This is a genomic window from Arthrobacter sp. efr-133-TYG-118, assembly GCF_030209755.1.
In the GTDB taxonomy this organism is placed as follows: domain Bacteria; phylum Actinomycetota; class Actinomycetes; order Actinomycetales; family Micrococcaceae; genus Arthrobacter.
On the sequence record NZ_JARVRH010000007.1, the window covers coordinates 1 to 57151 of the forward strand.

Annotated in this window: 50 protein-coding genes and 3 pseudogenes (1 of these 53 cut by a window edge); 25 read left to right on the top strand and 28 right to left on the bottom strand. The window is 63.5% G+C overall.

Going from position 1 to position 57151, the window contains the following annotated elements; all coding sequences use genetic code 11:
* The 4 genes from QRN59_RS06060 to QRN59_RS06075 all read right to left on the bottom strand — a co-directional run.
* Nucleotides 1-371: IS110 family transposase (locus QRN59_RS06060; RefSeq protein WP_284981605.1), on the bottom strand; the 371-nt coding region annotated here is incomplete at its 3' end.
* A gap of 794 nt (nt 372-1165) precedes the next feature.
* A complete protein-coding gene (locus QRN59_RS06065) occupies nt 1166-2797 on the bottom strand; it encodes an amidohydrolase (RefSeq protein WP_284981606.1) in 1632 nt (543 codons plus the stop codon).
* A gap of 8 nt (nt 2798-2805) precedes the next feature.
* Complete coding sequence (locus QRN59_RS06070) at nt 2806-3687, bottom strand: carbon-nitrogen hydrolase family protein (RefSeq protein ID WP_284981607.1); 882 nt, start codon at nt 3685-3687, stop codon at nt 2806-2808.
* A gap of 6 nt (nt 3688-3693) precedes the next feature.
* Entirely contained in the window at nt 3694-5259 is a 1566-nt protein-coding gene (locus QRN59_RS06075) for an APC family permease (protein ID WP_284981608.1), read from the bottom strand.
* Between the two features lie 117 nt (nt 5260-5376).
* Between QRN59_RS06075 and QRN59_RS06080 the strand changes: the two genes are divergently transcribed.
* Nucleotides 5377-6027: a TetR/AcrR family transcriptional regulator gene (locus tag QRN59_RS06080; RefSeq protein WP_284981609.1), complete on the top strand. Its 651-nt coding sequence runs from the start codon at nt 5377-5379 to the stop codon at nt 6025-6027.
* A 28-nt stretch (nt 6028-6055) separates the two neighbouring features.
* Here the strand turns inward: QRN59_RS06080 and QRN59_RS06085 are convergent, their stop codons facing one another.
* The gene (locus QRN59_RS06085) at nt 6056-7669 is read right to left on the bottom strand and encodes a PucR family transcriptional regulator (RefSeq protein ID WP_284981610.1); all 1614 of its coding nucleotides are present in this window, start codon (nt 7667-7669) and stop codon (nt 6056-6058) included.
* A gap of 104 nt (nt 7670-7773) precedes the next feature.
* Here QRN59_RS06085 and QRN59_RS06090 point away from each other — a divergent pair, with 104 nt between their 5' ends.
* Together QRN59_RS06090 and QRN59_RS06095 are read left to right on the top strand one after the other, a co-directional pair.
* On the top strand, nt 7774-9261 hold the full coding sequence (locus tag QRN59_RS06090) for a CoA-acylating methylmalonate-semialdehyde dehydrogenase (protein ID WP_284981611.1): 1488 nt from the start codon (nt 7774-7776) through the stop codon (nt 9259-9261).
* A gap of 29 nt (nt 9262-9290) precedes the next feature.
* A complete protein-coding gene (locus QRN59_RS06095) occupies nt 9291-10697 on the top strand; it encodes an aspartate aminotransferase family protein (protein ID WP_284981612.1) in 1407 nt (468 codons plus the stop codon).
* A gap of 672 nt (nt 10698-11369) precedes the next feature.
* Here the strand turns inward: QRN59_RS06095 and QRN59_RS06100 are convergent.
* Nucleotides 11370-11990, bottom strand: coding sequence for a helix-turn-helix transcriptional regulator (locus tag QRN59_RS06100; RefSeq protein WP_284981613.1), 621 nt, complete (start codon nt 11988-11990; stop codon nt 11370-11372).
* Between the two features lie 96 nt (nt 11991-12086).
* Here QRN59_RS06100 and QRN59_RS06105 point away from each other — a divergent pair, with 96 nt between their 5' ends.
* The gene (locus tag QRN59_RS06105) at nt 12087-12551 is read left to right on the top strand and encodes a DUF8462 domain-containing protein (RefSeq protein ID WP_284981614.1); all 465 of its coding nucleotides are present in this window, start codon (nt 12087-12089) and stop codon (nt 12549-12551) included.
* Nucleotides 12552-12867: 316 nt separating this feature from the next.
* On the opposite strand, the gene QRN59_RS06110 is transcribed toward QRN59_RS06105, so the two are convergent.
* Together QRN59_RS06110 and QRN59_RS06115 are read right to left on the bottom strand one after the other, a co-directional pair.
* Nucleotides 12868-14283 (bottom strand): ferredoxin reductase, encoded by a 1416-nt coding sequence (locus QRN59_RS06110; RefSeq protein WP_284981615.1) that lies wholly within the window; start codon nt 14281-14283, stop codon nt 12868-12870.
* Nucleotides 14280-15584 carry an aromatic ring-hydroxylating oxygenase subunit alpha gene (locus QRN59_RS06115; protein ID WP_284981616.1) on the bottom strand — a complete coding sequence of 435 codons (1305 nt, stop codon included), beginning with the start codon at nt 15582-15584 and terminating at the stop codon, nt 14280-14282. Before QRN59_RS06115 ends, QRN59_RS06110 begins: the two co-directional genes overlap by 4 nt.
* 156 nt (nt 15585-15740) lie before the next feature.
* On the opposite strand from QRN59_RS06115, the gene QRN59_RS06120 reads away from it, so the two are divergent.
* The 4 genes and pseudogenes from QRN59_RS06120 to QRN59_RS06135 all read left to right on the top strand — a co-directional run bounded on the left by QRN59_RS06120 (nt 15741) and on the right by QRN59_RS06135 (nt 21923).
* A complete protein-coding gene (locus tag QRN59_RS06120; protein WP_284981617.1) occupies nt 15741-16673 on the top strand; it encodes a LysR family transcriptional regulator in 933 nt (310 codons plus the stop codon).
* Nucleotides 16674-17068: 395 nt separating this feature from the next.
* Nucleotides 17069-17326 (top strand): annotated as a pseudogene (locus QRN59_RS06125) (alpha-galactosidase); the annotation flags it as partial.
* Between the two features lie 350 nt (nt 17327-17676).
* Nucleotides 17677-18792 (top strand): LacI family DNA-binding transcriptional regulator, encoded by a 1116-nt coding sequence (locus tag QRN59_RS06130; RefSeq protein ID WP_284981618.1) that lies wholly within the window; start codon nt 17677-17679, stop codon nt 18790-18792.
* 131 nt (nt 18793-18923) lie between these two features.
* The gene (locus QRN59_RS06135; RefSeq protein WP_350225222.1) at nt 18924-21923 is read left to right on the top strand and encodes a glycoside hydrolase family 2 TIM barrel-domain containing protein; all 3000 of its coding nucleotides are present in this window, start codon (nt 18924-18926) and stop codon (nt 21921-21923) included.
* A 93-nt stretch (nt 21924-22016) separates the two neighbouring features.
* On the opposite strand, the gene QRN59_RS06140 is transcribed toward QRN59_RS06135, so the two are convergent.
* Complete coding sequence (locus tag QRN59_RS06140) at nt 22017-22190, bottom strand: hypothetical protein (RefSeq protein ID WP_284981619.1); 174 nt, start codon at nt 22188-22190, stop codon at nt 22017-22019.
* Nucleotides 22191-22520: 330 nt separating this feature from the next.
* Between QRN59_RS06140 and QRN59_RS06145 the strand changes: the two genes are divergently transcribed.
* A complete protein-coding gene (locus QRN59_RS06145) occupies nt 22521-22820 on the top strand; it encodes a hypothetical protein (protein WP_284981620.1) in 300 nt (99 codons plus the stop codon).
* Nucleotides 22821-23040: 220 nt separating this feature from the next.
* On the top strand, nt 23041-24078 hold the full coding sequence (locus tag QRN59_RS06150) for a hypothetical protein (protein WP_284981621.1): 1038 nt from the start codon (nt 23041-23043) through the stop codon (nt 24076-24078).
* Nucleotides 24079-24251: 173 nt separating this feature from the next.
* Here QRN59_RS06150 and QRN59_RS06155 read toward each other — a convergent pair whose 3' ends face one another.
* Both QRN59_RS06155 and lpdA read right to left on the bottom strand, forming a co-directional pair.
* Nucleotides 24252-25739, bottom strand: a complete 1488-nt coding sequence (locus QRN59_RS06155) for an MFS transporter (protein WP_284981622.1) — start codon at nt 25737-25739, stop codon at nt 24252-24254.
* A 320-nt stretch (nt 25740-26059) separates the two neighbouring features.
* Nucleotides 26060-27463, bottom strand: coding sequence for a dihydrolipoyl dehydrogenase (lpdA, locus tag QRN59_RS06160; RefSeq protein ID WP_284981623.1), 1404 nt, complete (start codon nt 27461-27463; stop codon nt 26060-26062).
* 459 nt (nt 27464-27922) lie between these two features.
* Here lpdA and QRN59_RS06165 point away from each other — a divergent pair, with 459 nt between their 5' ends.
* Nucleotides 27923-28564, top strand: a complete 642-nt coding sequence (locus QRN59_RS06165; protein ID WP_284981805.1) for an isochorismatase family protein — start codon at nt 27923-27925, stop codon at nt 28562-28564.
* Here the strand turns inward: QRN59_RS06165 and QRN59_RS24630 are convergent.
* Nucleotides 28551-28760 carry a DUF6994 family protein gene (locus tag QRN59_RS24630; protein WP_502871035.1) on the bottom strand — a complete coding sequence of 70 codons (210 nt, stop codon included), beginning with the start codon at nt 28758-28760 and terminating at the stop codon, nt 28551-28553. The two genes, QRN59_RS06165 and QRN59_RS24630, sit on opposite strands and share 14 nt — an antisense overlap.
* 66 nt (nt 28761-28826) lie before the next feature.
* Here QRN59_RS24630 and QRN59_RS06170 point away from each other — a divergent pair, with 66 nt between their 5' ends.
* On the top strand, nt 28827-29117 hold the full coding sequence (locus QRN59_RS06170) for an antibiotic biosynthesis monooxygenase family protein (protein ID WP_284981624.1): 291 nt from the start codon (nt 28827-28829) through the stop codon (nt 29115-29117).
* Nucleotides 29118-29344: 227 nt separating this feature from the next.
* Here the strand turns inward: QRN59_RS06170 and QRN59_RS06175 are convergent, their stop codons facing one another.
* The gene (locus QRN59_RS06175; RefSeq protein ID WP_284981625.1) at nt 29345-30328 is read right to left on the bottom strand and encodes an AraC family transcriptional regulator; all 984 of its coding nucleotides are present in this window, start codon (nt 30326-30328) and stop codon (nt 29345-29347) included.
* 300 nt (nt 30329-30628) lie between these two features.
* On the opposite strand from QRN59_RS06175, the gene QRN59_RS06180 reads away from it, so the two are divergent.
* The 6 genes from QRN59_RS06180 to QRN59_RS06205 all read left to right on the top strand — a co-directional run bounded on the left by QRN59_RS06180 (nt 30629) and on the right by QRN59_RS06205 (nt 38753).
* Nucleotides 30629-31423: an SDR family oxidoreductase gene (locus QRN59_RS06180; protein ID WP_284981626.1), complete on the top strand. Its 795-nt coding sequence runs from the start codon at nt 30629-30631 to the stop codon at nt 31421-31423.
* A 195-nt stretch (nt 31424-31618) separates the two neighbouring features.
* Nucleotides 31619-32860 carry a styrene monooxygenase/indole monooxygenase family protein gene (locus QRN59_RS06185; protein WP_284981627.1) on the top strand — a complete coding sequence of 414 codons (1242 nt, stop codon included), beginning with the start codon at nt 31619-31621 and terminating at the stop codon, nt 32858-32860.
* Between the two features lie 50 nt (nt 32861-32910).
* Nucleotides 32911-34692: a flavin reductase gene (locus tag QRN59_RS06190; protein ID WP_284981628.1), complete on the top strand. Its 1782-nt coding sequence runs from the start codon at nt 32911-32913 to the stop codon at nt 34690-34692.
* Between the two features lie 13 nt (nt 34693-34705).
* The gene (locus QRN59_RS06195) at nt 34706-36295 is read left to right on the top strand and encodes a phytoene desaturase family protein (RefSeq protein ID WP_284981629.1); all 1590 of its coding nucleotides are present in this window, start codon (nt 34706-34708) and stop codon (nt 36293-36295) included.
* An 8-nt stretch (nt 36296-36303) separates the two neighbouring features.
* The gene (locus QRN59_RS06200; protein WP_284981630.1) at nt 36304-37080 is read left to right on the top strand and encodes a cyclase family protein; all 777 of its coding nucleotides are present in this window, start codon (nt 36304-36306) and stop codon (nt 37078-37080) included.
* Complete coding sequence (locus tag QRN59_RS06205) at nt 37077-38753, top strand: thiamine pyrophosphate-binding protein (protein WP_284981631.1); 1677 nt, start codon at nt 37077-37079, stop codon at nt 38751-38753. The genes QRN59_RS06200 and QRN59_RS06205 overlap by 4 nt, the downstream gene beginning before the upstream one ends.
* 105 nt (nt 38754-38858) lie before the next feature.
* On the opposite strand, the gene QRN59_RS06210 is transcribed toward QRN59_RS06205, so the two are convergent.
* Nucleotides 38859-39722, bottom strand: coding sequence for a PaaX family transcriptional regulator (locus QRN59_RS06210; protein WP_284981632.1), 864 nt, complete (start codon nt 39720-39722; stop codon nt 38859-38861).
* 65 nt (nt 39723-39787) lie between these two features.
* Entirely contained in the window at nt 39788-39928 is a 141-nt protein-coding gene (locus QRN59_RS06215; RefSeq protein WP_284981633.1) for a hypothetical protein, read from the bottom strand.
* A 175-nt stretch (nt 39929-40103) separates the two neighbouring features.
* On the opposite strand from QRN59_RS06215, the gene QRN59_RS06220 reads away from it, so the two are divergent.
* On the top strand, nt 40104-40268 hold the full coding sequence (locus QRN59_RS06220) for an acyl-CoA thioesterase family protein (protein WP_284981634.1): 165 nt from the start codon (nt 40104-40106) through the stop codon (nt 40266-40268).
* Between the two features lie 141 nt (nt 40269-40409).
* Here the strand turns inward: QRN59_RS06220 and QRN59_RS06225 are convergent, their stop codons facing one another.
* The 10 genes and pseudogenes from QRN59_RS06225 to QRN59_RS06270 form a co-directional block, all read right to left on the bottom strand.
* Entirely contained in the window at nt 40410-40808 is a 399-nt protein-coding gene (locus QRN59_RS06225; protein WP_284981635.1) for a RidA family protein, read from the bottom strand.
* A gap of 447 nt (nt 40809-41255) precedes the next feature.
* Nucleotides 41256-43691, bottom strand: a complete 2436-nt coding sequence (locus QRN59_RS06230) for an alpha-L-rhamnosidase (protein ID WP_284981636.1) — start codon at nt 43689-43691, stop codon at nt 41256-41258.
* A gap of 56 nt (nt 43692-43747) precedes the next feature.
* Complete coding sequence (locus QRN59_RS06235; RefSeq protein WP_284981637.1) at nt 43748-45097, bottom strand: MFS transporter; 1350 nt, start codon at nt 45095-45097, stop codon at nt 43748-43750.
* Between the two features lie 113 nt (nt 45098-45210).
* Nucleotides 45211-47091, bottom strand: coding sequence for a beta-glucuronidase (gene uidA, locus QRN59_RS06240; protein ID WP_284981638.1), 1881 nt, complete (start codon nt 47089-47091; stop codon nt 45211-45213).
* Nucleotides 47092-47109: 18 nt separating this feature from the next.
* Nucleotides 47110-48327 carry a glycoside hydrolase family 1 protein gene (locus tag QRN59_RS06245; protein WP_284981639.1) on the bottom strand — a complete coding sequence of 406 codons (1218 nt, stop codon included), beginning with the start codon at nt 48325-48327 and terminating at the stop codon, nt 47110-47112.
* A 195-nt stretch (nt 48328-48522) separates the two neighbouring features.
* Nucleotides 48523-48654: a hypothetical protein gene (locus QRN59_RS06250; RefSeq protein WP_284981640.1), complete on the bottom strand. Its 132-nt coding sequence runs from the start codon at nt 48652-48654 to the stop codon at nt 48523-48525.
* Nucleotides 48654-48890 carry an SDR family NAD(P)-dependent oxidoreductase gene (locus tag QRN59_RS06255; protein ID WP_284981641.1) on the bottom strand — a complete coding sequence of 79 codons (237 nt, stop codon included), beginning with the start codon at nt 48888-48890 and terminating at the stop codon, nt 48654-48656. Before QRN59_RS06255 ends, QRN59_RS06250 begins: the two co-directional genes overlap by 1 nt.
* An 80-nt stretch (nt 48891-48970) precedes the next feature.
* Nucleotides 48971-49621 carry a TetR family transcriptional regulator gene (locus QRN59_RS06260; protein WP_284981642.1) on the bottom strand — a complete coding sequence of 217 codons (651 nt, stop codon included), beginning with the start codon at nt 49619-49621 and terminating at the stop codon, nt 48971-48973.
* Between the two features lie 336 nt (nt 49622-49957).
* Nucleotides 49958-50212, bottom strand: coding sequence for a hypothetical protein (locus tag QRN59_RS06265; protein WP_284981643.1), 255 nt, complete (start codon nt 50210-50212; stop codon nt 49958-49960).
* A gap of 375 nt (nt 50213-50587) precedes the next feature.
* Nucleotides 50588-51274: pseudogene (locus QRN59_RS06270) on the bottom strand (ATP-binding protein); the annotation flags it as partial.
* 279 nt (nt 51275-51553) lie between these two features.
* On the opposite strand from QRN59_RS06270, the gene QRN59_RS06275 reads away from it, so the two are divergent.
* Nucleotides 51554-52690, top strand: coding sequence for an FAD-dependent oxidoreductase (locus QRN59_RS06275; protein WP_284981644.1), 1137 nt, complete (start codon nt 51554-51556; stop codon nt 52688-52690).
* Nucleotides 52691-52699: 9 nt separating this feature from the next.
* Here the strand turns inward: QRN59_RS06275 and QRN59_RS06280 are convergent, their stop codons facing one another.
* Together QRN59_RS06280 and QRN59_RS06285 are read right to left on the bottom strand one after the other, a co-directional pair.
* Entirely contained in the window at nt 52700-52984 is a 285-nt protein-coding gene (locus tag QRN59_RS06280) for a hypothetical protein (protein ID WP_284981645.1), read from the bottom strand.
* Between the two features lie 59 nt (nt 52985-53043).
* A complete protein-coding gene (locus tag QRN59_RS06285; RefSeq protein ID WP_284981646.1) occupies nt 53044-53211 on the bottom strand; it encodes a hypothetical protein in 168 nt (55 codons plus the stop codon).
* 158 nt (nt 53212-53369) lie between these two features.
* On the opposite strand from QRN59_RS06285, the pseudogene QRN59_RS06290 reads away from it, so the two are divergent.
* From QRN59_RS06290 to QRN59_RS06310, 5 genes and pseudogenes are all read left to right on the top strand, one after another.
* A pseudogene (locus QRN59_RS06290) lies at nt 53370-53417 on the top strand (hypothetical protein); the annotation flags it as partial.
* A 55-nt stretch (nt 53418-53472) separates the two neighbouring features.
* Nucleotides 53473-53760 carry a LysR substrate-binding domain-containing protein gene (locus QRN59_RS06295; RefSeq protein WP_284981647.1) on the top strand — a complete coding sequence of 96 codons (288 nt, stop codon included), beginning with the start codon at nt 53473-53475 and terminating at the stop codon, nt 53758-53760.
* Nucleotides 53642-54016, top strand: a complete 375-nt coding sequence (locus QRN59_RS06300; protein WP_284981806.1) for a LysR substrate-binding domain-containing protein — start codon at nt 53642-53644, stop codon at nt 54014-54016. The genes QRN59_RS06295 and QRN59_RS06300 overlap by 119 nt, the downstream gene beginning before the upstream one ends.
* 385 nt (nt 54017-54401) lie before the next feature.
* On the top strand, nt 54402-55454 hold the full coding sequence (locus tag QRN59_RS06305) for a LacI family DNA-binding transcriptional regulator (protein WP_284981648.1): 1053 nt from the start codon (nt 54402-54404) through the stop codon (nt 55452-55454).
* An 11-nt stretch (nt 55455-55465) separates the two neighbouring features.
* Nucleotides 55466-56464 (top strand): aldo/keto reductase family protein, encoded by a 999-nt coding sequence (locus QRN59_RS06310; RefSeq protein WP_284981649.1) that lies wholly within the window; start codon nt 55466-55468, stop codon nt 56462-56464.
* 156 nt (nt 56465-56620) lie between these two features.
* Here the strand turns inward: QRN59_RS06310 and QRN59_RS06315 are convergent, their stop codons facing one another.
* On the bottom strand, nt 56621-57151 hold the 3' portion of the coding sequence (locus QRN59_RS06315; RefSeq protein ID WP_284981650.1) for a 5-oxoprolinase subunit PxpA. 207 nt of this gene lie beyond the right edge of the window; the window shows 531 of its 738 coding nt (coding positions 208-738); its start codon lies off the right edge, out of view; it ends in the stop codon at nt 56621-56623.

A 57151-nucleotide genomic window follows, 5' to 3' on the forward strand; every position in this document is an offset into this window, starting at 1 on the left:
TCTTTGGCTTTCGGGGTCGAGAGGCCTCGTTGAGCCAGTACCGACTGGGCTGCCTGGTAGGCATCCAGGGGATCGGATTTGCCTTTCAGGCGACGCTGAGCCCGGTTCGGCCGGTTGACCTCCAGGACAGTGAGCCCTTCGCTGCGGAGCACCTTGGACAGCCCGGCACCGTATGAGCCGGTTCCTTCGACCCCCACCGCGGCAGCCGTTCCATGACTGGCAATGAAGTCCAGGATTTTGCGGTATCCGGAGCCCGCGGCGAGGAACTCCTGATCGGCCAGAGGTTTGCCGTACTCGCTGATGATGGCGACGTGGTGAGTATCGGCATGCGTGTCGACGCCGACGAAGACATTTAGCGGTTCTTTTGCCAAAATGGAAACTGCCCCTGAGATATCAATGATCAGTTGACGGGCACGTGGGCCAGGTGGGCAGACAAAACGGTAATGGGACTGGTCGAATCAGGCTCCTATGAAGTCAGGTCCGCCTGGCTCAACGCGCTTACAGCGGAACTTGAACCGGCGGACAGATCACAGGGAAGACAGCACCCGCAGGCACGTCAGTTTTCAAGCGGGTCACACCGGTTCAAGACCAATTCCAGTATTACCGTTTCCAAGGTCCGGAATGGGTTCGAGTCCCACCTTGGGCACGTGTTTCCGCAGGTCAGGGGGCCTTTGGCCCTCTGACTGTGCAAAAATCAGCTTTTTATGGGCCCCTTCGGGGCGTTTTGTGGACCTCTGCCTCGCTTTCCTCGCTAGGGGATTGGATTGTGGTCTTGCCTTTGCATGGTCGGGTGGGGACCGTTCTACATGCCTTCGGCGTGAATTGTCGGCATTGGGTTCTCTGCCCTGACGCGGTTGGCATACCGCAACACGGGCTGGGGCTTTGACGGCTACGTCGGGTCCGGGCGAACCCTGCGCGTCAGTATGTTCCGGCCTCGTTCTGTTAGTGGACTGCCCCTTACGGATTCCGAACGCCCTGCGTGGATGGCCCGCGATCGCGCGAATCCAGGGCAGACCTAATATCGGCGTGTCTCACCAGAGGGACGGTGCGCCAAGAGCTGAGGCATTGTTGCGAGACTTGGAGTGCGACGCTGCCGCGGGAGATTTTCGCGGGAATGGATTCCGCGGACGCAGTCCAGACCGGCGGTTTGGGGTTCCGGTTTGGGCTATGCGTCGCCGGTGAATGTTGCCTCGCCGTCGACCCATGTCGATTTGATCGGCACGTCGATGAGTTGGTCGCCGGTGACTTTGAGTGGGTCCTCTGCCCACATCGTCAGGTCGGCCCGGTAGCCGGGGCGTATGCTACCGGCGTCGTGGTCGCCCTGTGCCTTCGCGGCCCATAACGTGAACCCTTTCAGCGTTTCGGTCGCTGAGAGCCGTTGCGCCGGTTCGAATACATGCGAGTCCGGCTGCCCGGGGGTGCGGCGAAGCTGTGCCCACGCCATGCCGACACGGACGTCGTATTGGGCAACGGGCCAGTCGGATCCGAGCGCGAGCGGTGCGCCCGACTTGAGTACGTCCTGCACCCGCCAAGCGAGGCTTGCCCGGTTCGGGCCCAGCCGCCTGGCCCAAGAATCGGAACCGTCAGCACTGCGCCATTGCATGTGCAGCGGCTGCATGGACGCCGTAATGCCTGCGCCGGCCAGCTTGGCGAGATCTTGATTGGCGAGGCACTCGAGGTGCTCGATCCTATGTGGTGCGTTGCGGGCCGAGGGGACGCCCGCCGCAATGTAAGCATCGATGGCCACTCCGATGGCCTTGTCGCCGATAGCATGGGTGGCGATTTGGAAGCCCGCGTCGCTGTAGTCCCTGACCGTGGCGGCGAACTCATTCGTGTCCGGCCAGAACGAGTGCAGGCCTTCGCCGGAGGTGTCTGCTTCGTACATCCAGCCGGTGCCGGTGTCGATGACCCCGTCGAGGAACATCTTGATGAGTCCGCCCCGCCAGCGGCGGCCGTGACGGTCTTTGGCCGCCAGGTAGTCGCGGACCACGTGGGCGTCCAGCCCGGGTTTGTGCCCGAGCGCGGCGACCAGGCGTATGGGTAAACCGATGTCGGTGCTGTCGATTTCGTCGAGAAAGTCCAGTGAGGCGATATCGCCATCCATGATCGACCCGGCCGTGATGCCGCTCTTCGAGAGGTTCATCATGATGTCACGGGCGCGCCGCACTGCCTGTGGACGGGTCAGGGCCGGCGCGGCGGCCGCGACCAGGTTACATGCCGTCGCCTCACGCAGCTCACCGGTAGGCAGACCCTCTTCGGTGACGACGATCGCAGAGGAATCGGGGAATTTCCTGGGCCGGGTGATGCCTGCTGCCTTCAGCGCTGCCCGGCTTGCCAGCGCGGTGTGCAAGTCGAAAAGCCAAAGGAACGTCGGGAGCCCGCGGACGGCGTCTTCGATCAGCTCAGCCTTGATGGCTCGCCCCTCGAAGACGGCGTAGTCGAGGTTCCACCCCCGCACCCAGCCGCCTGGTTCATGGGCCAGAACCCTGTCAGTCTCGGCGCGCAGCGCGGCAAGGAAACCGTCGAACGTGCTGACGCCTCCGAAGTCGATACCGACAGTGGCCTCGATCCCTTCGACGGGGTGAATGTGAGCGTCGATCAGGCCCGGGGTCACGGTGTAGCCGTGGGCGTCGACGATAGACGTGCCCGAGCCCCTGTGGTCCTTGAGCAGCGTCGCGTCGCCGGTAGCAGCAACCCGACCCCCTGCAATCACGATCGTGTCACAGCTAGGCTGCGCCGGGTCGAGAGTGTGCACAGTGGCGTTGACGATGATGGTGTCGGCAAACATGGAGGACATGGCGTTCCTTAGGAGTTCACGCCGTCGCGGATCCAGCGCGGAGGCTGGAAGCATGCGCCACCGAACATGGGGAACGGAATCGCACCCGCTTCTTTGGCAAGTAGTTCCCATGGGCGGTTCAGTCCCAGTGTTCCCAGCGTCCGGGCCTGCGTGACCCGATCCAGGTCCAGAACCCCGATGAGGATTTCCTCGCCGCTACCGGCCATTTGCATGATAGTCCCGTCCGGGTCCGCGATCATGCTGTTCCCGACGCCTACCGGGTCGGAGGCGTTGACGTTGACCATGAAAACCTGGTTGGCGAACGCGTTCGCACGGGACATGACGATTTCCATCTCGCGGTCCCGGGTCGAAGTGAGGGTCGGCTGGATGATGACCTCGGCGCCTAGCCAAGCGAGTTGCCTGGCAACCTCGGGGAAGCTGCCGTCATAGCAAATGGCCAATCCCACACGGCCGATCCCTTCGATATCGAAGGTGACGAATTCCGATCCCGGATGCGAGGTTTCATAGGGCGCCCACGGGAAGAGTTTGCGGTAGTGGGCGACAAGGTCTCCTTCCGGACTCACGGCGATTGCCGTGTTGTAGATCAACCCGTCCTCGCCGATCTCGATAAGGGAACCCGGTACCAGCCACACGCCCAGCTCGCGGGCCAGGGAGCCGATCCGGTCCGTCAGGGGGCTCGGTATCGGCGCGGCCGAGCGGACCTCGTGGTCGGGATCGGAGGCCAGGAGCCGGTCCGGGGCGGCCAGGAGCAGTTCGGGTACAACGATCAGGTCAACGTGGGGGAAAAGGGACCGCGCATTCGTGGCTTGCTGCGCAAACTTCTCCCATGTCCCTTCGAGGTCTTGTGGGACGGGTGCGGTTTGCAGGACTGCAACGGTGAGAGTACGCATGGAGGTCTATTCGCTTTCAGCTAGCTTGATTTCGAGGTTCTCGGTTACGGTCAGCTGCAGCGGCGGGCTGTTTACGTCGCCTCGGGGGAGGCTGTTCTGCCGAAAGAAGCCCGGTAGCGCGGGACGAATCACGAGAACGATAATGATGCCCGATACAAGAGCGCCGACGCCGATCCAGAAGACCGTCCCGATACCAAGCCACGAGGAATTGACGTAGGACGGGCTGAACATGTTGATGGCGCTGATGATGAACGCGGCAGCCATCAAAAGGGCTCCCGCTCCGGGGAGAATGCCCTTGACGAGCAGTGCCCTGGGGGAGCGGAACTGCTTGCGGAAGTAGATCACGCACGCCACCGCTGTCGCCCCGTAATAGGCGGCGATGAGAAGTCCGACGGAGAGTATCGCGTCACCGATGAAGTTCGGGGCAATCAGCGTCAGGCCGATCAGGACGGCGACGCTCAAGCCTCCACACCAGAGGGTCGCGATATAGGGGGTCTTCCATGCCGGGTGGATCCTGCTCAGGCGTGCCGGGAGCGCCTTGAATACGCTCATGCTCAGCCACATGCGGGGCGTGCTCACAGTTACCGTCAACATGGCGGCCAAAGCCGAGAGGCCGACGGCCAGTACGATGACCTTCCCGAAGATCGGCCCCGTTGCTCCGGGACCGAGGGCTGACAGGACGTCGCCGACGACATTCGGATCCCCGATACCGTTGCTCCCGGACCCCGCGTAGGTGAGAGCGGCGAATGAGGTGGTTCCGTAACAGACCAGCAGGATGATGGTTGAGAGGACAACGGCGCGGCCAGGCGTCCGCGAGCTGTCGGTCGTTTCCTCGTTCACCGAGATCAACGCATCCCAGCCCCAGTAGATGAACAGGCACAACAGCACGCCTTGGGTCAGGCCGCCGAGGTCGCCGAAGTTGAAGGGATTCAGCCAGTCCAGAGTGGGAGTCTCCGCGCCGGGGAGGGCGGAACCGCTTGCCGCGTGCGCAAATGCACCCGCGCAGAAGCCGCCGATCGCTACTAGCTGGAGAGCGATCAGCGCGTATTGCAACCAGGCAGCGATCTCGATGCCCCGAACGGCGACCAGCGTGCTCAGGATGATCAGCCCGCAACCGATGGCGGAGGTGATGAGTGCGTTCTCCGCGAGTGAATCCAGCCCGAGGAACTGCAGTAGATAGGTCGTTGCCACCTGGGCCAAAGCGGCCATGGAGATGAAGCTTGCAATCTGGGTGATCCAGCCGCCCAGAAACCATCCGGTCGTGGGACCGAAGACGCGGGAGGTCCAGACAAAATTTCCGCCGCAATCCGGCATCTCGCTGTTCAGGTCGCGGAAAGCGAAGGCAGTCAACAGGATCGGCACGAAACCGAGCACGAACGCAGCCGGGGTGTGCTGGCCCACGGCCACCACCACGAAACCGAGGGTCACTGCCAGGCTGTAAGCCGGCGCTACCGCAGCCAGCCCCAGCGCCATCGAACGTGCCAACCCCAACGAATTATCGCGCAGGCCTTTCGTCTGGGACGGCGGATTTGGGGTCGCCTTCGACAACGTTTGGAATTCTTGTCTCACCATGATCATTGGCCTTCTGGGTTGGTTTGGATGTTATTTGAATTACATTCAAACAACTGGATGCCTGACTGTCAAGGGTCGGTGGGAAACCCTTGGCAATGGATGGGGCAGAATGGTTCCATGCCACGTCCGAACACTCAGGCCCTCCGGCGGGAACGGCTGATCCACGCAGCGAGGCTGGTTGCCGTCCGCGATGGGGCAGCTGGAACGACGCTGCGGGCGATCGCTGCGGAAGCAAAAATGGAGCCTAACGCCGCTCTCTACTACTTCGACAGCCTCAGCGCGTTGGTCCGGGAGGTCGTCGGGGTGGTCACGGAGGAGTTCATCGCCCAGCTGGGCGCTGCAGTGGACGAGCACGCCCCGTCAGCACCGGCAATGCTCTCCGCCGCAATCCAGGCTGGCATCACCGGGGGATTGGACAACGACCTCTCAACAATCCTGTACGAGTTCTGGAGCACGAGCCTGCGCGATCCGGAAATGAGTGTCATAGAGCGCTCGCTCACCGATAAACAGATCTCCATCTACCAGGGAATCCTGGACGCGGGTGTCGGTGCCGGCGACTTCGATGTCAAGATGCCGACAGCTGATGTTGCCCGCTTATTGCTGGGACTGGAAGACGGCCTGGTGATGGGAATCCTTGCGGGCAGTATCGACCGGGCCCGCATCCTCGCCGCGGTCCGCGGCGCAGCGGAGTCGCTCGTTTCATGCACCCTTCCCGTACTCGAGGGCCGAACAACTGGCGTGCGGGCGGGATTGGACGCCAGCGCGTGAACCCGGCGCTGGTTGGTTGCACGTGTGCCTACAGCGCCCGCAGCTGATGCAGCATGAGTGCGACGTGCAGAGAAGTGCGTGATTCGGGATCTTCGATGTCGACTCCAAGCAGGTTTTCGAGCTTTACGAGTCTGGAGTACAGGGTGGGTCGGCTGAGAAAACCATCCCGTGCGATGGCGGTCTTGTTGCCGCCCGACTCCAGGTAGAGCCGAAGCAACTCCAGGAACGTCGCATCCCCGTGGGCCTCGGCGCGCAAAACGCCTTCGAGTTCGTATTCCACAAAGCTTTGGACCCGTGGGTCGTTGCGGAGCAGCGCCAGGAGTCCGCGGAGCCGGACATCGCTGGCGCGATAGTATTGTTTGCCGTTGTCCCGGAGCGTTCCCGCAGTTTCGGCGACATGACCGGCTTCATCGATGCCTGCTGCTGCTTCCAGCAAGGAGGCTCTGGTGCGCCCGACTCCGATGATCCATGGCAACATGGGTTGGCCTGTGGGTGCGCGCAGGGCGCCGGCGATCCGCTGCAGAGTCGGCTCTTCGAGTTCCTTGTCCGTGATGGCCAGGATCATGCCCACCGCACCGGATTGAATGCTGGCCGTCAGCGCGCTGGCCGCGGTGGATTTGAGGGCGCCGGCCAGCAGGTCCAGCAGCAGCCTTTCCTGCTGCTGTCCGGCCAAGGGGTCCCGGCGCTGGGCGGGCCCGGCGACTCGGAAAACCACGGGAACGAACAGGGGCGCGGGCTTGAGCCCCAGTGCCGCGGCCCGGGTCAGGGCCTCTGCTTCGCTGAGCCCGCGTGGTTGGCGCAGCGTATTGAGCAGCCCAGCCTGCGCCTGCTGGCTCAACTCGCGTTGATCCCGATCGGCCAACCGGTTGATGGCCAAGGCTTGGCCGGCGCGCTCAAGCACCATGGCGGCCACGTCATCGTTGTCCAGTTGCACCGGGAGGATCAACCTGCCCCACATCTGGTGGCGCAGTCCCACCTGTGTTAGCAACCAGTTTTCAGGGCCCGTACGAGCAGTAAGCGGCGGGGTTGGCGTGGTCCGGGATCGCCGTTCCCAGTCCGCCAGCAGGGCGGTTGTGGGCATCCCCGCCGCGGAATGGGCCAGGGCCAGGTGGGATAGATCCTCCAACACGACCGGTGCCCCGATCAGTTCGGCCGCGTGCTGGACGATCTGATCGGGGCCGGCGCTTTCCATGCTGAGGAGCGTGAACACTTCGTGTATGTCGCGGGACCGTTCCACGAGTTCGAGCTGCTCGGCAACGATTATCCGGTGGATGATTTCGGTAATTTCAACGAACCTGACACGCCGCTCCAGGACGATAACCGGCATTGCGACGGTACTGGCCGCGGCCGCGAGGGCTGCGGCGGCCGACTTCCTTTCGCCTGCCAGCTCAACGATGACTCCGGCTACTCCTGCGTCTTCGAGGGCCTTCAGATACGACGGTGTGCCGGAAAGGTCCTGTTCGAGCTCAAGCCCGGTGGTGAGCACCAGTTCGCCTCCGGTCAAGAGGCCGGTCATGTCTTTCATCTCGCTGACGTGAACCCACCTGATGAGGCGTCCGAGCCCAGGCTCGCCACCGAGCAGGAGCGGGCCCGCGGCTTGAATAATCGGCAGTTCAAGAACCATGCGAACGGTGGGGAGCATTTACGAAGTGTAATGCCAACAGCAGGATTCAATACATTTTGTCCCTTTTCGGGCGGCTGATCCAACCCCAGACTGGAGGCTCACGTCAATCTCAAGGAGAACTTTTGAAGACCATCGAGCACTGGATCAACGGCAGCTACGTCCCCGCAGGGGAAAGCACCGCCCCCGTAAGCAACCCCGCGACGGGCAAGGTCACGGCGCAGGTGGGTTTGGCCAGCACCGAGGACGGCAACGCCGCCGTCGCCGCCGCCAAAGCCGCGTTCCCGGCATGGCGCGATACGTCCCTCGCCCGGCGAACCCAGATCCTGTTCTCCTTCCGCGAGCTGCTGAACTCCCGAAAAGGCGAGCTCGCCGCCATCATCACCTCGGAGCACGGCAAGGTCCTGGACGACGCCCTGGGCGAAGTCACACGCGGCCAGGAAGTCGTCGAATTCGCCTGCGGCATTCCGCACCTGCTCAAAGGCAGCTACACGGAGAACGCCTCCACCAAGGTGGACGTCCACTCCATCCGCCAGGCCCTCGGTCCGGTGGCCATCATCAGCCCCTTCAACTTCCCCGCCATGGTGCCCATGTGGTTCTTCCCCATCGCCATCGCCGCCGGAAACACGGTGATCATCAAACCAAGCGAAAAGGTCCCCACGGCCGCCGTCTGGATGGCCGAACTCTGGAAGGAAGCCGGCCTGCCGGACGGAGTCTTCAACGTCCTGCAGGGCGACAAGGTTGCCGTGGACACACTCCTGACCCACCCCGACGTCAAGGCCGTCTCCTTCGTCGGCTCCACCCCGATCGCCAAGTACGTCTACGAAACCGCCACCTCCAACGGCAAGCGCGTCCAGGCCCTGGGCGGGGCGAAGAACCACATGATCGTGCTGCCAGACGCCGATCTGGACCTCGCCGCAGACGCCGCGATCAACGCCGGCTTCGGCTCCGCGGGTGAACGGTGCATGGCCATTTCGGCCTTACTGGCCGTGGGCGACATCGCCGATTCCCTGGTGGCAAAGATCGCCGAACGCGCCCGCGGCCTACGGACCGGAGACGGGCTCCGCGGCTGCGACATGGGCCCGCTAGTCACCGCCCAGCACCGGGACAAGGTTGCCGGCTACGTCGACGCCGGCGAAGCGGCGGGTGCCACGCTCGTCGTCGACGGCCGCCCGGTCATGCCCGACGCCGACGGCGAGGGCTTCTTCGTCGGGCCCACCCTGTTCGACAACGTCACAACGGACATGTCCATCTATCGCGACGAAATCTTCGGCCCGGTCCTCTCGGTGGTCCGCGTCGACAGCTACGACGAGGCCCTCGCCACGATCAACGCCAACCCCTACGGCAACGGAACCGCGATCTTCACAAACGACGGCGGCGCGGCCCGCCGCTTCGAGAACGAAGTCGAGGTCGGCATGGTCGGCGTCAACGTGCCCGTGCCTGTCCCGATGGCCTACTACTCCTTCGGCGGCTGGAAGAACTCACTTTTCGGCGACACCCACGCGCACGGCACGGAAGGCGTCGGATTCTTCACCCGTGGCAAGGCCGTGACCACCCGCTGGCTGGATCCGAGCCACGGCGGCATCAACCTCGGCCTCCCCCAGAACAACTGACGCTTGCACTCCCGAAAGGATTTCCGTTCATGACTTCCACCATTGAAAACGGCCTGTCCTCCACCGTTGGCACCGGTTCGCGCCCGGCCGTCGACGCCGCCGCGGTCGCCGCCGCGGCCAAGCGAGCATACGAGCTGGACCGCAAGCACGTCTTCCACTCCTGGTCCGCCCAGGATCTGCTGGACCCCATGGTCATCTCGGCCGCCGAGGGCTCGTACGTGTGGGACGGCGAGGGGAAGAGATACCTCGATTTCTCCTCCCAGCTGGTGAACACAAACATCGGACACCAGCACCCCGCCGTCGTCGCCGCCATCGCAGCCCAGGCTGCGAAACTGTGTACCATCGCACCCAGCTACGTCAACGAGGCCCGCTCCGAAGCCGCACGCCTCATCGCCGAGCGAACCCCGGGCGAACTGAACAGGATCTTCTTCACCAATGGCGGCGCGGACGCCAATGAACACGCCGTCCGCATGGCGCGCCTGCACACCGGCAAACAGAAAGTCCTCTCCGCCTACCGCTCGTACCACGGCGGTACGCAGCTCGCCATCAACCTGACGGGCGACCCCCGCCGCTGGCCCAACGACAACGGCTCCACCGGCACCATCCACTTCTTCCCGCCGTATCTTTACCGCACAGCCTTCCACTCCACCACGGAAGAAGAGGAAAGCCGGCGCGCCCTGGAGCACCTCGAGCTGCTCATCGCCTTCGAGGGGCCATCCACCATCGCGGCCCTGATCCTGGAATCGATACCCGGAACCGCCGGAATCTACGTCCCGCCCGCCGGGTACATGCAGGGCGTCCGCGAACTGTGCACCAAGTACGGCATCGTGTTCATCGCCGACGAAGTCATGGCCGGCTTCGGCCGCACGGGCAAGTGGTTCGCCGTCGAGCACTTCAACGTCGTCCCGGACCTGCTGACCTTCGCGAAGGGCGTCAACTCCGGGTATGTACCACTCGGTGGAGTCGCTATCAGCCCTGAAATCGCCGACACCTTCGGCAAGCGGGCCTACCCCGGCGGGCTGACCTACTCCGGCCACCCCCTCGCTACCGCGGCAGCCGTCGCCACCATCAACGCCATGGAACGCGAAGGCATCGTGGAACACGCCGCCTTGTTGGGCGAGACCGTGATCGGACCGGCCCTGGCCGGCTTCGCTGCACGGCACAAATCGGTAGGCGAAGTCCGCGGCAAGGGCGTCTTCTGGGCCATCGAGCTGGTCCGCGACCGTGAAACCCGGGAACCCCTGGCCGCCTACGGTTCATCAAGCCCGGAAATGAACCAACTCGTGGCCGCCTGCAAGTCCCGCGGGCTCATCCCGTTCGCGAACTTCAATCGGATCCACGTGGTTCCGCCGTGCAACATCCGCGAGGAGGACCTCAAGGCCGGCCTGGCCATCCTCGACGAAGTCCTGGACATCGGGGACGGCCTGGTTCCCTAGGTGCGTAGCGGAAACGTCGGATCCCCGTGGGTTCTCGCATCCGCACCGACTCGCTTACTTCTATCGCCGATAACGGGCGTTCAGTCGCTCCGCCATCTAGGTGAATCCAGGACGGTTTGACTTCTGCTATCTCCGTTCGGCCACTCAGGAGTTCGGCGGTCCTGGAAACCGACTGGAGAGGCTAAAGGGGGAAACGGGTGTGCATTACTGTGCACACCTTGGCCGGCGGACTGGGCCGTACCGAGGTTGGACTGGCTCGGATTGGCTATGTTTTTGGGAGTTCCCGGTTTTCAAGGCCTGGAGCTCGGTTCGAGTCCCACCTCGGGCACAGTGTTTCCGCAGGTCAGGGGGCCTTTGGCCCTCTGACCTGCGGAAATCAGTTTTTTGCGGGCGCCCCTTCAGGGCTTTTTGTGGTCCTCCGCCTCGCTTTCCTGGTCGGGGGAGTGGCTTGCGGTCTTGCTTCTTCATGGTGGGGCGGGTGCCGTTCTAAATGACTTCCACCTGAATTGGTTGCGGGTTCTCTGCCCAGACGCGCAGCGTCGGGCCCCGGTGAAACCAGGCAGCACGGAACCCCTTCCGCGCGCGACTCTGCCGGGCGTCCCCGTCTTTGACGAGCTCGACGGGCCGAAGGGCCCAGGGCGCGGATTTGACCGGCGGTGAGTTCTCCGCCGTTCATGCGGTGGCCAGGCTGCGTTCGCGGATGAAGACATTGAGGGCGGCGAGTTCTGCTGGTGTTTCGGACATGATGAGTTGTTTCATGGGTTCCCTGACGCTCCGGTAGGACTCGGCCGGTATCCACGCCTGGTTGAGGGCTTTGATGCGTTTGGTCCAGGACGGTGCGGGTTGCCCGAGCCGGTGCGCGATGTAGTTGGTGATCCCGGCCAGGGCCGCGGACCAGTGCGGGTCCTTGAGCCGGGGGCTGCGCCGGAGCAGCGGTCTTCCGGCTTTGAGGGATGCGGCGGCGTAGTCGGCTAGCATCTTGATGGCGAACTCGAAGTCCCGTGAGCTGATCAGCTGGGCGAACGTGTCGGCGTAGTCCCGCCGCGCCGGGTCGTAATCCCTGCCGCGGGGGAAGTGGTCGGTGGCAGTCAGCGACAGCCCAAGGGTGTGGAGGACGGCCATGGTCTTTCCTAGCTCGGCTCGCTCGTGGCCGGCCTCGAGGTCAACGATGAACTTCCGTGAAACCCCGGCCGCCACCGCGAGCGACTGCTGCGAAAGCCCGCGCTCCTGGCGCCGGGCACGGATGACGGCGCCGGCGGCCTCTGGCGTGTCGATGCTGGTTTCAGGTGTCATGGGGTCCTCCCTTGGAGTTCCCATTATGTCACCGAATGGTGACAGCGGCATTGGCGCGCTGACCGGATTGATCTGCATGCGGCCTCGATCGCGGAGGTGGAGCGTTCGTTCGCGGAAACCTTCGCCGCGGCGGGCGTGGCCCTGGACGGTGAGCTGGCCAGGGCCACGGCGGAGGGCACGGGTGGTTATCCGTTCTTGATCCAGTTGATCGGCTATTACCTTTGGCAGGAAGCAGAAAAGGCCGCGGGCGGTCTGGATGGCGCCGCTGTCAGCCGGGCGGTGACGGCGGGCCGGCGTCGGAACGAGCGGGTGGTCATTGAAGCGGCGCTGTCCACGACGTCCGGGCGGGACCGTGATTTCCTGCAGGCCATGGCCGAAGATCCCGGGCCGTCATCGACCACCGATATTGGCAGGCGTACCGGGATGCGGCCGAATGCCGTCGGTAACTACCGGACGCGGTTGATGGATGCGGGTCTGATCGAACCGGCAGGTTACGGGATCGTGGACTTCGCCATCCCTGGACTGTGCGAATACATGACCGCTGGTCCGGCCAGGAAATAAGCCGCGCGGCCGGCAGAAGTGCGGATCTCCCTCGTCCATAAGGTGGCATTCCCGGTGTGTTGACAGTGTCAACCCCTTTGCCTTCGGACCGGGTCGTACATCGGCCGGACTGGCTCGGATTGGCTATGTTTTCGGGAGTTCCCGTTTTCAAGGCCCGGAATGCGGTTCGAGTCCCACCTCGGGCGCAGCATTCCCCCTCGCCGAGCCAGGGCGTGCACAGTGTGCACACCCTGGCTCTCCTGGAAGGCACGAGGCCCGGTATTCTTGCCGTAAAAACAGTCCCTGATGCTGTCTGGCCTAGAGCAGCTGGAGGCGGCTAGGCATCGATCACCAAGTCGGTTCGCGCGGTGGAGCAGCAGGGGAGGAACTTGCCTGCATCGATTTCCCGTGCCCGGATCCCGCCCTGGTGGTTCATCTCGACCTCCCCGGAAAGCTTGACGACCTTGCAGGAGCCGCACATGCCCTCCTTGCAGTTCGCGCCGATCCTGACGCCCGCACGCTGGGCCACCCCGAGGATGTGTTCGGCGGGGTCGATGCGCACGTTAACGCCGGTGCGCATGAAGGACAGGGTGAGGCTTCCCGTTCCGACAGTGTCGAAGGTCGAGGCATCGGCGGACCCGGCCTCCGGTCCCACGTCCCGACTGCCGTCGGATGCCTCGGGACAAGGCACGTCCGGGTCGACGGTTTCCAGCGGCAGCCCCGTGGCCATCAGGGTCCCCTCAGCGTCGTAGCCCGGCTCGTAGAGCCCGAACGCGGTGGGCTGGCTTTCGTAGTAGTCCTCGGCGGAATGGGCGATTTCCTCGGCGATTTCCTCTGCAATGTCCACTGCAAGCGCGAGCTCCGCCTGGTATTCAAGGATCGTCTGGCGGTCTCCCGAGAAGAATTCCATGTAGATGGAGGTGTCGTCGACGCCGACTTTCTTGAGGAGCTCGGTGGCGGTGTTCAGGTAACCCTCGGGGCCGCAGGCATAGACCTGGCGGCCGTTGGCATCGGGGGCCACCTCGTCGATCATCGCCGCCGTCAGCCTTCCGGTGAGCCCTTCCCAACCCTCGGGTTTGCTGCGGTCGCCCAGGGAGTAGAAGACCTTGACGCGCGAGTCCACGGAGGCGATGTAGGCGAGCTCCTGGTGGAAGGCAAAGTCTCCGGCCGCCGCTCCGTGGTAGAGCACTACGACATCGGCCTGTCCGGGCAGGGAGTGGATGGTCCGCACCATCGACATGATGGGGGTGATGCCGGCGCCGGCGGCCAGGAACAGGTACCGTGCCCGCCGGTCGGCATCCGGCAGGTGGAATGCCCCGACCGGTCCGAGCATGTCGAGAACGGTGCCGGGTTTTACGTTCTCGTGCACCCACGGCGAGACCTGTCCCGTGGGATCGCATTTGACTGTGATGTCGAAGGTCCAGGGCTTGGTGGGCGAACTGGACAGCGAGTAGCTGCGGTCCACCGCGTCCTGGCCCTCGCCGTTCACCGGAAAGGCGACGTTCACGTACTGGCCCGGACGGAACGCCAGCGGCGCGCCGTCGCACCGGCGGAACACGAAGGTCATCATGCCGCCCACCTCGGGAACGGTCTCGACACATTCGGCCATGAACTCCTGCGGATGCCAGGGGCCCAGTGCGCGGGCGGCGCTTGCGGGTCCCTCGGTGCTGCCCATCACCCTGTTCCACGGCATCTCAAGACCGCGAATGCGCTGTGGTTCCTGAATGGCCGTTTCAGTGAGGAGTTCAATCATGCCAAGTGCTCCTGCACGCGCTGCACGTACCAGTTGATGAACGCCTCCACCTGGTATTCGCTCTTCATGTACGGGCCGGGCTCGTAGGCGGGGCTGCTGGCGCCCTTCTGGCACAGCTCCACGAACGCCTTGTCCTGCAGATTGGTCTGCTTCCAGGTGTAGGTGAGTTTCTCCAGATCGTAGTCGACGCCCTCCTCGGCGTCGTCAGCCACCAGCCAGGTGGTGCGTACCAGTGTCTGGTGTTCGTTGATGGGGAAGACGGCGAACGTGATGACGTGGTCCCCGAGGAAATGGAACCAGCTGTTTGGCTGCAGGTGCATCGAGCAGCGACCAAGGCGGAAGTCCCGCAAGTCACCGAGCAACTTCTTGGAGAGCCTTCGCCCATCGGGCGAGAACGATTCGCCTTCACCGTCGAGCGATTCCCGTGAGATCCGAATTCCCGCGATGCGCGTGTCAAGCTCCTCGACGACCTCATAGGGAAGGCCATAGCGTCGGCAACGCTCCTCGAGCGAGGACTGTGCTTCCTTGTTGCGGTCCCACACTTCTTCGAGATGGGCCGGAATCAGGCCCTCCGTCAGGCCCCAGGTGGGAAAGAGGGAGCAGGCGAGTTCCGGGTGGCCGTCGCAGTGGTAGCACTCACGGTTGTTCTCCATGACGAGCTTCCAGTTGCCCTCCTCGATGATGTTCTGCTGGTAGGCGATTTTCGTCTTCGACAGATCGTGGGGCGCGAGGTAAGGCTCGAAGATCTTTCCGGTTTCGTCGAAATCCGTCGGCGGTTCGTCCGCAATGCAGACGAAGACGAGTCCGGCGAAGACGCGGCTGTGGGCGCGCTTGAGGCCGAAGCAGCCCTTGTCGAACTTCGTTTCCCCCGGTGCCGAGGCGTGGATCAAATCGCCGTTGGGGGAGTAGGTCCAGGAGTGATAGCCGCATACCAGGTTTCCCGTTGACCCCGCAGGTTCGGTCAGGACGCGGGCGCCGCGGTGGCGGCACACGTTGTGCAGGACGTTCACGCCGCCGTCGTCGTTGCGCAGCACGATCAGGGAGTAGGGCCCGTAGTCGACGGTGACGTAGTCGCCCGGCTCGGGCAGTTCGGCGATGCTAGCGGCAAAGATCCAGTGCTGGCCAAAAATGGCCTCCATGTCGATGTTGAAAATCGTCGGATCGGTGTAGAAGGGGGCATTGAGGGAATACCCCACGCGCCGGAACTCGAACAACTCGGTGATTTCCGCCAGCTGCTCGGCAGGCAATGATGAAGCGAGTTTTCGACGTGAATTGAGGGGCGCGTTCACTGGAGCAGGCATGTGTTTCCTCCCGGGAGGGCTGGGTAAGGGGCGATCCATCGAGACCCGGGCTAGTGGGTGCAACCGCCGTTGTCGAACGTTTTATTCATGAGATTAGGGCCGATCGATCTGCAGCAAAAGCGCAAGATTTAGGAGATAACAGTGCACAATGGTTGCATGATCGATCCACGCCTCATAACACTTCGAGTGTTTGCCCAGTGCGGCACCATTGGCGCGACCGCGGAGCTCACAGGTTATTCTCCCTCTGCCGTCTCCGCGCAATTGCGGGAGTTCCAGCGCGTGCTTGGAATGCAGCTGCTGACGAAGGACGGCCGGGGTGTGCGGTTGACCGCCACAGGCCGTTTTCTCGTGGCGGGTTCGGACACCCTCATTGCCGAATGGGAGAGCCTGCGCGCTGCGGCCATGGAGGCCGGCGACCAGATGCCCTCCCGTTTTGGCCTCGGCGGATTCTCCACCGCGGCCGCCCAGTTGCTCGCGCCGCTGGCCGCCACCCTGCGCTCAACACACCCTTTGCTGGAGGTGCAGGTACTCGAGGCCAACCCGGCCCGCTGCTTCGACTTGTTGGTTGCCGAGCGAATCGACATCGCGGTCATCGTCGCCATGCAGTCCGACACCTACGTTGAGGACGATCAGCGCTTCGAGCAGACCGTTCTGCTCGACGATCCCCTGGACGTGATCATTCCCTCCGACCACCCGTTGGCATCGCGGGAAAAAGTGACCCTCGAAGAGCTGGCGTCGGAACCCTGGATCACCGAGGCCGCCGGATCCACTTACCATTCCCTGTTCACCGCGGCGTTCACGGCAGTCGGGGTGACGCCGCGGATTGCCCATGAGGCCGTGGAATGGGAAACCCAGATCGCCTTCGTTGGTGCGGGGCTCGGCGTGGGCCTGCTGCCGCGACTGGCGCCACTGCATAGCGCCGAAAACGTGGTTCGACTGCGCATTACTGGCAAGGGGAAGCCCTCGCGCCGCATTGTCGCTGCGGTGCGCAGTGGCAGCATCGCATCGCCCTTGATCCAGGAGTCGCTCGGCATCCTGAGGGTCAACGCCAATCGGATCCTCACCGCCCGACCCGAAGACGATCTCTGAAATCCCATGGCCGCGATTCGTTGCGGACAGGCAAGCAGGTCCCGAAGACGGCGGCACGTCCGCGCGGCCGGCCTTCTACTGCATCCTCACGCCCACTGGCCTGGCGGGGCGCTCTTTCAGATCGACGGCACGCGGCGGAGCCTTGCTGGACATCGCCTGGCGGGACGGCGCGCTGATGCCACGATCACTCCTTCCCGGGACGGTGGGCTCACGATCGAAGTCGACGACGACATCCGTCCTCATGTCACCGCGAGCGGTGGTACACCGGTCACGCCCTCTGTCGAGTCGTCGTCGCGGGCCGGACGCTCTCGGTGGAGCTGGCCGGCCCTCTGGGGCGAGACCTATTTCGGCACAGAGAAAAGTAATCCATAAAGCCAAGACGATAGGAAACATCCATGACCCCTCTAACGCCTCCCCTCCCTCCGATGGGTTGGAACAGCTGGAACTGCTACGAAACGACGGTCACTGAAGCGGAGGTGCCGGCAAACGCGCGCTTCATGGCGGGGCACTTGCTCCCATACGGCTGGGACACCGTGGTGGTGGACATCGATTGGGCCGACGCCACCGCACGGTCTCACGGCTACAACGAGGACGCCCCGCTGGAACTGGGTTGTTATCGTGGGGGACGCCCCGTTGAACCTTGCGCTCGATTCCGGCAGCCTGGGCTTCTGTTTAGCGCCCGGGGGGCCGAGTGGACGAGCTTTGGACGAAGAAGGCAATAGAGCCACGCGCCTTGATCGCACCGTCGGAAGCTGCACGGGGGACGCCCCGGCGAGTATGGCTATTGATGTGACACTGGCAGCTCATGGCGCGGCATTGTTGCGATTCACCCCGTAGCCAGTGCCTCGGGGGAGGCGGCGATTACGCGCTCCGGACTCGACAACCGGCGCTACGAGGATGTCTGTTCCAAACGAGTACCGCCGCGCACCTGTTCCGATCGTCCCGCCTCGACTCTTGACTCGCGGCTCCACCGCACCCGCCCCGGCACTTAGAATTGCGGTCTATGAGTCAAAAGCCCGTGAGTTCCGATCCCATGGGGTCGAAGGCGTCGCGATCGTTGCCCGCCGTCCGCGCCGCGAAGCCGGCAACCATCCTTGACGTTGCGGCTGCCGCCGGTGTCTCCCGCCAGACGGTTACGCGGGCCATGAACGGTATGCCGGGCATCAAGTCTTCAACGCGGGAACGCGTCCTTGAGCTCGCCCGTGAACTCAACTACACGCCCAGCCGCTTCGCTCGCGGACTTGTACAGGGCTCCCACGTTTCGGTAGGCCTGGCCATCCCCGACTTAGGTAATCCGTACTATCCGGCTTTCGCCTCCAGTGTCGTCGAACAAGCAACCGCAAGGGGCTGGCACGTGGTAGTTGACGACTTCGGCCACGGTGGACGCAGCGCTCTTGATGCCGTCGAGCGCCTCGCTCCACAAGTGGATGCTGTCATAGGGTATTTAGGCGCGGACGCAGACCGTGCGCTAGTCCTGATGTCTGGCCGGCCACTGGTTGCGCTGGACTTCGCGGACGAAGGGTTCGCAGGTGCCTCCATAGCATTCGATTACGCCCGCGCGGCCTCAGCCGCCGTCGGGTATCTTCGCCGGCAGGGTCGTCAGCGCATTGTCTACATCGACTGGCCGGGCGCGGGAGCAAGCACCGGCACTCTGGATCCGCTTGGCCGAGGCCTATCTGTCCGCGGCAGCGCATTCGCCGCGCTGCTGTCGGATGCTTCCCCGGGAACTTCGACCCAGTCCGCGAGTCCCCATTCAGTCGTAAGGGCAGCGGGCGAGTCTGCTGCTGCCGCCAAGGAAGCCGTGGAAGCCCTGCTCGAACGGTCTCCCGATACCGACGCAGTCATCGCCTTCAACGACCTCATGGCGGCCGGGGCCCTCAAGGCGTTGGCCCAGGCCGGGCGAAACGTGCCCGTTGATTGTGCCGTGCTGGGCATGGATGGCATTCCCCTCGGCGAACTCCTCACCCCCGAGCTCTCCACACTGGGACTTGACCTGCGAGAGGTCGGCCGGACCGCCGTCGAACTCCTGGACGGCCTCCTCAGTGGTGCAATTCAGCCAGGAACTCCGGAGGTGCGGCGGGTTATCCGCCATGAGCTTCTGTTGCGCGGCTCCGCCTAGCGTCCGGGACCCTGTTCAGCCGCGAGGAATTTCGGTAAGCTTGCCACGTTTCGTGAACGTTCACGAAATTTTCGTAGGTACGCTCCCACCCAGGGAGACCACCTCACAAACTTGCGAATCGAGGACTCCTTTTGGCCGATGAATCCATCACCGCGGCACCTGCAATGACGCTGGCATTTGCCCCGAAGCGTGAGCTGGACCTGAATTCCAGCTACGTCCGAGAGCTGGAGGACAGAGGCCCGTCGCGGAATACCAAGCCGGCTCGCGCACGCCTGAAGACTGATGCCCCGCGGGTGCTGCTTAACGGCACGTGGCGCTTCCGCGTCTGGGATGGCGCGCGGCAGGTACCCGCCGACGGGTGGCAGCTCGGAGCGTCCGGCGAGACTGCGGGCTGGGAGGAACTTGAGGTTCCCTCGAGCTGGCCCATGCATGGCCACGGCACACCGTGGTACACCAACGTCCAATACCCCTTCGCGGTTGAGCCCCCCCACGTTCCCGACGCGAATCCGATCGGCGACTACTTGCTGGATTTCGACGCCGGCCCCGAGTTTTTTCCTGCATCTGTCCTGGGCTTCGATGGAGTTGACTCTGCTGGCACCTTCTGGCTCAACGGGACCCTGCTCGGGACCTCTCGCGGCAGCCGGCTAACCCACGAGTTCGACGTTTCGGGGGTGTTGCGGCCGGGCCGAAACGTCCTGGCGGTTCGGGTGGCGCAGTTCTCCGCAGCGAGCTACCTCGAGGACCAGGACATGTGGTGGCTGCCAGGCATCTTTCGCGACGTAACCCTGCAGGCCCGCCCCGCCAAAGGCGTGGACGATGTCTTCGTGCACGCCGGATACGACCACGTCACGAGAGAAGGCAAGCTCCTGATTGAGGCGACCCGGGCAGGCGAGGCGATTGACGCCGTCGTACGCGTGCCGGAATTGGGGATCGAAGTGCCGGCCGGCACGGAAGTCCGTATTCCCGACGTCCAGCCCTGGACGGCTGAAACTCCGCGACTGTATTCCGCGGAGGTCGTGGCGCCGGGGGAGACCGCAAACGTGTGGCTCGGCTTCCGGACGATTACTATCGAGGACGCCCAGTTCAAGGTGAACGGACGGCGGATCCTGATCCGAGGCGTCAACCGGCACGAGCACGATCCGCGCCTCGGGCGCGTGGTCACGCCGGAACGCCTGGAAGGTGAACTCCGACTCATGAAGCAGCACAACATCAACGCCGTCCGCACCTCGCACTATCCGCCACACCCGTCCTTCCTCGAGCTTGCCGACGAGTTGGGGTTCTACGTGATCCTCGAGTGTGACCTTGAAACCCACGGTTTCCACGGCGCGCAGTGGGCCCAGAACCCCAGCGGCGATCCCCTCTGGCGTGACGCGTTCCTGGACCGCATGCGCCGGACCGTGGAGCGGGACAAGAACCACGCGAGCGTCATCATGTGGTCTCTTGGCAACGAGTCGCACACCGGGGAGAACCTGGAGGCAATGTCCCGCTGGGCAAAAGACCGGGACCCCTCGCGCCCCATCCACTACGAAGGGGACTGGGCCTGCCCCTACGTGGACGTCTATTCGAGAATGTACGCGAACCAGGCGGAGACGGAATTGATTGGCCAGGGAATTGAACCGGCCCTCGACAATGCGGAATTTGACGCCCGTCGCCGTACGATGCCGTTCATCCTCTGTGAGTATGTGCACGCAATGGGCAATGGGCCGGGCGGCATGTCCGAATACCAAGAGCTTTTCGAGCGCTATCCGCGGCTCATGGGTGGATTCGTCTGGGAATGGATCGAGCACGGGATTTCGCGACGGGACCATGAAGGCCGCGAGTACTTCGTCTATGGTGGCGATTTCGGGGAGGAGATCCACGACGGCAATTTCGTGACCGACGGACTCGTGGACGCCGACCTGAATCCCCGGCCCGGCCTCCTGGATTTCAAAAAGGTCATCGAACCCCTAGCAATCACTGTTGCATCGGATTGGAATTTCTTTGCCGTGCGGAACAGCTTCGATTTCGTCGATACAAGCCACCTGGAATTCCACTGGCGGCTTGAAATCAACGGCGAAATCCACCAGTCCGGCGTCGCGGGGGCGGACGCTGTGGGGCCGGGCGCGGAAGGGCGTGTGGCCCTGCCAGCCGGGCTGCTGGCGGCCGCAGGGAGCTCGACGGCGGTGCTTACCGTGAGCGCAGTCCTCGCCAGCGACTCCGGGTGGGCCGCGGCCGGGCACGAGATCGCTTGGGGCCAAGGGGTGGTCAACCGACCGAAGCTGCCCGAGGTTGATTCCCCGTCCCCGGTTGAGGACCAGGACCAGGCGATCGTTGTGGGGCCGGCACTCTTTGATCGCGCCAGCGGGCGGCTGATTGCCCTGGGCGATCTGTCCGTCAAGGAATTCCGGCTGAATCTTTGGCGTCCGGACACCGACAACGACAACGGCCGTGATTTTGAACAGCCCGATGCGCGTCCCCTCGCTGAGCAGTGGAGGGAGGCAGGCCTCGATCGGATGCATTCACGGCTGATCGGACTGGATGCGGAAATTACCGAGGCTGGCGTGGAGGAGTTGGTCGTCCGGACACGGATCGCAGCTGCAGACAAGAAGTTCGGTGCTTTCGTGACGTTCAGATGGCAAGGAGGAGGTAACCGCGCAGCTGTCCATGCGGAGGTGATGCCGGACGGTGACTGGCCAGTGCCGTGGGGACGGATTGGCGTCGAGTTGGTCCTGGCGGGAACTGCCCGCAACGTCACGTGGTTCGGCGACGGGCCGCACCAGTCCTACCCCGATACGGGGCAAGGCGCCCGGACGGGTTGGTACTCCCTTTCGGTCGACGAATTTGATGTCCCTTATGTCCGCCCGCAGGAGTCCGGTGCCCGCGGGGCCGTGGACACCGCAGAACTCCGCTTTGATTCCAGTGGCCTTGCCGTGCATGCCGAGTCCTGCTACTTCACGGTGCGGCCATACAGCCTGCGGACGTTGGCTGACGCCGAACACCAGCCGGACCTGGCGGTGGACGGCGATACGTATGTCTACCTTGATGCCGCGATGCACGGTGTTGGTACGGCGGCATGCGGTCCGGGAGTCCTCGAGAAGTACCGGCTTGAGGCCCGGGCCGCCGAATTCGGATTCGCCTTCGACATCTTGTGACCAGGGTGACGTAGCGGGATCCGTGCCCGACGCCGGGCTGGCGGCCTATGCGGCCAGCCCGGATGGGGCGCATTCCATTCCCTCGTTGAGGATCTAGTCATCCTCGTTGTTCCGAGTGTCCGCGGACACAACGAGGTGCTTGTAGCTGCGTCGGTGGGCGAAATACCCGCGGTAAGGAAGGACGATGACGGTGTCGATTCCGCCTTTCCATGCAGGAATAAGGTTCTGCAGGCTCCTGCGTTCGGCATCATCCGGGAATTGGGGCATGAGGCATTGTTCCCGGACTGATCCGAGAGCGCCATCCTATGAATGCAGATGCGCACCCGATATCCTCCGATCAGCGTCCAGTTATGAGGCAACACCATGAAACGCATTAGGTTATCGCGATGTCTGGTTCCGTCCCTGCTTCTCACCATGCTGCTGACATCGTGCGGCGGCAAGGTAACGGGCGGACCGGGAACGGCGGAGCCCACGGCGAACGCCACTAGCTCAACTCCTGGTTATGCCAGCAGCGTCGTTCCAAGCAGTGGCCCGATAGCATGCGTTGATTGGGTCCGGTTCGAGACCCCTCAGGACCAATACGACAAGGCTGCCGTGGTGCTCATCGGAAAGTCTGTTGGCGAGGTCGGCCTGACCACCATTTACGGCTCCAAGGCCGCAACCCACCTTCTTGAAGTCGAGCAGGTTCTCAAGGGGAATCCCGGTGAGGGGAACCTACGCATCTCATCCATGCCCCAGACCTGCTTTGGAAGCGAGTCCTACCTCGACGGCGATCCGCTCGACACCAGTCAGAGGGTTATCATTTTTGAGACCAAGCAGGGCGGCGAGTGGTTCACAATGACCCCCGCACAAGGAGTCTTGCCATTCCCCAAAGACTCGAAGCTTCCCTTTCACTGAGCCCAGCCCTTGCCCATGAACTGCCGATAAATCCCTTAGACATACTCTCGTGTAGTTGTCACCAGCCTTGACATTGGGACGGCGGCTATTGGTTCGGATGCTATCCGGCAAGTTGCCGGTGCCCTTCACCCTGTTGCTATACGGGACGCATCCACAGTTGGCTTCGGGGTTCCCGTCCCGAGGACCTCCGGCGACGCGGAAAAGGTTTAGTCTCGGAGGTATGGGCAGCGATTCCGTACCGGGCGGGAGGTTCCCGGATACTCCGTCCTACGATGTGCACCGCCGGGTCGTGGAGACGTACGCCCGGGATCTCTCCAATAGCAACAGCCTGCTGGATGCCCTCGCCAAGCGCACGAGGCGCGGAGGGCGCAAGGCCGAGTTCGAGTTCACGTCCACTCCATACGACTTCTGCGAGGTCCTCTGCGTGGCGTCCCCGGAGACCGCCGTGGCCTTGCTAGACGCGGGGATCACCTCGGCAGACGAAGCCGTGGTGTTCCTCGAAGAGCAGGGGCTCGAGGACCTCGTCGAGGACAACCACGACGCGGCGGAGGCGGCGCTCCGCTGGGCGGCCATGCCTTCGGAGGTGCTCGACCGTTTCCAGCACTCGCCCGTGTCCTTCTATGAGGATCCGGAGGGCTTCGAGGAGAAGCTGGGGGAGGACCTGCTCGGCAAGCTTCGGGGGCACCGGACGGTTTGGGCCGCCGTGCAGGAGCGCAGGATCGATCTGCGGGCCATCCTTCAGATCGGTATCTCGCGGTTCCTTGACGCCGAGGACGACGACGGTACTCTTTGTGGGATGCTGGCCAGCCTGAAGTCGGGCGCAGATCAGCCGGTCCTGGCCGAGGAGATCAGCGGCTGGATCGAACGGTTCGGGATCGGGCTCGCGACCCCGAATGAGGTCAAGACGGGCGTCTACCGGCTCGCGGTGCGGCACGGCGGCGACTTCGCTGCCCGGATCCCGCGGGATCTGCGCACCATGAGGCTTGCCAGCGGCCTCTCGCGTGCCGCCTACGGCGGGAGGCGCGGTCTCGACTTCGAGCGGCGCCTGATCCTATTCGGGGCTGAGGTCTTGGCCGCGGCATCGCGGGTGGAAGGGCAGTCACTCCTGCCGGGCGAGCGCGACCTGATGAGGCTGGTCGACGCGGGGATCACCGCCCCGCAGGCGGCCGAGGGGTATCTGAGGGGGATGAGTGCGACCCAGATGATCGGGGTGCACCGGGACGGCATGGTCCCGGGCGTCCCGGACGGCTGGATCTGACGTCCGCCCCGCAGGTTCAGGGGCCCGGGCCGCACCTTCGACCTGGACGACGCGGCAGCGTGCCGGGGCTGTGCAGTCCGGAACCGGTGGCGGGAAAGTAAGGCTCCTCCTGGATCCGACTTTGGCGTGATCGCGGCCGGAGAAGCACCGCCGCACTGATCGAACTTGAGGGTCTATTTTCCATTCCGGCGTGCGCTGGCCGTTGCTGCGATGAGGTGCCTGACGGTTGGCCTCTCCTTGCTCAGGGCTTCTGCCTGCGCTTGAACTGCCTGATCGGCGGCGGTATTCCTTTCCTGGTGTTGGCGCAGGTGATCCTCCCAGGAGCGAACCAGAAACTTCTCCACGAAACGACCCGGGGCGTTGCCATCGGCAAAGAGCCCCCATTGCATCGCGCCGGAGCGTTGTTGTGCTTCGCCGACCTTGCACATCAGCGAGGTGAAGGAATCAACATCGTCGGCAGCGACCTGATAGGTCTTCAGGACCATGACCGGACCGTCTGAGGGGTCGGGTTCAAAGGCCAGTGCGGGTTCGGGCCAATGCGCTGAGGGGGTGAGGTCGAGCTGGCCAATTATCGGCTGCAGCGGCCACGTTGCCACCGACATGGCACAAACACCCAACAGAATGGCGGACATGATCAACACCCAGACGGTGTTCGTCAGCCCGGCAATGCCGCCCCAAAGTAGCGATCCGACCGCCTGGCCACCCATGAAGACCACCATGTATGCGGCAAGGCCCCGTGCTCGCACCCAGTTGGGGAGCATCAGCGGCATCGACGAATTCAAGATGGAGAGCACCACCAGCCATGCGGTGCCCGCCAGAATAAGGACGAGCGCGACCACGATCACGGAGGGGACCATGGCTAGCACCACCGTCGCGGCACCCAGCCCGAGCGCACCTAGGAGACCACCGTAGCCCGCCGACTCCAGGCGCAGGGGGCCGTGAGCAACGACGGGCAGCAACGCCCACAGGGCACTGGCCGGAACGATGAACAACACCGACCGTAGAAGGATTCGCCGCACCGCGGGGGCGCTGCGGATAAATCTCAGACCGGTGCCCAACGCAGCAACGGTGCGCTCCATCGGCAGGGACTGCGCGGCCTGCTTCTTCTCACGCCAGGCTATGAGGACCACCACGACCCCTATGAACGAGACCGCGTTGAGCCCGAACACCAGTGTCGGACCCGATATCGACACCAGCACCCCGGCGATTGCCGGCCCCGCGGCGCGCCCGACATTGACGTTCATGCTGCCGAGCGCTGCAGCCGCTGGAATCTGTGCCCTTGGCACTAGATTCGGCTGGATCGCCTGCCAGGCCGGGGCCGTCAGGGCCTGACCACATCCCATTAGGAACAAAAGCACCAACACCACTACCGGAGTGGTCACACCGGCCCAGGTGAGGACCGCCAGCAGGCCGGCAGTCAACGCCATCGCCGTCTGCACCGAAATGAGCAAATGACGCCGATCGAGCAGGTCGGCAAGCACGCCGGAAGGCAGGGACAGCAGCATCACCGGCAGCGTGGTCGCGACCTGCACCAGCGAAACCAGGGTGGCCGCATTCGGTTCAGTGACTAGCATCCACTGAGCGCCTACCGTTTGCATCCAGGTGCCCACATTGGAGCCAAGCTGAGCGAACCAGAGGCCTCGGAAGATCACCGAGGCCATCGGCCGCCCAGGTGGACGGCTCGGGGCCCTGACGTACCTGGTCAGCCATCGGCCCCACCTGCCTCGGTTGCCACGTCGGCCTGCCGTACCGTCAGATCAGTTCCGCTCGGCTCGACTCTACGCATTCAATATCCTTGTGGTCAGTAAAATGCCGTCAATTGTGATTGTTGACGGTTGATGCTGCTACTTTGTCGGAGTCGTACCCGGGAGGTTCAGCTCCGCTCCCGATACGAACTAACATGCCAGGCTATCCAAATTGGGAGGATATTCACCGCTTCGAGCAATCCGCGGGGAAGGTTGGGCAGGGACGGCGGCGACTGTCAAAGATTAATCATGTGTCCGGTGAGCCCGTGGAAAGATTCCTGCAGGGCCTCGCTCAGGGTCGGATGAGTGTGGACGTTCCGTGCCAGCTCAGTGGCGGTCAGGTCCCATTTCTGGGCCAACGTGAGCTCGGGCAGCAGTTCGGAGACATCCGGCCCTATGAGATGGCCGCCCAGAAGTTCACCGTGCTGCGTTTCGGCGATCAGCTTGACGAAGCCCGTGGGCCCTCCCAAGCCGTGCGCTTTGCCGTTGGCCGTGAACGGGAACGTGCTGACCTTGATGTCATGGCCTTCGTCGCGGGCCTGTTGTTCGGTAAGGCCGAAGCTGGCGACCTGCGGCTGGCAGAATGTGGCGCGCGGCATCATGCGGTAGTCGCCCAAGGGCATGGTCTCTGCTCCGGCGATGGTTTCGGCAGCCACAACGCCCTGCGCCTCGGCGACATGGGCGAGCTGAAGCTTGGCCGTCACATCACCGATCGCGTAGATGTGTGGAACATTGGTCCGCATGTAGTCGTCAATGGCGATCGCTCTTCGGTCGGTTGTTAGCGCCACCCCCGTGCTTTCCAGTCCGAAGCCGCTGACATTCGCGGCAAACCCGATCGAGACCAGCACCCTGTCTGTCCGGAGGCTTCCGGCCGCACCGTCGGCGCCGGTGTAAGTGACAACGACTGATGACCCCTCATCCAGCACCGTTTCCACCTTCGTCGAGGTGAGGATCGGGATCCCCAGCTTCTTGTACTGCTTGAAGATTTCCTTGGAAACATCAGCGTCCTCGGTTGGGAGCGCTCGGTCCAAGAACTCGATGATCGTTACGTCGACCCCATAGTTGCGCAGGACGTAGGCGAACTCCATGCCAATGGCCCCGGCGCCGACTATCACGATGGATCGGGGCAGCTCCCGGTCCAGAATCTGCTCCTCATAAGTCAAGACATTCGCGCTTGACACGACCCCGGGCAGCATTCGCACGGTCGATCCGGTGGCGATGATGGCGTGGTCGAAGGTGAGGGTCTGGGTTCCCCCGGCGTTCAGGTCCACGTCCATCCTGTGGCTGTCCTTGAAGGTTCCGGAGCCGTCGTATTCGGTGATCCCGTTCTTCTTCATCAGGAAATGCACGCCCCGGACCCGTCCGTCGGCAACCTGGCGGCTTCGGTCAAAGGCGGCGCCAAAGTCAAAGGACACGTCGCCCGTGATCCCGAACATTTCCCCCTGAGTATTGAATATATGTGCAAGCTCTGCGTTGCGCAGCAGGGCCTTCGATGGGATGCAACCGACATTAAGGCACACACCGCCCCAGTACTTCTTCTCGACCACCGCCACCCGCAGGCCAAGCTGCGCGGCACGAATCGCCGCGACATAGCCGCCGGGGCCAGCCCCGAGGATCACGACGTCGAAGTGTTCACTCATGACAACCAACTCTCCTTGGGTTCGGGCACGGGGTAACCCACCGATGACGGCAGATTCAGCATAGTTGCGATATGGCCCGCGCACCCGTGAAATTCGCCTCCCTGCCCCGTAGACACGAGGACCGGGACATGCCCGCCGATAGCCCGTTCTGCCAGCAAACGCCTGCTGCGGCAGGATAGTCGCATCCTTCGGACCTGACGGTTTGGTGCAAGATTCTCCGGGTGACAAATACGGCTGCGCTTCATGGTGCGGGACGTTGACGATAGTGAACCCAGGGTAGAGGCTTGGAACCAGCACCACGTCGGCCGAGCCTGCGGGAGAGTCCATGCCAAAGCCATCCGTCGTCCTCCTTCACAGACCATTCGCTGATTCGTCCAGCATTTTAGTGGCGAGCCCGCGCGGTGCCCGGCTCCGGATGACGTATACAACTACGCCGCGACATTCCTTCACCAACATCTCCTGAACGAATGGCGCTCCCCCGGGACTAGCGAGCCTCGCCGAGATCCACTCACCGACGGTCTTCTCACCCCGGAAAACTCCGCCCTCCTCCTCATCGACTACCAGCCAACACAAGTGCAGTCGATCAACTCGATCGACAGAGCGCAACTCATCCGAAACATCGCGACGACGGTAAAGCTCGCTCGCACATTCGATATTCCGATCGTCTTATCGACGGTCAACGTGGCCACTGGTCGAAACAAGGGTACGATCCCAGCCCTCGCCGAGCTACTGACCGGCGTGCCCTCGTTGGACGGAACATCAATCAACGCGTGGGAGGATGTGGCATTTCGAGCGGCAGTCAGCGCGACCGCGCGAAAGAAGCTGGTCATAGCCGCGCTTTGGACCGAAGCATGCCTCACCTTCCCCACCCTCGATGCGCTCCGCGAGGGCTTTGAGGTCTTTCCAGTCGTCGACGCGGTCGGCGGCACTCCGGTCATTGCCCACGAAACAGCGATCACGCGTGTCACACGGGCTGGCGCCCAGCCGGTCAGCATTGCCCAACTGGCCTGCGAGCTGCAACGCGACTGGAATCGAACCGACACGGTCCAGGCGTTCGTCGACGAACTCACTGAAGCAGGTATCTTCCTCAAGCTGGGCTAGGAGACCGTTGAAATAGGGCGCATTTGTCTTCGTTGTCGGTACCGCAGGAGCCGTGAAGTCGGCGGATGGCGGGAAGAACCGGATTGCTGCCGTATTCGTATGTGACCAGGTCCTGTAGCAGAAATAAGTCGGCGTAGCCCCGGAAGTCGCCAAACAAGTCGAAGAAGTCGGCGTACAGCGCCAAGGTGTGGCTCAGCGGGCTGGCCTCGGCGGGCGCCCCCGCGAGGGATGCTCAACCGGACGACCGTGAGAAACTGAGCGAATGATTCTGGAGCACGCGATCCTCCCCGTCCGTCCCGGCAGCGAGTCCGAGTTCGAAGAGGCATTCCGGATGGCACGACCTCTGATCAGCCAGCAGACGGGTTTCCGCAGTCTTTCGATTTCACGCTCGATCGAGACCCCAAACCTGTACCTTCTCCTCGTTGAGTGGGATTCGGTCGAAGCCCATACTAACGGCTTCCGTGGGTCCGCAGACTATGAGCGGTGGAGGGAGCTGCTGCACCATTTCTACGACCCTTTCCCGGTCGTTGAGCACTTCACAACGGTGCCATAGCCGATCCTTTCCGGGACGCGTCGAAGAGAATGAGCTCAGACCGACCGTCGTCCGCTGTCACTCCTCGAATCTGCGAGAATCGGGCGACCGGCCGGACGCTGGGAGTCTCCTGCATCCTGATGGATGCCGTGTTGTGTTCGTTCGTGAAGTAGTAAGCCACCGAGGCCGGGTGTGGAGCTCGTGCTGGCGGGAGCCGTGCCTGTTCATCGGTCCCGTGAAGGTCTCCGCTACCGCCGCAGACTTTCCGAGGGCCGTTCCCCAAAGGTGTCCAGATACAAAGCCGAGAAGCGTCCCTGATGGGAGAAACCGCAGCGTTCCGCTATCGAAATGATGGTTTGCTCGCCGGGCTCCGCCTCGAGAAGCATTTCCCGGGCGCGGTCCAGCCGTACCCTCCGCAACAGTTCCGACGGCGTTGCCCCGGTCTCGGAGCGTAGGGCAAGTTGAAGGGTGCGGACCGAAACCCCGAGGTTCTCCGCTATGTCAGGCATGGCGAGTTCCTCCGCTGCGTGACGTTCCAAAAGCTCCCTGAAGCGCCGAACCAGTCTGCTCTCGGCATCTCGGTCGCGGTCCCCGCTTACCGCAGGCGTGTCATCCATTGCCAAGAGCAGTCGGGACAGCATGGTGTCCACCAGAAGCTTCTGGACAAAAACTGGAGCGACGCCTGGGGTCTCGCTGATCATGTCATCGTGAAGTTCGACGACGGATCTCAGGAAGGCTCGCCCGGCAGCCGTAGCGAGGTTCATCGAATACCCAAGGTCCAGGGCTTTCGCAGCGCCCTCGCCATAGACCTGCTCGGCTACGGAAGCGAGTGCCAAGCGACGCACGTAGACGATCAAATGTGGGGTTCCTTGATCCCAGGCCATTGAAAAGGGGCGATCGACGGGTGGAACTGTCGCAACTCTGGGGCTGGAATCCACGGTGTTTGAGCCCACGTCCATGCGGGCGTGCCCCGCCAGTGGAATCTGGATCAGATGGAAGCTCTCCAGGCCTTGGGGGTCGATCCGGACGTCCGCACCGTAGTCCAAGTACTCGATTCCGACGTCGCCTCTGTGCAGGGAGCGCAGCTTCATGTCCACGGACGTTCCACGCGTCCGAGGAACCAGGTCGTGGCCGCAGAACAATGTAGCGATCTTTTCGTGTGCGTCATCGACGTCGGTCGTGGCGACCGTGGGGAGGCCCCTCAAGACGTCGCGCGGAAGAATCCTGACCACTGGCACCCGACTTTCCCAGGGTTTCGCTTTTCGGATGTGCCCTGCGCCAAGTGGATATACCGGTTTTCAGGGTGTGAATAGAGTCACTTCTAGGACAAGTATGACGCAGGTCATATAAAAGCAACAACGAATCCACCTTAGCGAGGTGAGCGGAAGTGAAGAACGTCAAGCTCGTGCACGAGCGGCGCGTGGAGTGGGAACGGACCCACCCACGGCCAATCCCAAGGCCATCCGCGAAGTAGGCGACCGTCCCACCCAAGCAATGAACCATCCCACTGATTACCCATGAAAGGTTTGGCGATGTCCGGACTCTCAGGCAGGACCGCGATCGTAACCGGAGGCGCGACAAAGATCGGCCAAGGCGTAGCTGCCGCCCTACGCGACGCGGGCGCCGCCGTCGTCGTGGCAGATATTGACGCCGCAGGAGGCGCCCAACTCGATGCCCTGGGGAGCGGCATCCACTTTTCGCAGACCGACATCACCGACGATGCGGCGCTGTCCCGCCTCATGGATGAAACTGTCGCACGGCACGGCAGCGTCGACATCCTCGTGAACCTGGCCTGCACTTATAAGGACGACGGTGCGGAATCCGGCCGGAGCGACTGGCTTGAGGCACTGAACGTCAACCTGGTCAGCGCTGTGATGGCCGCAAAGGCCGCACGGCCCCATCTGAAGGCCACCCGGCACGGAGCCATTATTAACTTCACTTCGATTTCCAGTTCCGTTGCCCAGACGGGGAGATGGCTTTACCCCGCCAGCAAGGCGGCCCTTGTTCAACTGACCAGAAGCATGGCGGTTGATTTCGCCGAGGACGGCATCAGGGTCAACTCGGTGAGTCCGGGGTGGGTCTGGAGCAACATCATGGATACCCTCAGCAACGGAAACATCGGCAAGACGGATGCTGTCGCCGCGCCGTTTCATGTGCTGAAGAGGGTTGGCCGTCCTGAGGAGATCGGCGAGGTCGTCGCCTTCCTCGCAGGTGATCGGGCAAGTTTTGTCACCGGTGCCGACTGGGCGGTCGACGGCGGGTACTCGGCGTTGGGCCCGGAACGGGCCGAGGAAACCATACCCCTGCTCGCAGCTGAAGAGAGGTGAGTGCAAGTGAAGAACGTCAAGGTGGTTCACGAACCGCGCCAAGGCTGGGAACAAACCTGCCCAAACCGGCGCCAAGGCCGGCCATCAACTAGTTTTCCGCTCCCAGTGGGGCTAGATTCCGATACCGTGTTCGCGGCGGCGGGACCCAATTCATTCAGACATGCCGAGAAAATCTAAGGACAAAGGGGCAACAACATGACACAACGCCATATCACCATCGTTGGAGCAGGGCAGTCGGGGCTGCAATTAGGAATCGGGCTGCTGGATGGCGGGTTCGCCGTAACGATGGTTTCCAACCGAACTCCCGAGGAAATCCGCGATGGCAAGGTCTCCTCAAGCCAGTGCATCTTCCACGATGCCTTGGAACATGAACGCAGCCTCGAACTCGATTTCTGGCCGGACGCTCCGACTGTCGACGGGATCTCGTTCACCATCCCTCATCCTGAAACTCCGGGAGAAAAGGCCATTGGCTGGGCCTCCCGGCTGGACAACCCTGCCAAATCAATTGACCAGCGAGTGAAGTTCCCGCGATTCATGGAAGCCTTTGTTCAACGAGGCGGCGAACTGATATTTGAGGATGCGGGAGTGGAGGAACTCGAAAGGTACGCACGGGAATCCGATCTCGTTATTGTCGCTGCGGGTAAGGGCGAAATAGCGCAGCTCTTCACCCGGGACGCCGAGCGAAGCACCTACGACGCACCGCAGCGAGCGCTTGCGCTGACGTACGTGAACGGCATGACGCCCCGGGAGGAATATTCTGCCGTTTCCTTCAACCTCATCCCCGGGGTCGGGGAATACTTCGCCTTCCCCGCGCTGACAACTACGGGCCCCTGCGAAATCATGGTCTTCGAGGGCATTCCAGGCGGCCCGATGGACTGCTGGAAAGGCCTCACGCCGCAGGAGCACCTGGAAACCTCCAAGAACATCCTCAAAGCCTTCCTGCCGTGGGAAGCAGACCGTGCTTCCGGCGTCGAACTGACCGATTCGAACGGTTTCCTGCAGGGACGGTTCCCGCCGACGGTCCGCCACCCCATCGCTACGTTGCCCAGCGGCAGGCAGGTGCTGGGCCTGGCCGACGTCGTGGTCCTCAACGATCCAATCACCGGCCAAGGATCCAACAATGCGAGCAAATGCGCAGCTTCTTACCTGAAGAGCATCAAGGAACACGGTGACGGCGTCTTCGACGGTGCCTTTATGCAGGCCACCTTCGAAAGCTACTGGAACTACGCGAAGCACGTAGCTCAATGGACAAATGCCCTCCTGGCTCCACCCCCGCCGCATGTCCTGGAGCTCCTTGGGGCAGCGAACCAGTCAGCGGAAATCGCCAACCGGTTCGTGAACGGATTCAACAATCCGCCGGACTTCCAGGAGTGGTTCATGTCCCCGGACAAGGCGGCCGCTTACTTGGCGAGCGTCGACGCCGCCAGGGTCTCCTAGCCGCTCCTCTGGAAATTTGCTGAACAACGTCGTGTGAAGGAAGTCTGGAAATGCGAAAGATTGCAATTATCGGTGCCGGTGAATCCGGTGCCCAGCTGGCCCTGGGCCTGCAACGGGAGGGGTACGCGATTACGCTCTTCTCGGATCGCTCAGCCACCCAAATCCGGACGGGCAAAGTCATGTCCAGTCAGTGCATGTTTGCTACGGCCCTCGCCGCGGAGGCCCAGCTGGGCCCGGCGCTAAGCGGACTCTATGACAGCGGAGCCGTGCCCGCGATCAATGCCATCCGAGTGCGGGTCGACCTCGAAGGCTCGGCGGATCCGATTGACTGGGAAGCGCCTCTGGACGCTCCGGCGCGGTCGATCGACCAACGGATCAAGAGTGCCGCCTGGATCGAGGCGTTTGTAGCCGCCGGCGGGGACTTCCGAATCGAGAAAGTCACGCCGCGCATGCTCGAGGAACTCACACGCGACTACGAACTGGTCATCGTCAGCACCGGAAAGGGCGAGATCGGCCAGATCTTTCCCCGGGACAAGGCCAAGTCACCCTTCGACCGTCCGCAGCGGGTCCTCGCACTCAACTATGTCAGCGTTGGCAACCCGGGCCGGGAGCAGCCCGGGGCGGAAGAGCCCGGCGCCGGGGAGCTGCCCGGGCAGCGCGGAGACAGCATCCGCATGTCCATGGTCCCCGACGTCGGGGAATTCTTCACTTTTCCCGGACTGACCGTCTCCGGACCCTGCCAAATGATGGTCTTCGAGGGAGTCGTGGGCGGTCCCATGGACCGCTGGACCGACGTCCGCACTCCGGATGAGCAGCTGCAGCGTTCGCTGGAAATCCTGGAGGAACACTTCCCGCATGAAGCAAAAAACTTTGCGGATGCCGTCCTCACGGACGAAGGTGCGACTCTCCTGGGGCGCATCACCCCTACCGTGCGTTCCGCAGTGGGGGAGTTGGGCAACGGCGGACTGGTTTTCGGCCTCGGAGATGCCGTGCTGCTCAACGACCCACTCACGGGCCAGGGCTCAAACAATGCCACCCTGGCTTCCCAGTATTATCTGGACTCCATTATTCGCAGGGGGCAGGAGCCCTTCGACCGGAAATGGATGGAACGGACCTTCGACGAATTCTGGCGCGGCTGGGGTCAATGGGCGGTCACCTGGACGAATGACATGCTCAAGCCACGCAGGGAACACCAGAAGGCGGCGTTGGGCGATGCTTCGGCGCACCCCGCTTTGGCCTCAAGCTTTGCGGCCGGATTCGATGATCCCCGAACCTTCTATCCATGGTGGTTTGACCCCGCTGCTGCGGCGGATTTCGTGCAGTCCAAGAAATCGGAAGACTTGGCCGCCTTTGACCTCAGGGACTTCAGGGGGGCGCTTGGACAGTTTGCCACCGGCGTCACGGTGGTCACCACCCTTGCGCCGGACGGACGAAAGGTGGGTATGACCGCCAATTCCTTCACCTCCGTCTCCATGGAACCCCCTCTGGTGCTGTGGTGCCCCAGCAAGCGGGCTCCAAGCCTCAGCGACTTTGAGGAATCCACCCATTTCGCGATCAATATTCTTGCGAGCGACCAACACGTGCTGTCGCGGCAATTCGCCACTCCCTCTATCGACAAATTCGAGGGAGCCGAGACATCGGAAGGAATTGCTGGAGTTCCCCTGTTGGATGGGGCGGTGGCCACGTTCCAGTGCAGGACCGTATCCCGGCACGACGCCGGCGACCATGTGATCTACGTGGGTGAGGTGGAGGAATACGAAAACCCGGGCGGGGCGCCCTTGGTGTTCCACGGCGGGAAGTACCACGCCACCGCCAGCCATCCGGACTTCTGAGAGGAGGCACCGCATGACCTCCAGCGAAATAGCGATCATCGGTTCAGGGATCAATTCCCTGGTGGCCGCAGCGGAGCTCGCCCTCGCGGGAAAGCAGGTGTGCCTGATCGAACGGCAGGACAGGCTCGGCGGCTTCATCCACTCCTCGGAACGGACGCTGCCAGGTTTTGTCCACGACACCTTCTCCTCGTGGCATCCCTTGTTCGTCTCGGGAGGCGCCTATCAGTCCTTGGGACGGGAACTGCATGCCAGGGGGCTGGAATACTGCAACACCGACGGCGCCGTAACAGCCAGCGTGGCTGCCGATCCCCGGACCGGTGCACAGCGGGTTGTCATAGCCCACCGCGACCCGAGTGTCACTGCGGCGGGGCTCCATACCCCGGAGGATGAACGCGCTTACCTCACGATGCTGGAAGACCTCGGCCGTAATGCCGGCACCATTTTCGGTGCATTCGGGGCTGAACTTCGATCCTTCAAGCAGGTCCTGAAAATCGCCTTCGGCGCCTTGAATCGAGGACGGTTCAAGGGCACAGAAGCGTTCGTGCGGGACTCCGTGATGAGCGGACGCAACTACCTCAGGAGCCGGTTTGACGGGTGGGAAACAGACCAGCTCTGGTCCCCGTGGCTTCTCCACGCCGGCCTTGGCCCAGACCAGGCCACTGGTGGCGTCATGTTGCCCGTCATGGCAATGAGCATGCACACCCACGGCCTTCCCGTGGTCAAAGGTGGTGCCTCGCACTTTGTTGCCGCCTTTGAGTCCCTGCTGCGTGAAAAAGGCGTACGAATTCTGTTGGATACAGATGTGGACGAAGTCCTCGTGGAAGCCGGCAAGGTTGTAGGCCTGAAGACGTCCAACGGCCCCATCGACACGAGGGCGGTCCTTGCCAACGTCTCTCCGCAAGCCCTATACACCCGGCTGCTCAGCCAAGCACCGGACGGCGCAGCCAAAGCCGCCGTACGGTACCAGAACGGCCGCGGCGCAATGCAGATCCACCTCGCTCTGGACAAGCCCGTGGAATGGCTGGACGCCAGGCTGAACACGGTTCCCCTCGTGCACGTGAGCAACGGCTCAGACAGTACGGGCATAGCGTGCGCCCAGGCCGAAGCGGGTCTGCTGCCGGCGGAACCGACCGTGGTGGTCGGGCAGCAGTGCGTACTCGACCCGTCAAGGGCCCCCCGAGGCAAGGCGACGCTCTGGTTGCAACTGCAGGAAGTGCCCTTCGCGCCCAAAGGGGATGCCGCAGGGGTGCTTGCCACGGACAACGGCTGGTCCGCAGAGCTGAAAGAACAGTACATGGAACGTGTCCTGTCCAGAATTGAACAGTTCGCGCCTGGTACGCGCGACTCGGTCCTGGCATGGGACATCCTGGCACCCACTGACCTGGCCTCGGAGAACCCCAACGCCGTCAAAGGCGACCCCTACGGGGGATCTGCTGAGCTCTTCCAGAATCTGCTGTGGCGTCCCTTCCCTGAGGCAGCGGGACACATGACCCCAATCAGGGGGTTGTGGCATATAGGCGCTTCCACCCACCCCGGTCCGGGGCTTTCCGGCGGCTCGGGTCACCTCGTAGCCCAAAGACTGAACAAATCAACCAAACCATAGGAGAACAAATGTCTGTCCTCAGCGGGCTCACGGCGGCCCTGTCCGATGGCTCCATAGAAGTCATCGACCTCACGACTCCCCTCAGCGGTGACACCCCCGTACTGAGCCTGCCACAGCCGCTCGCCAACACCGTGGGTCTTACACTCTCGTCGGTGAGCAATTTCGACGACGCCGGACCCGCATGGGCCTGGAACGACGTCACCGTGGGCGAGCACGCCGGCACGCACCTGGATGCACCTGTCCACTGGATCACGGGCCGCGAGGGAAAGTCAGTGGACCGGATTGAGCCCCGGCGCCTGGTGGGCCCCGCCGTCGTCATCGACAAGAGGGCCGAGGTAGCGCAGGACCCTGATTTCCTGCTCGAACCGGAGCACCTTGAACAGTGGCAAGAAGAGCATGGGCAACTGCCAGAGAACTGTTGGGTGATCTTCAGGACCGGCTGGTCCGCCCGCGGAGGAAATGCGTCGGACTTCGTCAATGCTGACGAAAGCGGCCCACATACTCCCGGTGTCTCTGTTGCAGGCGCCAAGTGGATTGCCGGCAACGACAGAATCAGCGGGTTCGGCGTGGAAACCGTCGGCATCGACGCCGGCCAGGCGGCAACCATGGACCCCATGTTCCCGGTCCACTCCTTCCTCCTCGGCGCGGACAAATACGGAGTGACATCGCTCCGGCAGCTTGACCGTCTCCCGGTGGTCGGCGCGACCCTGGTGGTCGCGCCGTTGCCGATCGTCGGCGGAACCGGCAGCCCGAGCCGTGTCTACGCACTGGTGGAGGCTTCATGAGCGGGAAGGTTCAAGTGTCCGCGCTGGTAGGGAGGACCCTCGCCAGCTTGGGGGTCGGACATGTCTTCGGCGTGGTTGGCAGCGGCAACTTTGAGGTCACCGATGCGCTCATCAAGGAAGGGGTTCCCTATACGGCGGCCAGGCACGAGGGAGGGGCGGCCACCATGGCTGATGCGTACTCCAGGATGTCGGGGAAAGTGGGCGTGGTGACAACCCACCAGGGTTGTGGTCTGAGCAACGCGATCACGGGAATCGGAGAAGCAGCGAAGAGCCGCACGCCCCTCATCGTGCTCACCGCCGACACCCAGGCCGCCGCGATCCGGTCGAACTTCAAGATTGACCAGGACGCGCTTGCCCGAAGCGTCGGAGCTGTGCCCGAACGGATCCATACGGCCGACACCGCAATCGCAGACACGGTGAGGGCCTTCCGGACCGCCGTCAATGAACGTCGCACCGTTGTCCTCAACCTGCCCCTTGACGTGCAAAACGCAACGGCGCCGGATCTGGTTGGCGATGTTGGGATTCGGGAACCATCCCGGATCAGGCCTGATGCCGCTGCCGTGGAAGAACTTGTGGGCCTGATTGCCGCGGCCCGCCGTCCGGTTTTCGTCGCGGGACGCGGCGGGAGGGGCGCCAGGGACTCCATCCTGGCACTGGCCCGGCATGCGGGGGCGCTCGTGGCAACTTCCGCCGTCGCAAGCGGGCTGTTCAACGGCGATTCACACAACCTGGGCATTTCCGGTGGCTTTTCGTCCCCGGTTACTGCGGAGCTCATCAGTGGCGCGGACCTGATCGTCGCTTGGGGCTGCGCCCTGAACATGTGGACCATGCGGCACGGAAGGCTGATTTCCGCCGGCACCAAAGTGATCCAGATCGACGTCGAGGACGCCGCCTTGGGCGCCAACCGGCCGATCACCCTCGGTGTGCTGGGCGATTCTGCCCTCGTGGCGGAGGATGCTGTGGCGGCCTTGCGCAGGATCCAGCCGGCCTCCGCGGAAAAGTACCGAAGCGAGCAGAACGCGTTGACCATCAAGCACGGCTCACGGTGGCGGGACGTCGAAACACCTGACCTGTCCACGGCAACGTCCATCGATCCGCGGGTGATCAGCCGGGAACTCGATTCGATCCTCCCGGCTGACAGGATCGTCGCCGTCGACTCGGGCAACTTCATGGGATACCCGAGTCAATATCTGGAGGTGCCGGACGAGTTCGGCTTCTGCTTCACCCAGGCCTTCCAGGCAATCGGCCTGGGCCTGTACACGGCCATTGGTGCAGCCGTCGCTCGCCCGGATCGTCTGCCTGTCCTCGGCGCGGGCGATGGCGGGTTCCTGATGGGCATCACGGAACTGGAAACGGCCGTGCGCCTCAAACTGCCCCTCGTCTGCATCATCTACAACGACGCCGCCTACGGCGCCGAGGTCCACCACTTCGCCGAACAGCACGAGGACGCAGAGCTGGGCACCGTGTGCTTCCCGGATACCGACGTCGCAGCCATCGCCAAGGGATACGGCGCCGACGGCGTGACGGTCCGCACGGTGGATGACCTCCAGCCGGTGCGTGACTGGGTTGCTTTGTACCGCAACGGAAAGCAGGAACGTCCACTCGTGATCGATGCAAAGATTGCCTCGGATGGTGGATCCTGGTGGCTGGCGGAGGCGTTCCAAGGCCACTGACTGGAACCCGCAGGCCGTGCCCTCAACGAAGGGGTGTTCATTCAGCGAAGGGGCCGGGTCCGGCAAAAACGGGCCCGGCCCCTTCGGACGGCTGTGCTGTCCGGACTAATTTGCGCCGACGACGGACAACGCGTAGCGCTGGGCCTTGGGGCCAAGGAGTTCGTGCAGTTTCGTGAAGAGTTCCTGGGCGGCGAGGCCGTGCCAGTTATCGGGTAGGTACTCTTGGGGAAGTCCGGGGTCCATGTAGGGCAGCCGACGCCATTGGGTGACCATGGGGACATAGTCGGCGAAGGCCTGCTTCAGCAGCTCGGGAGACTCGGAATCCTCTTGTTCGTGCTGCAGCCAACGCTGGAGGACAGGCTCGTGTTGCTCCATGAAGTCGGTGTAGAGGGCTTCAAGCGAGGGCAGGTCCCACCATTGCCCCACTTTCTCGTGGATGTGTCTTTCCGTCAGGTGGGTTGCCTTGAACAGGTCGACATAGTCCATGAGTCCGGCGCGTCGAAGTTGCTGTTCCACCTCGTGTGCCAAATTGCCGGGTGCGATCCACAGGCCCGGGGATACCTGACCACACCCGATACGGGTCAGGATGGTCCTCAGCTTGTGACGTAGGTGCCTCTGGGCTTCGGGGACGGAGAACGATGCCAGGAGCCAGGCGTCGTCCTTCTTGGCGCGGCGCGGAGAGAAAATGCGTTCGTCGCCTGCCGTGAAGACGTCCTCAAGTTCGGGTGAAAGCTTGTAGGCAGCGGAGCCTCCGCGCTTCAAGCTGACGAGCACGCCGCGTTTCTTCAACCGCGACACGGAAGACCGTACGCCTGCAGACTCCACTCCCAGGTCACCTAGAAGCTGTATGAGGTCGGCAACAGCGAATATCCCGTCCTGGTTGCGGGCGTAGAGGCCATACACGGTAACGATCAAGTGTTGATGGCGTGGCATCGGGGCAACGTCGGGGACTGCATCGGCGTTGGCCATTCAGTACTACCTCTATTGGTTCGGGTTTCAGTGACAGTCATAGGCTACATCGGCATGACCCGGTGTCAGATGAACGTCAGGCCGGCCCAGGCAGTTGCAACAGGTGTGGTGCCACCAAACACGGCCCTGAACTCTTCCTCAAGCAAGGCCTTCACGGAAAGTTCGTGGGCATTTTCCTTGTCTTCTTCAAAGCGTGAACCAGACATCTTCGCCTCCTTGGAAGTGCAAGTAGAACGGAACACTCTTGTGTCCGCGATACATGCGGCATGAACCAAGTGTATGACGATATGGTGACGTTCGTAAATACTTCTCTATACATCGTTGTGGTTCGGGCAGCGCATCACCGCAACGGTGGGAATTTCCAAGCTGGGTGGGGCTTCCATGACCTATGCCTTTGAGGTTTGGGGTCATCCGCACGGCGAGCTGTCCGGCGGCCTGGCCGCCCTGGGGGCCGTGACGGTCGCCCATGTCCCGCCGGGGTCCGACAAAGCGCAACCCTGGCCTGCCGCCGTCGTGGATGCTGTTGCCTCTCAGCAGGCGGAGTAGCGGGCCCGCGCAAGCAGGGCGGATTGCGGCGCAAAAGAACCTCCGGCGATCCCAGAGGCTCAATCCGAACGGGCCTGCGTCACAGGAGGTTCCGGTCCCGAGGGTGGGGAGTCCCCGCCGTCGGAATTCCTCAGGCGGCCTTTATCGATCCTGGATGACGGCGATTCCCTGGATCTCGATCATGGCTTCCTTCTGCCACAGGCGGGTGACGCCGATTCCTGCCATTGCCGGATACTCCGCGCCTGCCATTTCGCGCCAGATCCGCCCGATTTTCTTGCCGTTGGCAATGTAGTCGTCCACATCGGTCAGGTAGATGGTGACGCTGACCAGATCTTCGGGTTGGCCGCCGGCTTCCGCCAGGGTGGCCAGGACGTTCGAGAACGCCTGCCTGAACTGTTCCGCGATGCCGCCGGGGACGATCTCCATGTCGCGATCGAGTGCGGGCTGGCCTCCGAGGTAAACCGCGTTTCCGGCGAAGATGCCGTGGGCGTAACCGGACGGCGCGGGCAATGTTTCGGGGTTGGCGGTCCTCTTGCTCATGGTGCTCCTCCTGAAAGTGAGTGGTGGTTCCTGCGGATGAAAAAGACCCTTGTTCGGATCGATTACGTCGTGCTACCTTGAGCATATGTGACGACCGTAAAAAACTCGACATATCAAAAATCTCAAGCAACCTGGCACGGACCGAAGGAAATCGGACGGATGAAACTTGCCACACTCCGCACCAGTGGGGGCGGTACGACGGCGGTCATTGGACTTGGCGCCAATGCGTTTCTGCCGTTGTCCTACCCGAACGTTGGTCGGTCGCGTGGATCCTAGGGCCCCAGTGCGCAATCACGAGCAGCGCACCTGCCGCCTGAGTGAGCAGAACGGACACATTATCAGCGGTGAGGTGGATCACCCTCGGGGACGGTAATTGCCATGTGGATCCTTTCAGTTAGTGGCTTTCCCGCGGCAACGGGGCGGGAGTTTTGAGGGGAGAGCTGCGGTTCACATCATGCGCGCAGAGCGCACGTCGTCGGTAAAAATTGGGACGGGGCAGGAAGCGAAGTGCGTTCCGGACGTATACGGGGCGCTTGTGCCGTCCGGCAGGGTGAGCTTTGCTGAGGTTCCTTCGGGCACGGTGAAACCGACGTGGAACTCCCCGTCCGCGATCTCCCAGGCGACTTCGATGCGGCCCTTGGGGGAGATGAAGTGGAGGCCGGCTGACGTGATGCCTCCGCCGGGGCGGGGTTCGATGTCGAAGCGTTCCCACGAGGCTGAGTCGGGGGCTTGTCGGAGGCCTACGAGGTATTCGTGAAGGAAGCGGATGACGGCTCCCTTGCTGTAGTGGTTGAGCGATTCGTGAGCGATACCATGCTCGTCGACGCCTTCCCAGTCTTCCCAGACGGTGGTGGCGCCGCGTTCGAGCATGCCGAGCCAGGACGGTGTTCCCCGGCGGAGCAGGAGGCGGTAGGCGAGGTCGGTGTGGCCGTTTTCTGCGAGGACGGGGAGCAGCAGTCCGCTGGAGAGGAATCCGGTGCCGAGCCTGTCGTCGGCGTCGTGGATGAGCTGGACCAGGCGTTCAGTGGCCGCTTGCCTGAGGGGTTCGGGGACGAGACCGAAGGCCAGGGCCCGGACGTAGGCGCCCTGCGTGTCCTCGCGGGTGTGCCCCTCGTCAGTGAGGAACTCGGTCTGCCACGCCGACCTGACACGTTCTGCGATCCTTCCGTACCGCTCGGCAGCCTCCGGACGGTCGAGGATTTGGGCGATGCGGCTGAGCGTCTCGGTGGTGCGGTACAGGAACGCGGTTCCGACTTCGCTCCTGTCGGCGCTCATGTACGCGTAGGGGTTCTCGGCCATGGGGTCGATGAGGGACCCGTCTGCCCGGCGGCGTTTGGGTTCGAGCCATTCGCCGTAGTGGAAGGGGGCATCCCAGATGTACTGCTCGTGGGGGAGCGGTGTTTCCGAGCGGGCTATACGGGACGGGTGGCGGGTCGTCTTGGCGAGGTGGAGCGTGTAGTCGACCCATCGGGTCATGGAGTCCCAGCTTTCAGCCAGAAGCTCCATGTCCCCGTACGCTTCGTAGATGGCCCGGGGGACGAGGACGGTGGCATCGCCCCATCCGGCGGATCCGCCCATGACCCTTGAGGGGTTGTCGGGATGGTGCCTGATCCGAGCGGAATCGGGGGAGAAGGCTGCGGGGAGCCCGTCCTCGCACTGGTCGTCGCGCACGGACTGGAGCCATTTGCGGGAGAAGCCGTGGACGTCGTAGAGCATGGCGGCGGTAGGGGCGAAGACCTGGTAGTCGCCGGTCCATCCTGAGCGTTCGCGGGTGGGGCAGTCGGTCGGGACGTCCACGATGTTGCCGCGGAAACTCCAGAGCGAGGCTTCGTGCAAACGCTCGAGGTCCGGGTCGCTGCAGGTGAACCACCCGCGGCGGTCGAGGTCCGAATGGACGACGATGACCGTGAAGTCATCGATGGAAAGCTCGCGGCCGGGGTGCGAGATCCGAACGTAACGGAAGCCGTGGACTGTGTGCCTTGGTTCGAAGATGCCGGGGCTGTTCCGGGCGATGACGCGGTCGGTCTGGTGGAATCCGAGAATCCCGCCTTGTGGTGTTTTCATGTCCAGGTGGGCGGTCGTCAGGTCACCGCCGGCGTCGAGGTGCTCGCCGAATTCGAGCACCGTCTCCGTTCCTGCGGGCCCCAAGTTGGTGAGCCTGACCCAGCCGGAGAGGTTTTGGCCGGTGTCGAGGATCGAGACCCCGTCCCGGAGCCGGGTCAGGGCCGCTGGCTTGCGTTCTTCGATGCGTCGCACGGGCGGGGCCGGCGACTGGGAAGGGATAGGTGGCGTGACGACGCCGACCCGGACCGGGGCGGGATCCGCGCGGTCCGGGTCGATGCGGAAGTCCGTCGTCTGCCCGGTCATGAGGTCTGCCCGCACGATCGGGCTGGGCAGCGTGGTCCAGTCGCCGTCCGTCGTCAGGGTCATTGACGTGCCGGAGCCGAGGTCGATTTCGAGCTGGGCGAGGGCGGCGGTGGTGTTGCCCCAGACGTTCCGTCGCTGGGCCCCGCTGTTCCTGCCGCGGAACCACCCGTCGGAGAGGACGATGTCGATCCGGTTGCTACCGGGCGTGAGAAGGTCCGCGACGTCATACTGCTGGGCGTACAGGGTTTCGTCGTAGCTGCTCGAACCGGGTGCCAGCTCGATGTCTCCCGCCCGGGTTCCGTTGAGGAAGACTTCGTAGACGCCAAGTGCGGTGGCGTAGAGCGTCGCTGCGGCGGGACGGGAGGGGAGGTCAAATGACCTGCGGAGGACGTATGCTCCGCGCTCGTCCTGGGCGGCGGCTTCCTCGGACTCTGTCGGTGAAATCCAGGTGGCCGTCCATTTGACGGGCTCTGTGACAGCCGGGGTCGGGGCCAGATCGGGCAGGGATTTGAGCATGTTGCCCATGGATGTGTGAACTTTCTGGTTGGTTGGTGTGTTTGGTTGGGCGCCGGTCAGCGCACGGACTTGACCTTCAGGAGGATGATGAAGCTGCCGAGGATGGCCAGGGCGGCACCGGTGAGGTAGAGGGCGGTGTAGTTCTTCTCGGCCCCCGCGGCCCCCAGGACGATGATGAAGGGTGCCAGGAGGGGTGCTATTGCGCTGGGGATCCTTTGGGCGAATCCGACGACGGCCATGTAGCGTCCGGCCTGTGCCCGGTCGGGCAGGACGGCGAAGATGATGGCTCCGTCCACCGCGCTGAAAAGGGCGATCGCGCACTGCATGATGAGTGCCCCGATGAGCAGGCTGATGAAGGAGTGGGCGTAGGCCTCGGTGATGCCGCCGGCGAGGAAGAGCAGGCCGCCGAGGAAGGTGAAAAGCTTGCGCCGCCGGAGTCGGTCCGAGAGGAAGCCGCCGGTGAGGGCGCCTGCGCTGGCTGCCACGATGCCGAGCATACCGATCAGGGCGACGGTTCCTGCTACTTCCTTGATGGGAAGCCCCAGGCGCTGGGCATAGAAGAAGCTGCCGAACGTGGTGTTGAAATACAGGCCCATGAAGAAGATGAAGCGGCCCAGCCAGTTCCAGCCGAAGTCCGGGTACTTTCGGGGGCTGAACGTGTAGCTGGCCAGGAGGGCCTTGACGGTGACGGTGCTGTTGTGGACGAGGCCCACGGAGCTGCCTTCGCGCTTGACGAGGGGAAAGAGCAGGACCAGCGCGAGGCCGACCATGCCGGGGACCACGAAGACTAGGAACGTGCTGGATGAGACCGAGTAGGCGATGCCGATGCCCAGCACGGGGGCGATCTGGGCGGAGAGGCCGCTGAGTGCGGAAATCTTGCCTCGCTGCTCCTCCGGAATGCGGTCGGCCTGCAGGTTCACGATGGCCTGTCCAGCCGCTGCCCAGCCAAAGAGCGCGAAGACCCAGCCGAGGCCCACGAGAAGGACGGTGGGGGCCAGGGCGACCCCGATGAGTCCAAGGATTCCAAGGAGCGCGCCACCGAGCATGAACGGGGAACGGCGGCCGAACCGCGAACGGAAACGGTCGCTCCAGACTCCGACCAGCGGGCTGGCGGCGATGGAGATGAACTGTGCCGTGCCGGCGACGTAGCCGAGAACCTCTTCGTGGCCCGGGGCGAGCTGGGAGATGCGGACCGCGAGTGAGTACGACATAGGGACGATGAACGCCATCGAGACCCCGAAATTGGCTAGCGACATGAGCGCGAGGTAGCTGACGCTTGCCCTCTTCAGCGGTGGTGCCTCTACGTCGGGGACTCCGGCCGGGGGCGCTTCCTGGGAACCTTCGGCCGTGAGGACCGCGGATTCTGCCTCTTTCGGTGGTAGGTCTCCGTAGGTGGGCTTGACCATGATGACTCCTTTGTCTGGGTGCGATGTGCTCGACTTTTTGGTGCGGCGGGGATTGGTGACTGGCGGGGTGGGGCGGCAGGGTTGCCACCGCCCCCAACGGTGGGTTGCGGCTGCTAGGGGCGCTGGGCGCCTGCGGGCGTGGACAGTGCCGGTTCCTGGGTGAAACCGGGTGCTGCGGTCTCCTGCTGCCCGTCCAGTGCCGTGATTGAGCCTGGTTTGCGGCCGTGGAGTCCCTGCCATCGCTGGCGGAGGGCGAACGCGGCGGTCTTGGGCCTGCGGTCCCGGGTGAAGACGCCCTTCTTGTTGCCGTCCACGCGGTGGATCGCGGGGCCGGTGCCGAAGTCGGCGAAGTTCCAGACGTGTTCTCCGACAAATGACGGGATCCGGTCAAAGACGCGGTGGTTCATGGCGAGGAAGCCTGCTTGGAATTCCTCCGTCCACGGGGTGTCGAGGACGGAGTGGAGGCCGACGATGGTGTCGGCACCGTATTCGCTCATCATGATGGGCTTGCCGTACTTGGCGGCCCAGCCGCGCAGATCGGCCTCGAGGAGCTGCTCGGCGGTCTCAAGGTCACCGGTCGCGACGTACCAGCCGTAGTAGCGGTTGAGCGAGATGACATCGACGAGGTCCGCGAGGCGGTCGTTCTCGCACGTCGCGAAGATGACCGCCGTCGTCGTCACGGGACGGGTGGGGTCGAGCTCGCGGGTGAGCTCGATGAGCGGCTCGAAGTACTCCCGTGCCCCGTCCTCGTTGGAGGAGGGCTCGTTGGCGACGCACCACATGACGACGCTCGGGTGGTGCTTGTCCCGGTCGATGAGTTCCCGCAGGTGCTGGGCGTGTGCAGCCTGTGTCTGATCGTTGATCGTCTCCGGGGAGAAGGTGGGGCGCGGAGGCGCCCCCGTGAGGCCTGCCTCCACGGCGAGGTTGAGTCCGACGGCGGCGGTCTCGTCGATGACGACGATCCCGTGCCGGTCTGCGAACTCGATGACTTCTTCGGCGTAGGGGTAGTGGGAGGTGCGGAAGGAGTTCGCTCCCGTCCAGTCAAGGAGGCGGAAGTCGTGGACGAGGTAGGCGTTGTCGTGTCCTTTGCCCCGGACTGCGGAGTCCTCGTGCTTGCCGAAGCCGGTGAAGTAGAACGGCTCGCCGTTGATGAGGAACTGCTCGCCCTGGACGGCGACGGTGCGGATCCCGACCGGGAGTTCGTAGGCGTCGACGACGTGCCACCCGTCATGGATCTCGACCTCCAGGCGGTAGAGGTAGGCTGCGCTTGGCCTCCACAGCACGGCGTCATTGACCCGGAGGGTGCCGGAGTGTCCTTCGCCAGTGGCGACCGTGGCTCCTGTCTCGTCGATGAGCCGCACACTTGCGGGAGCCGGGTCGCTGGTAGCGAGGCGGTAGCTCACCAGCCCGGTGCCGCCGTCGACGACGTCCGTCGTTACCGTTACATCGGTGAGGTGGGATCGGGGCGTGCTGTAGAGCCAGACGGAGCGGGCAAGGCCGGCGTAATTGTAGAAGTCGTGGAAATACGTCTGCCGTTCCTGCCCATCGGCGCCGACGGTCAGCTTCCCGGGCGGGATGGTGACGTTGGTGAGCCGGTTGTCGACGGCAACCGTGAGACGGAATTCCGTCCCGGGGGCAACCAAGTCTGTCAGGTCCGCCTCGAAGGGCGTGTATCCGCCGACGTGCTCGGCAACCAGGGTTTCGTCGACGTAGACTGCGGCGGCGTGGGTTGCGGCGTCGAAACGGAGCGCAATGCGCTGATCCGACCAGCCGCGCGGTACACGGACGGTGCGTTGGTACCAGACCAGGCCGACATGGTCGCGGATCTTCTGCTCGGCGAACAGGTCGTTGTAGCTGGCCGGGACGGCCGCTTCCAAGCGGGTTTCGAGCCGTGCCTTCCACGGTTCCGGGCCGAGCGTGTCGTCGAGCGCGAACAGCCACAGGCCGTCCAGGTTGACGAGTTCGCGGGTGGCAGTTGCGAGGGGCTTCAACATCGAAGAGCTCCTTGAGGATTAGCGGACGACGGCGGTGAGCGCGCCGGCGCGGGCGACGGAGCCGAGCCAGGCGAGGCTCGGCTTGGGGGTGCGGACGAACGTCTGCCGGTCGACACTCACGAGTCCGAAGGTGGGCTCCCAGTGGCCCCACTCGTAGTTGTCCAGAAGGGTCCAGTGCAGATAGCCGCGGACGTCGATGCCGTCAGCGATGGCCTCGGACACGTGCTGGAGCGCCTCGCCGGTGTATGCGATGCGGCGTTCGTCGTCGACTGTGGCGATGCCGTTTTCAGTGATGAGTATCGGGATCCCGCCGGTGACTTCGGCGGTGTGCCGTATTGCGATGCCGATCGCGTCGGGTCGATACGCAGTACCGACCAGGGTGTTCTCAGGGCTGGCAGGGTGGGGTTCGATACCCTTTTCGTTGACCCGTTGGCTCGAGTACGACTGGACGCCCACGAAGTCATCGCCCGATGATCCGTGGAGGTAGAGATCCTCCCAGATATATTCGAGTTCCCGTTTCTTCTCCTCGGCTCCGGGGCGTGCGACGAATGCCCGGTTCGCGATCGTCCAGCCAACCTTGGCGTCCGTGCGGGCACGGACAATGTCGCGGGCGGCCCGGTGCGCCTCGACCAGGCGGGCGCCGATCTGCGGGTCCGGCGGGGAAAGCTGGGGCCGCGGGTCCTGATCGACCGTGGGGCTCTGCCAGTCCTGCTGCGTATCAGGTGCGGCCGTCATCATCCGACGCATGGTCGCCATCATGGCGAGCATGTTGGGCTCGTTCATCGTGACCACCCAGGGGACCCCGTCCAGGATCGTGGTTGCCTCGGTGACGTAGGAGGTGAACCGTTCGATCGCCCTCTCACCGAGCCACCCTCCCTCGTCGGCGAACCACTGCGGGGTGGTGAAGTGGTTCAAGGTCACGACCGGTGTGAGCCCGAGTCCGAGGGCGGTGTCGATCATCCGGCGGTAGTGGGCGAGCTCGGCACGGGAGAACCGGCCAGGCAGGGGCTCGATCCGGGCCCACTCGAGGCCGAAGCGGTAGGCGGTCAGGCCTGCGTCGGCGAGCAGTCTCATGTCCTCGGCGTAACGGTGGTAGCTGTCAATGGCGTCGCCGCTGGGTTCCATCCCGGGGACGGTCTGCTCCTGGAACCACCAGTCGCTGTTGATGTTGTTGCCCTCGATCTGGTGCGGCGCCGTGGAGGCGCCCCAGAGGAAGCCGTGTGGGAAGTTGTCCATGGTGGTGTCTCTCTCTGCGGCGAGGCCGCGGATTCGTGGTTCTGGATTCGTCGTTTTGGAAGATGTGGATCAGGCACGGCGGCGGGACCCCTGGTCCGCCCGCGATTTTCGGGCGGGCTGCAGCGGCGCCTGGAGGAGTGCCTCCAGGCCAAGGGGATTGAATCCTTTCAATTTTTGCGCAAGCTGAATGCCTGCTTAGGCGGCTGACCAGCCGCCGTCGCTGGGCAGGATGGCTCCATTGACGTTGAGCGAGTCATCGCTCAACAGCCACGTAATCGCTTCGGCGAGCCTCTCCGCCTCCGCGACGGGGGAGCCGATTGCCTGCATCAAAGGGAAGATCCGGCCGGCCGCGAATTCGCTGCGGATGCCCGCTTCGATTTTCTAGTCCTGACATCTGCTCCGGTGAGCGACGTCTTGACTTCGTCAAGTCGCCCGGCGACTACATCGGAGACGACGAGCCGGGCACCCTCTTCGGCGAGGCGGACCACGGTGGCTCGTCCGATGCCCGAGCCGGCCCCGGTGACGATGATGGTCTTTCCGGCGAACCGGTCTTCTGTTGTCATACTGGTTCCTTTGCGTCGTTGCGGTTGATCGCGGGTTCGAATCCCCGCGGTACGGGGAACGGGTGTGGGTAGTGGGTTGCTCAGATCGTGGCGATGAGCTCTTCGATCTTCTTCTTCGTGTCCATGGCGTCCTCGCCGGTCAGGGCACGGAAGGCTTGTCCAACTTCGTTGGCGAAGTCGAATGAGGGGTCCACGAGCCACTGCGACCGCAGCCCGCTCCAGAGCGCCATCATCTGCCGGGCTGTGCCCAACGGGTCGAGGCCAGGACGTGCGCGCCCTTCGCTCTGGCGTCGCTTGACGGCTGCAGCGAAGGCGAGGACGGCGTTCTCGTTGTGCTTCTTCATGTACTGGTGTGCAGGGTGCTCGGGGTTCGGGGCTTCCGCCTCGAGGGCGAGGAGGAGACGGACGGTGCTCTCCTCCTTGAGCACCAGGCGCGCCGTTCCTGCCGGGTCCCAGTCGCCGGAGACGAGCTCGGCCGCCACGGACTTGGCTGTCATGCGTGAGCCGATTTCCTCGTCGGCGCGCTCCATGGCTGCGACGAGGACGTGGTCGCGAGTCGGGAAGTGGTACATGAGCGCGGTCTCGCTCATGCCCGCCGTCGATGCCACCTCTGCGGTGGTCAAGGCCCTGTGCCCCTTCTCCCTGATGATGTCCAGGGCGGCCCGGGCGACAGCCGCGCGCCTCTCTGCGGTCTTGGCGTATCGCCCTCGTGTCTTGGTGGCCTGTTCCATGTGATCCACGTTACGTGAAATCTGAAGAGACTACAAGATATGTCATTTGAAAATCTGGTTTTAGTGACTCTCATGACTAGATGCCAGTTGAAAAGGTGCATCTCTTCCATTTTAGTGCACCGGATCTGTCGGACGTACGGAGACGGCGTCGTCGCCAACACTCCGTGTGGATCACGGCATGTGCAGCAAGAGCTTCCTGATTCATCCGACCGAGTTTCACGTAAGGCCCTCCAGGTCTCGCTTTGGCGGCCATAGGTGCTGTCCTCAAACTCCCGGGTGGCATTCGCGGATCACGACGCGTTTGGTTTAGCAAGGAAGTGGGTGGGTCGGATGTCGCTACCCGCTGGCACCATCGCAGTCCCGAGTGTGGGAGGAGTGTGCCTGGCGGACGAAAGGTTGCCGCCCGTCGTCGCCACGCGCTTTCCTGGCGAAAGTGTTGATGGCTGGCCACAATCGGTAGCCAAAAATGATCTCCGATTTCGTTTGAGTCACACAGAGTTCGGATGAACTCTCCTTCGGGCGGCCCTGGTACTCCAGCGCCACGGCCGCGCCCGCGAAATCAGCGAGGGTCTGGATTTCGTGATGAGACATGACGCGGAGCTGCTTAAACGCCTTGAGGATGCATGAGTTCGTACCTCGAAATCGAGGATGCGCTGCAGGTGATCGTCCGCTACGGATTTCGGAGCCGAGCCTTCGTCCATGCAGTGACCTCACGGTCGGGGGTCCTTTCATGTACCAACGCATAGACTGTGGCGCTGGCGCTCGTTAGGCTGCACGCACGCCAGAGGATCGATTTTCCGACGACACAGGCTCACGCGCCTCGGAAAAGGATGCTCCGAGAAGGAGGCGGCCGCTGTTTGCCCTTCTGGGTTTTGCTTGGCTCGCCCTCGGTATCGCATGGCTGATCGTCGCCCTGACTGACCACCAAGAGAGCGGAGACACCGGCAACGGGCATGGGTCCAGGGGTTAACTAGCAGCTTGTTGGGCGATGGTGTGAGCGAGGCGGTAGGAGTGGGTGCCGGTTTCGACGACGGCGCCATTGAAGGTCAACCGGTCAACGATGGCGGCGCAGAGGCGCGGGTCCGTGAATGTTTTAGTCCAGCCGGGGGAGGATTCGTTGGACGTGATGGCGATGGAGTTCTTCTCTTCTCTTTCGGTGAGGACCTGGAAGAGTAGGTCGACGCGGCCGTAGCGGGCGATGGTTTTGGCGAGAACCTTCTCATCGGCGGCTTCCTCGAGTTCGTACACGAGCCTGGTCGCCAGGGTGTATTTGACCCGGTAACCCTTTTCTGCCGCGGCGGTGCCGAGCCCGATGAGCAGGTGGATTTCCCGGTTCCGGATTCTCCGATCAGGCACAGGGGCGATCCTTTGCGGATTCACTACCCGGTCGCCAGAGTGTGGATGGTGGTCGCTTTGATGTTCGGGTTCGCCTCGAAATCCTTGAGCCACTTGTCCCGCGGGAAGCCTGCCGCTTTGACCCGGCGGATCGAGGAGCGCCGGTCCTGATCGTCGCACTCGGCCAGCAGCAGCTCGGCCAGAAAGCCCTGGTAGGAGAGCTGTTCCTTCCCCGCGACCGTGATCGCTTCATCGAGGACCGCACCGGACGGTGGGCAGGCGCAGTCGGGGGCAGGCCTGGTCCACGGCTGCGACGGGAATCGAAAGACAGCAGGAACGGGCGGAACGTCACCGAAGGCGCGGGCCGGCATTTACCGAAGGCTCTATTCCGAGGACCAGGCATGTTGCGGCTATTCGCCGGGAGCTGACGGGCGCACCATTGTCAGTTTCAGAAGTCGTCTGCACAAACCGTCGTTTTGTCTGAAGTCGCGTGCACCAACCGCACAATTAGGGGTCATGGGCACGCCGTTAGGGTTCCCGTCGCGGAATCCCCAGCGATGCGGACTTACCTCTGGTGTTGCGTGCTTGAATGAGGGCATGGTGGATCGCAGCGTATTGGTCTCCGGCGGCGGCATTGCCGGCTCGACTGCCGCGTACTGGCTGGCGAAGGCCGGTTGGTCGGTCACCATTGTGGAACGAGCGGCCGGCGCGCGATCTAGCGGCAACCCTATCGACGTACGCGGAGGAGCGGTCGCTGTTGCGCGGCTAATGGGCATCTGGTCGCGCCTGGAGGAGGCTGCCACCGGTGTGGAACGCTTGGCTTTTGTCGACGCCGACGGACGGCCACAGGCCACGATCCGGACGCGCCGGCGTGTCGACCGCCACGAGGAGGTCGAGGTCGCACGGGATGAACTCGTCGGCCTGTTGCTCGAGAAGGCCCAGGAGACAAGCCTCATCATCCGGGACGACTCGATCACCGCCTTGCACCAGGACGGCGGCGGAATCGACGTCGAGTTTCAGCGGACCCCTCCCCGTCGCTTCGACCTGGTCGTCGGATCCGACGGACTCCACTCCACCGTTCGGCGCTTGGCATTCGGCCCCGAAGAACGTTTTTCCCGCCCATTCGGCATGTTCGTGGGCACCGTGCGCGCCGCTGCACCGATCCAAGATCCGCGCACCGTGCTGTTGTACAACGAACCGGGAACCTCCTTGACCATCCATCCGGCGGGTGGGAAGCCCGGGTTCGCATTCATCTTCCGGGGACGACACGATTTAGACCACCGCGACGCGGACCAAGGCAGACGCCTCGTCGAGTCCACCTACGCCGGCGGCGGCTGGCTCACCCCGCTCGCGCTCGAGGAATGGGGCGCGTCCGACGAAAGGTACTTCGACGCCGTCACCCGCATCGACGTACCTCAGTGGGCTGCCGGCCGCGTGGTGCTGCTCGGTGACGCGGCGAGTTGCATCTCGTTGTTCGGTGAAGGATCCAGCAGCGCGATCGTTGGAGCCAAAACCCTCGCCGACGCGATTGCTGCCCACCCGGATGACCACACCACCGCTTTCGCCGGCTATGAACACAGGCACCGCAAGCACGTCCGACCGCTACAACGCGGCGCCGGAATCGCATCGCGCCTCCTCGTACCCAAGACCCGATCGGGCATCACGATGCGCAATGCGGTGTTGAACGGGCTGCCCTTTCGGAACGAGCGACGAACCCCAGATTCGCTGCGATAAGTGGCGGAGTTAGGGCTGGCATCCCAAAGCACCGAGCATCACTTTGCCCACGAGGGTCACGTGGAAGACGCCATCGGGCACAAGCGCCTTTTGCAGGGCCCCATACGCTTCCGGGTGCAACTGCACCAGCGGTCGGGTCACAAAGATCACGACGGCGACCGGTAGGTACAGCGTTGCCGACACCCCGGTTGCGGCTGCTGTCCCTTGGATGCCTTGGATGCGTTGCCCGACGCTCGGTTCAGGAGGATGTAGAAAGCCCAACTGCAGGCGGCGATGAGTCCGAGAGAGGTTCATGGCTCCAAACACCACGGCAAGGGGCAACACATGCCACCATTTCCGCCAACTGAGTTCGCTTAGCCGAGGACGAACGATGGGCAGCAGCACCGCGGCGGCAACGAGTTGGCGGACCGCAACAACCCCCCCAGGGGTCCAATAATGGGGAATGCGAGGGAACCGGTCGCGGCACCGAGCTGGTTGGACAGCGAACTGGCCACAAGCGTTGCTGTGCTTCTTTCGCTCATGATGGAATTCTGCGCCCGCAGCACGCGCCCTCTAAATGCGCGGACCGCACTATTTATACGATGAATGCATGAATATGATCGGGCCATGGGCGTGGAGTTACGGCAGTTGCGCTGCCTGATGGCGGTAGCCGAGGAACGCAGCTTCGCCAACGCTCCGGATGTCCCAGGCGGCTGTGCCCCGCAACATCGCCGCACTGGAGCACACGCTCGGCGCGAGGCTCGTTGACCGCACCACTCGGAGCGTGGCCCTGACCCCCGGCGGTGAGCGGCTGCTGGCCTCGCCAGCGACGGTGGACGGCCGCCTTCGCGGACACGGGACTTCAGCTCATCCACTCCAACAGCCCGACGGCGGGACTCACCGACGGGACCACCGACCTCGCCATCCTTCGGCGCCCGCCGGAAGCGGCCGCCGTCGAGCACGTCCGCATTGGTGCGGAAAAGCACTACTGCGTCATGTCCTCGGAGGATCCCCAGGCGGTCGGTGACGCTCGCGCAGATTGCCCAGCGGCCGGTGGCGATGGATCTCCGTACGGGCAGTACCACCCTTGACCTCTGGCCCGAGCGCGCACGCCCGCAGGAGGTGATCGCCATTCACGACGTCGAGGACTGGCTGACGCTGATCGTCAGCGGTGCGGCGCGGGGCATCACGGCCGAGTCGACGGTGCACCAGTATCGACGGCGGGGTCTCGTCTACCGTCCGGTGCGTGATGCCCCGCCCGTCCCCGTCTATGCGGCATGGTCGAAGAAGCATCCGCCACGGGAGCGCGAACGCATTGTTGAGTTGCCGGCGGGGCTATATCGCTGACTCGCGAAGGTAAAGGGCCCTACCCATTACCGCACCCGGCTGGTGGGCCACAGTCGCTCGGTTCACGAAAGGCGCAACTGTCTCCGCCACGCTTCAGGACCAGTGAGCCATCGATTGGGGAGCTCGGTCTGGTCCAGTTCCGCAACGAAATTGGCATCAACACGTGGCTGAAAAGACTCAACATCTCCATGCCGAAGGAGGGCGTGTTGGCGATTGCTCCGACGACCCGGCCGCTCCCGACTCGGTGGGCGATGAAAGGTGCCGCTTCGGCTCATCCGCTTGTCGTGTCAACGCGGGGGGAGCGATGAATCCGGACAGCCCGACAATGTAGAGAGTTTTTGCAAGCGCTTGCGAACTTTCCGACTGGGCGTCTAGGGTTCACCTTGTGGTTATTAGTGTTGAATCAGTTGCGGAACGCGCCGGCGTGTCCGTTTCGACTGTGTCCAGGGCCTTGCGTTCCGTGCCGGGTGTTTCATCAAAAACCCGCAAGCGCGTGCAGGAAGCGGCGGAGGAGTTGGGCTATTCGGCGTCCCCGGCCGCGTCGCGCCTTGCGACCGGCCGGACAATGACCGTGGCCATCGTTGTGCCGGTGCTGGCCAAGTGGTTCTTTGGCAAGACCATTGGTGCGGCCACACAGGAGCTCCGGGACGCCGGTTATGACGTTCTCCTGTACGAACTCGCCACTCCCGAGCAGCGTGAGAGATTTTTCGGATCCCCGCGCCTGCACGGCCGCTCGGACGGCGTCATCATCATGGCGCTGCAGCCCGGCAAGAAAGAACTGGAATCGCTCGCTTCCCAAGGACAAGCGGTGGCCTTGCTCGGTGCTGAAGGGCCCGGTATCGGATCCGTGTCCGTGGACAACGTCGGGGCGGGGCGGGACGCCGTGAGGCATCTGCTGAACCTCGGCCACGAGCGGGTAGCGTTCATCGGCATCCGCGATGAGGAAAACAGCAATCTGGGCGGGGTGCCGCCCCGGCAACGGCTCATCGGTTACCGGGAGGCATTGGTAGAGGCGGGGCTGGCTCGGGAGGACATCCTTGAACAGTTCGATGAGAACAGTGTCGCCGGCGGAGCAGCGGCCATGTCCCGGCTGTTGGTTGCGGCCCGCGCCCCGACCGCGGCTTTCGTCGCCTCTGACGAGATGGCCTTCGGTGCGCTTATGGTCCTGCGTCGGGCGGGTCTGGAGGTCCCTCGGGATTTCTCTGTGCTTGGTTTCGACAATCACGAACTCTGCGAGGTCGTGGGCCTGACAACCATGGACCACGACGTGGCCGGACAAGGCCAGGAGGCTGCCCGGTTCCTCCTGGACGCCATGAACGGCGGACAACCCAAGGCCCTCAGCCGGCCTGCGCGGCTTGTGGTCCGCGAGAGCACTGCACCTCCGCGGAGCCTGCGCAAGAATTCCACCGCTCCGCCGGATCTTCCGGCAACCTTCTGAAAGGAACTTCCATGCAATACCGCAAACTCGGCAACAGCGGCATGTACGTCAGCGCAATCGCGCTGGGGAACTGGGCAACCCATGGCGAAACCGTGGACCAGGACGTCGCCACGGCATGCGTACTCAAGGCCTTGGACCTGGGCATCACCACTTTCGACACGGCTGATGCCTATGCCAACACCAAGGCCGAAACCATGCTCGGCGAGGCCCTGACGGGTGTGCGCCGTGAAGGTATCGAGATCATGACCAAGGCGTTCTTCCCGACGGGCACGGGAAAGAACGACCGGGGCCTGTCCCGCAAGCACGTCATGGAGTCCATCAACGGTTCGCTGCGCCGCCTCCAGACCGACTACGTGGACGTCTACCAGGCGCACCGTTACGACTACGAGACCCCGCTGACCGAAACCATGGGTGCCTTCGCGGACATCGTCCATGCCGGAAAGGCCCATTACATCGGCGTCTCCGAGTGGACCGTGGAGGAAATCCGGGCCGGGGCAGCGCTGGCGTCCGAGCTGGGCATCCAGTTGGTGTCCAGCCAGCCTCAGTACAACATGCTGTGGCGGGTCATCGAGGCAGAGGTGGTTCCCGCCTGCGCGGAACTAGGGATCACCCAGGTGTGCTGGTCACCTTTGGCCCAAGGCGTACTGACGGGAAAGTACGACGGCGGCCGTTCCGTTCCGTCAGCGTCGCGCTTCACTTCCGAGGACGGCGCGCTGAAGACCGAGCACAAGTTCATGCAGACGCAAGTGCTGGAACGGGTGGAGAAACTCAAGCCGATAGCCGAAGACCTCGGCGTGCCGCTGGCCACGCTGGCCGTGGCCTGGGTCCTTGCCAACCCCAACGTTTCCGCCGCAATTGTGGGCGCGAGCCGGCCCGAGCAGCTCGATGACACCGTCAAAGCCGCCGAGCTGGTCCTGGACCGGGAGACTCTCGACCGGATCGACGGCGCGCTGGGCGACGTCATTGAGCGGGATCCCGCCAAAGTCGAATCCTTCCCGGAACGCGTGTAGCGGCGGCCTGCATGGGCCGGGACCTGGTCCTGACGACTCGTGAACGGGAGGTTGTCCTCGATTCTCCACTTGATCGAGGGTGAAACGCGTTCATTGCGGCTTCGCCGGGTGCCCGTGTTGAGCGGGCACCCGGCTTTGTCGGCTTGGTGGGCGCTCTCAGATGTTGAGGACGTCCCGGACTGCGGCCGCCAGTTCGACGGAATTTGCCTGGTCGGAGTGGATACAGATGGTGTCCGCCCTGACTCTGACGGTTTCGCCCGTGACTGAAGCTATGGTGCCTTCCTCCAGGTACCTGTGGGTGCGTTGAACGGCTTGTGCTATCCAGGATACGTCTGCCGAGCGGTTGACGATGACGGTGCCGTCGGCGTTGTAGTCGAGATCGACATACAGTTCGCCGACAAAAGGGATTCCCCGGCGTGCCGCGGTTGTTTCGTGGCAGGTTCCCGGGAGTCCGTAGACCGGCACATTGAATTGCTCTGCGACGTCGCAGAGGGCATCCATGAGTTCCTCGCTTCTGGAGAGCATGGCGAACAGGGCACCGTGGGGTTTGATGTGGTTCAGGGGCACGCCTGCGGAGTCGAGAAATCCCCATAATGCGCCAACCTGGTATCGGACCAGGTCCCGGACCTCGTCTTTCCGCAAAACCATTTCGCGTCGTCCGAAGCCCACAGGATCCGGCAGGCCGGG

Bases quoted from the DNA above. Each gene is read 5' to 3' on its own strand.
- QRN59_RS06065 (WP_284981606.1), bottom strand. From the start codon at position 2,797: ATGTCCTCCATGTTTGCCGACACCATCATCGTCAACGCCACTGTGCAC.
- QRN59_RS06075 (WP_284981608.1), bottom strand. From the start codon at position 5,259: ATGGTGAGACAAGAATTCCAAACGTTGTCGAAGGCGACCCCAAATCCG.
- QRN59_RS06250 (WP_284981640.1), bottom strand. From the start codon at position 48,654: ATGCAGGCAATCGGCTCCCCCGTCGCGGAGGCGGAGAGGCTCGCCGAA.
- QRN59_RS06185 (WP_284981627.1), top strand. From the start codon at position 31,619: ATGACACAACGCCATATCACCATCGTTGGAGCAGGGCAGTCGGGGCTG.
- QRN59_RS06230 (WP_284981636.1), bottom strand. From the start codon at position 43,691: ATGCTCAAATCCCTGCCCGATCTGGCCCCGACCCCGGCTGTCACAGAG.
- QRN59_RS06235 (WP_284981637.1), bottom strand. From the start codon at position 45,097: ATGGTCAAGCCCACCTACGGAGACCTACCACCGAAAGAGGCAGAATCC.
- QRN59_RS06130 (WP_284981618.1), top strand. From the start codon at position 17,677: ATGAGTCAAAAGCCCGTGAGTTCCGATCCCATGGGGTCGAAGGCGTCG.
- QRN59_RS06205 (WP_284981631.1), top strand. From the start codon at position 37,077: ATGAGCGGGAAGGTTCAAGTGTCCGCGCTGGTAGGGAGGACCCTCGCC.
- QRN59_RS06100 (WP_284981613.1), bottom strand. From the start codon at position 11,990: ATGACACCTGAAACCAGCATCGACACGCCAGAGGCCGCCGGCGCCGTC.
- QRN59_RS06215 (WP_284981633.1), bottom strand. From the start codon at position 39,928: ATGTCTGGTTCACGCTTTGAAGAAGACAAGGAAAATGCCCACGAACTT.
- QRN59_RS06225 (WP_284981635.1), bottom strand. From the start codon at position 40,808: ATGAGCAAGAGGACCGCCAACCCCGAAACATTGCCCGCGCCGTCCGGT.
- QRN59_RS06155 (WP_284981622.1), bottom strand. From the start codon at position 25,739: ATGGCCTCGGTGATCTTCCGAGGCCTCTGGTTCGCTCAGCTTGGCTCC.
- QRN59_RS06095 (WP_284981612.1), top strand. From the start codon at position 9,291: ATGACTTCCACCATTGAAAACGGCCTGTCCTCCACCGTTGGCACCGGT.
- QRN59_RS06210 (WP_284981632.1), bottom strand. From the start codon at position 39,722: ATGGCCAACGCCGATGCAGTCCCCGACGTTGCCCCGATGCCACGCCAT.
- QRN59_RS06310 (WP_284981649.1), top strand. From the start codon at position 55,466: ATGCAATACCGCAAACTCGGCAACAGCGGCATGTACGTCAGCGCAATC.
- QRN59_RS06070 (WP_284981607.1), bottom strand. From the start codon at position 3,687: ATGCGTACTCTCACCGTTGCAGTCCTGCAAACCGCACCCGTCCCACAA.
- QRN59_RS06275 (WP_284981644.1), top strand. From the start codon at position 51,554: ATGGTGGATCGCAGCGTATTGGTCTCCGGCGGCGGCATTGCCGGCTCG.
- lpdA (WP_284981623.1), bottom strand. From the start codon at position 27,463: ATGAGTGAACACTTCGACGTCGTGATCCTCGGGGCTGGCCCCGGCGGC.
- QRN59_RS06190 (WP_284981628.1), top strand. From the start codon at position 32,911: ATGCGAAAGATTGCAATTATCGGTGCCGGTGAATCCGGTGCCCAGCTG.
- QRN59_RS06115 (WP_284981616.1), bottom strand. From the start codon at position 15,584: ATGCCTGCTCCAGTGAACGCGCCCCTCAATTCACGTCGAAAACTCGCT.
- QRN59_RS06080 (WP_284981609.1), top strand. From the start codon at position 5,377: ATGCCACGTCCGAACACTCAGGCCCTCCGGCGGGAACGGCTGATCCAC.
- QRN59_RS06120 (WP_284981617.1), top strand. From the start codon at position 15,741: ATGATCGATCCACGCCTCATAACACTTCGAGTGTTTGCCCAGTGCGGC.
- QRN59_RS06265 (WP_284981643.1), bottom strand. From the start codon at position 50,212: ATGTCTCATCACGAAATCCAGACCCTCGCTGATTTCGCGGGCGCGGCC.
- QRN59_RS06085 (WP_284981610.1), bottom strand. From the start codon at position 7,669: ATGCTCCCCACCGTTCGCATGGTTCTTGAACTGCCGATTATTCAAGCC.
- QRN59_RS06180 (WP_284981626.1), top strand. From the start codon at position 30,629: ATGTCCGGACTCTCAGGCAGGACCGCGATCGTAACCGGAGGCGCGACA.
- QRN59_RS06140 (WP_284981619.1), bottom strand. From the start codon at position 22,190: ATGCCCCAATTCCCGGATGATGCCGAACGCAGGAGCCTGCAGAACCTT.
- QRN59_RS06170 (WP_284981624.1), top strand. From the start codon at position 28,827: ATGATTCTGGAGCACGCGATCCTCCCCGTCCGTCCCGGCAGCGAGTCC.
- QRN59_RS06200 (WP_284981630.1), top strand. From the start codon at position 36,304: ATGTCTGTCCTCAGCGGGCTCACGGCGGCCCTGTCCGATGGCTCCATA.
- QRN59_RS06220 (WP_284981634.1), top strand. From the start codon at position 40,104: ATGACCTATGCCTTTGAGGTTTGGGGTCATCCGCACGGCGAGCTGTCC.
- QRN59_RS06245 (WP_284981639.1), bottom strand. From the start codon at position 48,327: ATGGACAACTTCCCACACGGCTTCCTCTGGGGCGCCTCCACGGCGCCG.
- QRN59_RS06255 (WP_284981641.1), bottom strand. From the start codon at position 48,890: ATGACAACAGAAGACCGGTTCGCCGGAAAGACCATCATCGTCACCGGG.
- uidA (WP_284981638.1), bottom strand. From the start codon at position 47,091: ATGTTGAAGCCCCTCGCAACTGCCACCCGCGAACTCGTCAACCTGGAC.
- QRN59_RS06260 (WP_284981642.1), bottom strand. From the start codon at position 49,621: ATGGAACAGGCCACCAAGACACGAGGGCGATACGCCAAGACCGCAGAG.
- QRN59_RS06150 (WP_284981621.1), top strand. From the start codon at position 23,041: ATGGGCAGCGATTCCGTACCGGGCGGGAGGTTCCCGGATACTCCGTCC.
- QRN59_RS06285 (WP_284981646.1), bottom strand. From the start codon at position 53,211: ATGAGCGAAAGAAGCACAGCAACGCTTGTGGCCAGTTCGCTGTCCAAC.
- QRN59_RS06110 (WP_284981615.1), bottom strand. From the start codon at position 14,283: ATGATTGAACTCCTCACTGAAACGGCCATTCAGGAACCACAGCGCATT.
- QRN59_RS06195 (WP_284981629.1), top strand. From the start codon at position 34,706: ATGACCTCCAGCGAAATAGCGATCATCGGTTCAGGGATCAATTCCCTG.
- QRN59_RS06280 (WP_284981645.1), bottom strand. From the start codon at position 52,984: ATGAACCTCTCTCGGACTCATCGCCGCCTGCAGTTGGGCTTTCTACAT.